This is a genomic window from Mesorhizobium sp. P2_A8 (assembly GCF_056404935.1).
In genome coordinates this window covers 1-56,185 of the sequence record NZ_JBFUDB010000001.1, presented here as the reverse complement: position 1 = coordinate 56,185, position 56,185 = coordinate 1, and the positions used below count along the sequence as shown (strand labels likewise).

Sequence of the window (56,185 nt, the reverse complement as noted above, 5' to 3'; positions counted from 1 at the left end):
AGGGCCGGCCGCAGCCGCTCCAAGAGTTGCGCGCCTTCTTCCGTCGGCGCGACGCTGCGGGTGCTGCGCGCCAGCAGCCGCACGCCGAGCCGCGCTTCCAGGCTGGAGACCGCATGGCTGACCGCCGATGGCGCGATGGCCAATTCCCTGGCCGCGCCGCGAAAGCTGCCGCATTGGGCAACGGTTGCCAGCACCGCCAGTTGGGAGAGATGCGCTCGGTTCATTGATCTATTTTTTGGAACAGCCCGTGCAAATGAGAGACGATTATCGAACAGAAAGCAAGGCGCTATCTCTGTCGCATCAGAACAAGGAGATGCCTGATGCGAACCCGCAAGCTAGGAACTGAATTGAACGTCTATCCCGTCGGCCTCGGCTGCATGGGCATGAGCTTCGTCTATGGCGGCCAGCCGGAGGCCGAGGCGATCGCCACGTTGCACCGCGCCGTCGACATCGGCGTCAATTTCTTCGATACGGCGGAAGTCTATGGCCCCTACGAGAACGAGATCCTGCTCGGCAAGGCGCTGAAGTCGGTTCGTGACAAGGTGACCATCGCCACCAAATTCGGCTTCAAGATCTTGGAGGAAGGCACCGGCATCGACCGGATGGCCGGCGTCGACAGCCGTCCCGAGCACGTCAAAGCCGTCGCCGAGGCCTCGCTGAAGCGGCTCGGCACCGATGTCATCGATCTCTACTACCAGCACCGCGTCGACCCCAACGTGCCGATCGAGGATACGGTCGGCGCCATGGCCGAACTGGTTCGCGAGGGCAAGGTGCGCGCGCTTGGCCTGTCGGAGGCGAGTGCCACTACCATACGCCGGGCGCATGCCGTGCATCCGATATCGGCTGTGCAGAGCGAATACTCGCTGTGGAGCCGCGATCCGGAAGACGAGGTGTTCGCCGTCTGCCGCGAACTCGGCATCGGCTTTGTCCCCTACAGCCCGCTCGGCCGTGGTCTTTTGACCGGCACCATCGCCAAACCCGAAGCTTTGAGCGACGGCGACTGGCGGCGTGGCCTGCCGCGCTTCCAGGCCGACGCCATGGCCGCTAATGCCGCTGTCATCGCCACGCTGGAGAAGACGGCGGCTGAAAAGGGCGTGACCTCGGCGCAGCTGGCGCTGGCCTGGGTGCTGCACCAGGGCGATTTCATCGTGCCGATCCCCGGCGCGCGAAAAATCCGCCATCTCGAGCAGAACACGGCGGCGGCCGCGATCGAGCTGAGCGCGGCTGAGGTGCAAGCCATCGGCGATGCGCTGTCGCCGGATAAGGTCACTGGCAAGCGCTACACCGAGGAGTTGTTGGCGCTGGTCAATGGGTGAACCTGCCTTCACCCTCCCTACAAGGGGAGGGTGAACATTCACCAAGGCAGAACCGTAATCTCCGGCCAGTTGGCCTTCGCGCGGGCACCCTTCGTCTGGTGCGTCTGCCGGTTGTCCATCGCCCGGTTCGGGTTGATGCGAAACGAGAAGATGTCGTCGAGGCCGAACGGCGCAACGAGGTCAAGCTGCCCTTCCACGTCGAAGCGGACGCCGACCGCGTGGGTTTTGGAGGCGAAGTGGCGGACCGAGTCGCTGGAACTCGTGTAGCGCGGGCACGGTTGTCCGAACTTCAGGGGATACCAGAGATGAACCCGCGCCTGATTGCGAATTTCGACCGGCAGCGGCAGCCCCGCAAAGACCGGAGCGGCAGCAGCAATCACGCCGTCCTCGGCCTCATATGACAGGTCGCTCTCATCGAAATAGAACAGGTCGACATCCTTGATGCCGTAACCCAATGGCTTACCCGTCAGATGGTTCCAGACGGCATTGTAGAGCGCGCCGGAAACCAGCAGCCAGTCGGGCAAGGCAAGACGACGCGCCCTACCCAGGGCGTCACTCAGCAACGCATCTCTCGACACGATGTCGAGAAACGCCGCACGTTTTGCTTCGAACGGCAGGCCGGAATAGCGCAAATGGTCCATCACCCTTTGGAGGGCGATTCGCCGCTTGCCCGCAATACCTCAAGTCCTGAGCACGCCACCCGTCTGCTTGCCGACATTCTCGACGATGCGCCTGGCCAGAGCCTCGAAATCCTCATCGGTCAGGGTCTTCTCGACCGGCTGGATCGACACCTCGATGGCGATCGACTTCTTGCCCTCGCCGAGCGATGCGCCTTCGAAGATATCGAAGACCGAAACGCCTGATATCAGCTTCTTGTCGGCGGCCAACGCAGCACGGATCAGCGTTCCGGCCTCGACCGTCCTGTCGACGACGAAGGCGAAATCGCGCTTCACCGCCTGGAAGGCGGAGAGTTCCAGCTTCGGCTTGGTTTTCGTTGGCTTGGCCTTCGGCTCCGGCACGGCATCGACGAACACTTCGAAGCCGCAGAGCGGTCCGGAGACATCGAGGCCCTCAAGCGTCTTCGGATGGAACTCGCCGAAGGTGCCGAGCACGGTTTTCGGGCCGAGCTTGATCGTGCCGGAGCGGCCGGGATGATACCAGGCCGGACCGCCGGCCTCGACCTGCAATCGGTCGACCGGCGCACCGCAGGCTTCGAGTGCGGCGATCGCATCGGCCTTGGCGTCGAACACGCCCACGGTGCCTGAATTGCCGGCCCAATTGCGGCCTGAGCCGTCGAGTTTGGCCGTCCCGCGCCGCACGCCGGCGGCCACGCGCCGCTGCTGGTCGGCGCCGTCGCCCTCATAGGTGCCCGACACTTCGAACAGGGCGACGTCGCCGATGCCCCTGTCGGCATTGCGCTGGGCAGCGGCGATCAATCCCGGCAGCAGCGACGGCCGCATGTCGGACATGTCGGCGGCGATCGGGTTGGCGAGCTTCAGCGCCGTCTGGCCGCCGCCGAACAGTTCGGCGTGCCTTGCCGGAATGAACGACCAGGTGACGGCCTCCATCATGCCACGCACGGCGAGCGCGCGCTTGGCGGTGCGGGTGCGGACCTGCAGCGTGGTGAGGATTTTTGCATTGACCGCGTCATGCGCACCGAGCGGCTGCGGCGCGATGTTGTCGACGCCGTGGATGCGCATCACCTCTTCGACCAGGTCGGCCTTGCCATCCACATCGGGACGCCAGGACGGAACCTTCACATCGATGACATCGCCCGAGCCCTGCGGCTCGAAGCCGAGGCGCGACAGGATGTCGAGGCTTTCCGCTTTGGGCACCTCGATGCCGGTCAGCCGCTTCACTTCCGAAAGCGGGAAGGAAACGATCTTCCCGATATGACCGGCATAGCCGGCCACCTCGATTTCCGTCGGCGTGCCGCCGCAGAAATCGAGCACCAGCCTGGTCGCCAGTTCAACGCCGGGCACCATGAATTCAGGATCGACGCCGCGCTCGAAGCGGTAGCGTGCGTCGGTGATGATGCCGAGGGTGCGGCCGGTGCGGGCGGTGGTGATCGGATCCCAAAGGGCCGATTCGATCAGCACGTCTGACGTGTTCTCGTCGCAGCCCGAATGCTCGCCGCCCATGATGCCGGCGATCGACTCGACGCCGTCCTCGTCAGCGATGACGCATATCTCCGGGGTCAGCGTGTATTCGCGGCCGTCGAGCGCCTGTACCTTTTCGCCATCGCGCGCACGCCGCACGGTCAGATTGCCGGCAACCTTCTTGGCGTCGAACACATGCAGCGGCCGGCCGCGGTCGAAGGTGACGTAGTTGGTGATGTCGACCAGCGCGCTGATCGGCCTCAACCCAATGGCGATCAGCCGCTGCTGCAGCCATTTCGGCGACGGGCCGTTCTTGACGCCACGCACCAGCCGCAACGCAAAGCCCGGGCAGAGTTCAGGCGCTTCGATCGTCACCTTGACCGGCGTCTCGCCAGTGCCGGGGATCGCTCCGATCGCAGCGCTCTTCAATGTACCAAGCCCGCTCGCCGCCAGATCCCTGGCGATACCGTAGACGCTGGTCGCATCCGGCCGGTTGGGCGTCAGGTTGATCTCGACGAGCGGATCGTCGAGATGCGCATAGCTGGCGAAGCTGGTGCCGACAGGCGCATCGGCCGGCAGATCGATGATGCCGTTGTGCTCGTCGGAAAGCTCCAGTTCGCGCTCGGAACACATCATGCCATGGCTTTCGACGCCTCTGATCTTGCCGACCGTCAGCGTCACGTCGATGCCGGGCACATAGGTGCCGGGCGCGGCAAAGGCGCCGATCAGGCCCGCGCGCGCGTTGGGTGCCCCGCACACCACTTGCACCGGCGCCTTGCCGTCGCCGGTGTCGACGGTAAGCACCCGCAGCCGGTCGGCATCAGGGTGCTGCACAGCGGTCAGCACCTTGGCGATGACGAACGGTTTCAAGCTCGACTTGTCGTCGACATGCTCGACTTCGAGGCCGATCGAGGTCAGCCGCTCGACGATCTCGTTGAGCGAGGCGTCGGTCTCGAGGTGATCCTTGAGCCAGGAGAGGGTGAATTTCATTGAACTGTTCCGTCTGGTCTTTTGACGCTTGTTTTCAGATGTCTAGGCAAGTCGTCGGACATGTGCACGAAGGGAAGCTGCTCGCTCACATAGGCATGCAGCGTCGGCCTGAAATCGGCCGGCATGTCCATGGCGCCGAGCATGAAATAGATGTCGTCCTCCAGCCGCTCGTCGACATAGGCGATGGGCGAGCCGCAGACGCCGCAGAACGAGCGCGTCACCGGCCCGTTCTCGTACATCTTCAGCGCCTTGCCGGTGAACGCGACCTGATCGACCAGGAAGCCGACAAAGGCCGACACCGGCGCGCCGCTCGCCCGCCGGCAATCGCCGCAATGGCAATAGCTGACGTGATGCGGTTCGGCCGAGGCCTCGAACCGCACGGCGCCGCAGCGACAGCCGCCGGCGTGGGGCGCTGTCATGCGCTCAGACCTCCGAACAGCGTCGGCATGTCGAGCGGCCTGAAACCGTAATGCGACAGCCAGCGGACGTCGGCATCAAAGAAGGCGCGCAGATCCGGCATGCCGTATTTCAGCATGGCGATGCGGTCGATGCCCATGCCCCAGGCAAAGCCCTGATATTCGTCGGGGTCGAGCCCGCCATGGCGCAGCACATTGGGATGCACCATGCCGCAGCCGAGGATCTCCATCCAGTCGGAGCCTTCGCCGAAGCGCACTTCGCCGGGTCTGGAGCGGTCGCACTGGATGTCGACCTCAAGGCTGGGTTCGGTGAACGGGAAGAAGGACGGCCGAAAGCGCATCTTGACCGAGGGCACTTCGAAGAAGGCCTTGCAGAATTCCTCAAGCACCCACTTCATGTTGGCGACATTGGCCGTCTTGTCGATCACCAGCCCCTCGACCTGATGGAACATCGGCGAATGGGTGGCATCCGAGTCCTGCCGGTAGGTTTTTCCAGGAATGACGATGCGGATTGGCGGCTTCTTCGTCTCCATGGTGCGGATCTGCACCGGCGACGTGTGGGTGCGCAAAAGCTTGCGCTCGCCCTTCTCGTCCGGCTGGAAGAAGAAGGTGTCGTGCATCTCGCGCGCCGGATGGCCTTCCGGGAAATTAAGCGCGGTGAAGTTGTAGTAATCGCTCTCGATATCCGGACCTTCGGCTATGGAGAAACCGAGGTCGCCGAAGATCGCCGCGATTTCGTCGATGACCTGGCTGATCGGATGGATGCGGCCGCGCTCGGCCGGCGACTGCCGCACCGGCAACGTCACGTCGACCTTTTCGGCGGCCAGGCGGGTGGTGATCGCCACGTCCTTCAGCTCGAGCTTGCGGGCCGTCAGCGCCTCGGTGACACGGTTCTTGAGGCCGTTGATAACAGGGCCCTTGAGCTGGCGCTCCTCGGCGGTCATGGCGCCAAGCGTCTTCAGCATCTCGGACACAGTGCCCTTCTTGCCGAAGGCAGCGATGCGCACGGCCTCGATGGCCGGTTCATCGGCGGCCGACGCGATGTCGGCAAGCAACGAGGCTTCCAGGGCTTCAAGATTTCCAGCAGTGGCGTTCACGGCGAAGCTCTCTCGATTTGGCGACCGACACCATTTGGGTTCGTCGTCACCATTTTGGTTACATCAGGCATAAGAAAACCCGCGCCAGCCGTGCCAGCGCGGGTTCCCCAAATCAGAATTTCGAATGCTTGGGAAGCGCTGGTCTTAGGCGACAGCGCTTTCAAAAGCATTCGGCGTGGTGTTCTTCAGATATTCGAGCGCGACCTTGGCCTTGGCCACCAGTGCGGCGAAAGCCTGCGGCTCATGGATGGCCATGTCCGACAGGATCTTGCGGTCGATCTCGATGCCCGACTTGTTGAGGCCGTCGATGAAGCGGCCATAGGTCAGGCCGTGCTCGTGCGTCGCGGCGTTGATGCGCTGGATCCACAGCGCACGGAACGAGCGCTTGCGGTTCTTGCGGTCGCGGTACGCGTACTGCATCGACTTTTCCACCGCCTGCTTGGCGATGCGGATGGTATTCTTGCGGCGGCCGTAGAAGCCTTTCGCGGCTTTCAGGACCTTCTTGTGCTTGGCGTGCGAGGTGACGCCTCTCTTTACGCGTGCCATGTCATGATCTCCTTAAAACGTGTCCGGACCGAATGCCTTAGAGGCCGTTCGGCAGAAAATTCTTGATGACCTTCTTGCCATCCGGTTCAGCCAGAACCATCGTGCCGCGGGCATTTCGAATGAACTTGTTGGAACGCTTGATCATGCCGTGACGCTTGCCGGCCGCAGCCGACAGGACTTTACCCGTACCTGTGATCTTGAACCGCTTTTTGGCGGCGGATTTGGTCTTCATCTTGGGCATTTTGCTACTCCGTATTGTTGGCGCACTATCGCGCTTCTTGTTCGCTTCGGGCCGACCAAAGCCCGAAAAGCAAATGAAACCGCCACGGCATGCCCTGCCGGGCGGTTTTCTTGAACGGCGGTCCTATACGTCAAAGCAGGCGGCTGTGCAACACCCACTGCGCCGCTCCACACTTCGTGGGGCGAGGAAACCTGGCACCCGCATTGGCTTTTCGGCCGATTTCGGGCAAACCTCGTCGCCTGTAATCGCTATGGAGAAGCCTGATGTTCCGATGGGGTGTGTTGTCGACGGCCAAGATCGGCCGCGAGCATTTGTTGCCGGCAATGGTCGAGGCGGAGAATGGCGTTCTGTCGGCGATCGCCAGCCGCGACCTATCGAAGGCCAAGGCACTGGCCGAACGCTTCGGCGCGCGCCACGCCTTCGGCTCCTATGAGGACCTGCTCGCCTCCAGCGAGGTCGACGGCGTCTACATCCCGCTGCCGACTTCCCAGCACGTAGAATGGACGGCCAAGGCCATCGAGGCCGGCAAGCATGTGCTGGTCGAAAAGCCGCTGGCGCTCGACGCCAAGGACATTCTCCCCTTGATCAAACTGCGCGATGCCAAGAAAGTGCTGGTCTGCGAGGCCTTCATGGTCATCTACCACCCGCAATGGATCAAGGTGCGCGACCTCATCGCCAGTGGCGCCATCGGTCGGCTGCGGCATGTGCAGGGCGCGTTCTCCTATTACAACGTCGACCCCAACAACATGCGCAACCAGCTCGATCTCGGCGGCGGCGCGCTGCCCGACATCGGCGTCTATCCGACAGTCTCGACGCGCTTTTCCACGGGCAAGGAGCCGCTGCGCGTGCAGGCGACGATCGAGCGCGACAAGAAATTCGGCACCGACATCTACTCCTCGATCCGTGCCGATTTCGGCGACTTCGAGCTGTCGTTCTACCTGTCGACGCAGATGGCGGCGCGCCAGGTGATGGTGTTCCATGGCGAGAAGGGATTCATCGAAGTGTTCTCGCCCTTCAACGCCGGCCTCTACGACCATCACCGCGTCGAATTGCACAACCAGAACCACACCGAAGCGCAAGTGTTCCGCTTCCCCGGCACGCAGCAATACCGCCTGGAGGTCGAGACCTTTGCGCGGGCAGCGCAGGGCGGCAAGGAACGCGTCTTCACGCTGGAGGAGTCCGTGCTCAACCAGAAGGTCATCGACGCCATCTTCCGCGCCGGCGGCAAGGACGGTTGGGAGGCCGTCTAGCCCTTTGTTTGACGCAATTCCGGACGGAAAGCCATTTCACACGTTTTCTGGAATTGATTCAGCCGGCTAATGGGGGAGAAAAGATGGCTGACGATGCGGATGTGATCATTGTCGGCGCCGGCATTGCCGGGCTGGTTGCCGCCGCCGAGCTAGCCGAGGCCGGCAACAAAATCATCATCGTCGACCAGGAGCCGGAACAGTCGCTCGGCGGCCAGGCGTTCTGGTCGTTCGGTGGCCTCTTCCTCGTCGATTCGCCCGAGCAGCGGCGCATGCGCATCCGCGATTCGCATGATCTGGCGCTCGAGGACTGGCTGGGCACAGCCGCTTTCGATCGCCCTGAGGATCTGTGGCCGCGTCGATGGGCCGAGGCCTATGTCGGCTTTGCCGCCGGCGAGAAACGCTCCTGGCTCATGCAGCGTGGCATAAAGTTCTTTCCCGTCGTCGGCTGGGCCGAGCGCGGCGGCGGCAATGCCGTCGGCCACGGCAATTCGGTGCCGCGCTTCCACATTACCTGGGGCACCGGGCCCGGCGTGCTTGAACCCTTCGTCCAGCGCGTCCGCGAAGCCGAGAAAAGCGGGCTGATCCGCTTCAAATTCCGATACCGCGTTAACGAATTGACCCGCACGGGTGCCACCGTCGACGGCGTGCGCGGCGACATCTTGCAGCCGAGCCCCGTTGAGCGCGGCCAAAAGAGCTCGCGCGACATATCAGGCGATTTCGAGCTCAAGGCGCAGGCGGTGATCGTCGCCTCCGGCGGCATCGGCGCCAACCATCAGCTTGTCCGGCAAAACTGGCCGCAGCGGCTGGGCGCGGCACCGAAGCGCATGATCACCGGCGTGCCTGACCATGTCGACGGCCGCATGCTGGCGATCACCGAAGCGGCTGGTGGCTCGATCATCAACCGCGATCGCATGTGGCACTATGTCGAGGGCATCAAGAACTGGGCGCCGATCTGGACCGACCATGCAATCCGCATCCTGCCTGGCCCGTCATCGCTGTGGCTCGATGCCAGGGGCAAGCGCCTGCCGGTGCCGCTCTATCCGGGCTTCGACACGCTGGGCACGCTCAGCCACATCATGAGTACCGGCTTCGACTATTCCTGGTTCATCCTGACCAAAAAGATCATCCAGAAGGAGTTCGCCCTGTCGGGTTCCGAGCAGAACCCCGACCTGACCGGCAAGAGCTGGCGCCAGGTGCTCGGCCGCGCCACATCGGGCATTCCGGCTCCGGTGAAGGCGTTCATGGAGAAGGGTGAGGATTTTGTCGTTGAGGCGGACCTGCCAACGCTGGTCGCCCGCATGAACGCGCTGGCCGGCGGCGAGTCGCTGCTCGAACTCGCAACGGTCGAGCGCGAGATCCGTGCCCGCGACCGGCAGCTCGACAATCCGTTCTCCAAGGACATGCAGATCACCGCTCTGCGCGGCGCCCGCGCCTATCTCGGCGACCGGCTGATCCGCACGGCAAAACCGCACAAGATGCTCGACCCGGCAAACGGCCCGCTGATTGCGGTGCGCCTCAACATCCTGACCCGCAAGACGCTGGGCGGCCTGCAGACCGATCTCGACAGCCGCGTGCTGGGCGCCGACGGCCAGCCGGTCGCGGGGCTCTTTGCCGTCGGCGAAGCCGCCGGATTCGGCGGCGGCGGCGTACATGGCTATGCCGCACTCGAAGGCACGTTCCTCGGCGGCTGCATCTTTTCCGGCCGCAGCGCCGGCCGGGCGGCGGCTGCCTCGGTGCAATAAGCTCGAACCGTCAGGCTATGTCAGAGCCAGATACCCTGCCCAAGGGCAGATACCGCCTCGACGATCCGCGTAAAGCTGGCGCGGGCGCGGCCGACCGTGTGCCGTGCTCTCAGATAGCCGTGCACCAGCCCAGCTTCCTCGAACCAATATGCCCGTCCGCCCGCGGCGATGACGCTGTCGCGATAGGCTTCGCCGTCGGACGACAGCGGGTCGCACTCGGCAGTGATCAGCACCGTCGGCGGCAGGTTGGAAAAGTCGCTGTCGGCAAGCGGGGCCAGCGTCACATCGCCACTGCGATCCTGACCGCCGGTGCGGATGTACTTGTAGAATTCGAGATCGCGCACGGTCAGCATCGGCGCCTCGGCATGCCTAACATAGGATCCCTTTGAGCGGTCGCCGCCGAGACCGGGATAGATCAGCATTTGGCCGATCGGCCTTTTCGCGCGATGGCGCGTCGCATGGCTGACGGCAGCGGCCAGATTGCCGCCGGCGCTGTCACCGCAGAGCACGATAGGGTGGGAGCGGGTGGTAGTGGCCCATTCGAAGGCGCTCATCACGTCGTCGAAAGCCGCCGGATGCAGGTGTTCCGGCGCCAGCCGGTAGTCGACCGAGATCACCTCAAAGCCGGTGCGGGCGCAGAGCTCGGCACAGACATCGTCATGGCTGTCCAGACCGCCGAGGATAAAGCCGCCACCATGGAAATAGAGCACCGTCGTCTCTGCCTGCGGCGCGGTTCGGTAGACGCGGATCGGGATGGCGTGCGTGGGCGTTGCAATGGCGGAGGTCTCGACCGCAACGCCGTCGGGATAGCCGGCGAAGAACTCGCGGCACATGCGGTCATAGATTTCGCGCTGCTGTGCGATCGTGTAGTCGATCGTATCGGGCGGATAATAGGAATTGGTCCGCTCGATGAACGCCCAGGTCTCGGCGTCGATGAGGGTTCTGTAGTCGGTCATGGGAGCCGGCCTGCCGCTACTTCCCCTTCCACATAGGCTCGCGCTTTTCGGCGAAAGCACGAAAACCCTCCATATTGTCCTCGGAGCCATAGAGGGCATCGACGGTCGGCAGCTGGCGGCGCGTGACCTTGTTCATCGCGTCCTGGAAGGTGAGCGCTTCGGCTACGCGCGCCGTCTCCTTGATGGCGGCAAACACCAGCGGCGGGCCGCCGGCGAGCAGCCGGGCGACCTCCCAGACGCGGTCCTCGAGCTGCTCCTTGGGCAGCACTTCGTTGACCAGGCCCCACCGATGCGCCTCGGCGACATCCATCCAGCGGCCGGTGAGCAAAAGGTCCATGGCGACATGGTAGGGGATGCGCTTCGGCAGCTTGATCGTCGCCGCATCGGCCAGGGTGCCGGCGCGGATTTCAGGCAGCGCGAAGGAAGAATGATCGGAGGCGTAGATAAGGTCGCAGGACAGCGCCAATTCGAAGCCGCCGCCGACCGCCATGCCGTTGACGCAGGCAATGACCGGCTTGTTGAGGTCGCGCAGTTCCTGCAGGCCGGCGAAGCCGCCTACACCATAGTCGCCGTCGACCGCATCGCCGCCGGCCGCGGCCTTGAGATCCCAGCCGGCGCAGAAGAACTTGTCGCCGGCGGTCTTGACGATGGCGACGCGCAACTCCGGATCGTCGCGGAACGCCTTGAAGGTTTCGCCCATCAGCCGCGAGGTCTTCAGGTCGATGGCGTTGGCCTTGGGCCGGTCGAGCGTGACCTCGAGGATGGTGCCCTCGCGGCGGGTCGAGATGACGTCAGACATTCTTCTTGTCTCCCAGCACCAGCAGCGCGTCGGCGATCCAGGCGCCCTTGCCTTCGGTGCAGACGATCAGCGGGTTGATGTCGAGTTCCTCGATCTCGCCGGCATTCGTCTGCACGAAGGCGGCAATGCCCGAGATTGCGTCGATGGCCGCGGCGACGTCGGCTTTCGGCCGGCCACGATAGCCTTCGAGCAGCGGGAACAGTTTGAGGCCGCGCAACGCGGCCTCGATGTCGTCGCGGGTTGCCGGCAGCATCAGCGTGACGCTGTCGCGCAGCAGCTCGACCAGCACGCCGCCGGTGCCCAGCGTCATCACCGCGCCGAACATCGGATCGCGGGTGAAGCCGACGATCAGTTCGGCGACACCATCGCGCACCATGCGCTCGACATAGAGGCCGGTGCCGAGCGGCAGCAGGTCATGCGCCGCCGTGCTGACGGATTCGGCATCCTTGAGGTTGAGCCGGACAGCACCAACCTCGGATTTATGGGTGACGCCCAACGCCTTCAGCGCCACCGGAAAGCCGAGCGCCATCGACGAGATCACCGCCTCGACCGCGTTGGCGGCGCGTTCGCCCTTGGGCACCGGCAGGCCGGCCTTGATCAGCCGCGATTTCGCCTCGGCCTCGTCAGGCGTTATGTGGTCACCGCCGGGCGCGCCGGAGGCGGACGTGTCGATCGGCTGCGCCTGCGGCTCGCGCCACGCCCAGCCGATGAAGGCAGCCGCCTGGGCGGCGTCCATCGCTTCGGAAATGCCGAACAACGGCACCATGCCACGCGCCATCAGCCCGGCAGTGTATTCCTCCGGCAGGTTTTCCGGCAGCGAGGACACGATCGCGCCCTGCGCCTTGTTGGTCTTCAGCGCCGATTCGAAGGCGCGCAGCGTCGCCCACCAGTCTGTGTCCGAGCAGCGGTCGGGGCGCGGGAAGTCGAGCACCAGCATGTTGAGGTCGAAGCTGCCCGACACCATGGCGGTGAAAGTGGCGGTCATCGCCGGCTCGTTGTTCCAGATGAAGGTGTGGTAGTCGAGCGGATTGGCCACCGCGACCAGCGGTCCGAGCGTCGATTTGACATGGGCGCGGTGCGTGCCGGTCAGTTCAGGGAAATTGACCCAGCGGCCTTCGGCACTGTCGGCCATGACAGATGCCTCGCCGCCCGAGCAGCTCATCGACGACAGACGATAGCCGGGCAGGGGTCCGGTGACGTGCAGCAGCTTCAGCGCCTCGATGAAAGCGGGGATCGAATCGACGCGGGCGATGCCCAGCCGCCTCAGGAAGGCGCCTGACGCCGCGTCCGAGCCGGCCAGCGAGGCGGTGTGCGAGACAGTCGCCTGTCGGGCCTGTTCCGAGCGGCCGACCTTCATGGCGATGATCGGCTTCTTCAGCTCGCGGGCTCGCGCCGCCAATCGCTCGAAGCCGGCTACCGAGTCAAAAGCCTCGATATGCAGGCCGAGCGACGTGACCCGCTCGTCCTCGATCAGGCCGAGCGCCATTTCGGACAGGCCGGTCTGCGCCTGGTTGCCGGCGGTCATCAGAAAGGCGATCGGCAGGCCGCGCTTCTGCATCGTCATGTTGATGGCGATGTTGGACGACTGTGTGATGATGGCGACGCCTTTGCCGCCCTCGGCCAGCCTGATGCCGCCATGCTGGTCCGGCCACAGGAGCGCGCCGTCGGCATAGTTGATCAGGCCATAGCAATTCGGCCCGATGATCGGCATCGAGCCGGCAGCAGCGACCAGTTCGCCCTGCAGCCGCTCGCCATCATCGTCATAGGCCTCGGTCTCGAGAAACCCGGCGGCAAAGCAGACGGCACCGCCGGCGCCACGCTCGGCCAGCGCCTTGATCACCTCGATGGTCAGGTGCCGATTGACCCCGACAAAGGTAGCGTCCGGGGCGCCGGGCAGATCGGCCACCGAACGATAGGCCTTGCGGCCGGCGACCTCGTCCTTGGTCGGGTGCACCGGCCAGATTTCGCCGGCAAAGCCCATCTTGATCGACTGAGCGACGACGGCCGCAGCCTGCGCGCCACCGAAGACGGCGATCGACTTCGGCCGCAGGAGACGTTCGAGTTTATGCATGTTCACTTTCTCGTTGGAGCATGATCTCAGGACAAACGAGATCGTTTGTCCGAGAAAACCGGATACCATCTTTCGGGATCATGCTCAGGCTCCAAACGGGCGCAGCAGCGCCCGCGAAATGATATGGCGCTGGATCTCGGACGTGCCTTCCCAGATGCGTTCGACGCGCGCGTCGCGCCAGATGCGCTCCAGCGGCAGGTCGTCCATCAGCCCCATGCCGCCATGGACCTGGATCGCTTCATCGGCGACGAAGGCAAGCATTTCGGTGGCCTTCAGCTTGGCCATGGCCATGTCCTGATCGGTGACGGTGCCCTGATCGTACTTCCAGCCGGCCTCGAACACCATCAGATCTGCGGCCTTCAGTTCGGTCGCCATGTCGGCGAGCTTGAACGACACGCCCTGGAACTTGCCGATCTGCTGGCCGAACTGCTGGCGCTGCGCGGCATATTCGACGGCATGGCCCAGCGCCCGCTCGGCGCGGCCGAGACAGGTGGCACCGACCTGCAGGCGCGTTGCACCGAGCCAGGAATTGGCGACGTCAAATCCCTTGTGAACCTCGCCAAGGACCTGGCTTGCAGGAAGCCGGCAATCGTCGAATTCGAGGATGGCGTTGGTGTAGCCGCGATGCGAGACGTTGCGATAGCCGTCGCGCACGGCAAAGCCCTTGGTCCCCTTGTCGACGAAGAAGGCGGTGATCTTCTTGCGCTTGCCACGCGGCGAATCCTCCTCGCCCGAGGCCATGAAGACGATGGCGAAGTCGGCGAGATCGGCATGGCTGATGAAATGCTTGGTGCCGTTCAGGACCCAGTCGCCGCCGTCCTGCACGGCGGTGGCCTTCATGCCGCGCAGGTCCGACCCGGCGCCCGGCTCGGTCATCGCCAGGCAGTCCCATTTCTCGCCACGGATGCAGGGGAACAGATACTTTTCGCGCTGCTCGGGCGTTCCGGCCAAAAGGATGTTGGAGGGCCGCGCTACGCAGGTCCAGTGCAGCGCATAGTTGGCGCGGCCGAGTTCCTTTTCGTAGAGCAGCCAGGTCACCGTATCCAAGCCCGCGCCGCCGACGTCTGCCGGCATATTGGCGGCGTATAGGCCGGCTTCGATCGCCTTGGCCTTGATCTCCTCGATCAGCTCGCGGCGCAGCACGCCGGTGCGTTCCACCTCGCGTTCATGCGGGTAAAGCTCGTTCTCGACGAAGGCACGCGTCGTCTCGACGATGAGCTTCTGTTCCTCCGACAGCCCGAAGTCCATGGAGTCAGCCTTTCTTCTTGCCGGGTTTCTTCTTCGGCTTTTCGGCTTTCTTCACCGGCTTGCCCGCCTTGGCCTTCTCGGCCGCCTTGGAGGCGGTCGGCTTCTTCGCCGCCAGCTTGGCCAGCTGCTTGGTATAGTCCTTGTGCAAGGCGCCGGCGCCCCAGCCCTTGCCTTTGTTCTGTTTCGACAGCGCGTCCATGATCGCGACCAGATTGTCGTCGCGGATCTTTTCCAGTTCGCGGATCGACAGGCCATGCGCCTGGTCGTCGGACTGCGCGGCGATCAGGTCGACCAGCTCGTCGTTGAACTCCGGCACATCCATCAGCTTGGTCCATGGCCACTTAAGGCACGGGCCGAACTGCGCCATGAAGTGGCGCATGCCCGCCTCGCCGCCGGCGACGCGATAGACCTGGAACATGCCCATCTGCGCCCAGCGCAGGCCGAAGCCGTAGCGCATGATGTCGTCGAGTTCCTCGACCGTGCAGATACCGTCCTTGATCAGCCACAGCGCCTCGCGCCATGCGGCTTCGAGGAGGCGGTCGCCGACGAAAGCCTCGATCTCCTTGCGGATGACGACAGGCTTCATGCCGATCGAGGCATAGATCTCCTTGGCGACTTCGATTGCCTCGGGAAAGGTCTGCTCGCCGCCGACGATCTCGACCAGCGGCAAGAGATAGACCGGGTTGAACGGATGGCCGACGACCAGCCGCTCCGGATGCTTCTTCATCGCCACCTGCATGTCGGTCGGCTTGATGCCGGAGGTCGACGAGCCGACAATGGCGTTGGCCGGCGCATGGGCGTCGATCTCGGCCAGCACGCGGTGCTTGAGGTCGAGCCGTTCCGGCACGCTTTCCTGGATGAAATCGGCATCGGCCACCGCCTCGGCGATGGTCTTGGCAAAGGTCAGCCTGCCCTCTTTCGGCAGACCGCCGGGCACCATCTGCTTGTAGGCGCGGCGCGCGCCCTTCATCACTTCGCTGACCTTGCGCGACGCCTCGGGATCGGGATCGAAGATCGACACGTCAATGCCGTTGAGCAGCAGCCGCGCCACCCAGCCGGCGCCGATGACACCGCCACCGATGGCGGCTGCCTTGTTGATAATGCTCATGCGGAAGCTCCGGTTCTTGTCGTGGCGGTTGTGGGATCGATGAGGGGCACGCGCTCGCCGGCGCGAATCACAGCAGGGTCGTAGGCCTTGCGGGCAAAGACTTCGAGCACGAAGGGCCGAAAGAATTCGATCGGCAGCGTGTCATAGTCGGGGTCGAAGCTCGACTGGTCCCAGCGTTCGCAGAACTGGTCGCAGTCGCCGAAATAGGCATGGCCGGCGAAGCGATCGCGGGCGTGGCGGTTGCCGCCGAGATGATGGGCATAATAGAGCCGCTGGAAGTCGCCGTGCTTCTCCACCACCCAGGTGCATTGCTCGCGCACGAAGGGCTTCAGGATTGAAGCGGCGTACTCATCGTGATTGTAGGGTGCGTAGATGTCGCCGATGTCGTGCAAAAGCGCGCAGGCGATCCAGTCGGTGTCCGCGCCATCGCGCCAGGCGCGCGTCGCCGCCTGCAGCGAATGGCCGAGCCGGGTGATCTTGTAGCCGGACAGCCCCTCATCGAGCTGGACCAGCGCGGCGAGCAGCCGCTCGCCGGTTCGGGCCGCGTAGTCGATTTCATGCGCGGTCAGGAACTCGTAGTCGTCCCGGTCGCCATCCTTCATCGCGGTGAATTTTACTGTTGCCATGCCGACCTCCCAGCACTTCGGTCTAAGCAGCGATGGGCGCCCGCTTGGTCAGGTTCAGCTTCTTGCGCACTTCCTCGGGTCCAAGGATCCTGGCGCCCAGATTGGTGACGATGCTGGCGGCACGCTCGACCAATTGCGCATTTGTCGCTAGCACGCCTTTGTCGAGCCACAGATTGTCTTCCAGCCCGACACGGACATTGCCGCCGGCCAGTACTGCGGCGGCGGCATAGGCCATCTGGTTGCGGCCGATAGCGAAGGCCGACCAGTTCCAGGTCGATGGCACATTGTTGACCATGGCCATGAAGGTGTTGAGGTCATCAGGCGCGCCCCACGGCACGCCCATGCAGAGCTGCACCAGGGCATCCGGGTTGAGTACCTTTTCCTCGACCAGCTGCTTGGCGAACCACAAATGGCCGGTGTCGAAGGCCTCGATCTCCGGCTTGACGCCGAGCGCCGTCATCATGCCGCCCATGGCGCGCAGCATGCCCGGCGTGTTGGTCATGACATAGTCGGCCTCGGCGAAATTCATGGTGCCGCAGTCGAGCGTGCAGATTTCCGGCAGGCACTGGCGCACATGTTCCATGCGGTTGGTGGCGCCGCCCATGTCGGTGCCTTTTTCATTCAGCGGCAACGGCGATTCCGGCGAGCCGAACACCATGTCGCCGCCCATGCCGGCGGTCAGGTTCAGGATGACGTCGACGTCTGCCGCGCGGATGCGCTCGGTCACTTCGCGGTAGAGATGTACGTCGCGCCTGGGCTTGCCGGTTTCGGGGTCACGGACATGGCAGTGGACGATCGCGGCACCCGCCTTGGCCGCGTCGATCGCCGAATCGGCGATCTGCTTGGGCGAGCGCGGCACATGCGGGCTGCGATCCTGCGAACCGCCGGACCCAGTCACGGCACAGGTAATGAAAACCTCACGGTTCATCGCAAGCGGCATCGAAATCCTCCCAATCAAGATTGCCACGCATGTCGCCCAAAAGTGGGAACCGGTTTGGGGACAACGACATGCACAAGAGCTGCCCCAACAATGCCTGACTTGTCGGAAACTGTTTTGCGTTTTACGAAGGGCATATGATCAAAAGCGAAAAACCATCGATCTTTCGCGCCGAGCGCTCGCCGCTCAAGGTGACGCTGCTGGTGTTTTCCGGATCGTCCATCATGTGTGTGGCGTCGGCCGTTGATCCCCTGCGCGCCGCCAACCGCATCTCCGGCGAGACCCTGTTCGATTTCAGGCTGGTCTCGGTGACCGGCGAGGCTCCAGTCACCACCTGCGGCCTGCCGGTGGCGGTCAGTGGCCGCTTCGACGCGGCTGAGCCAACCGACGTTCTTATCGTCGTCGCCGGCTTCGGCACCCAGAACTACGCGACATCGGCGCTGCTTTCAGGCTTGCGCCGGGCGGCACGGACGGCGCGCGCTTGCGGCGGCGTCGAGGCCGGCACCTGGCTGGTTGCGCGGGCCGGCCTGCTGGAAGGGCGCAGCGCCACCACCCATTGGGAAGACATGGAGGATTTTTCGTCGGCCTTCCCCGGCGTCGACGTCCGTCCGGACCGCTATGTCATCGACGGGCCGGTCTTCACTTCGGGCGGTGCCTCGCCGACCTTCGATCTGATGCTGCATCTCATTCGCACCCGCCTTGGCATGGCGGTCGCGCTCGATGTTGCCAGCGTCTTCATCTACGACCAGGCTCGTGCCGCCACCGACGCGCAGCCGCTGGTCTCGCTCGGCCGGCTCGACGGCTACGATCCGCGGCTGGCTCAAGCCATCCGATTGATGGAATCGCACGTCGACCAGCCGCTGACCATAGAAGCGGTGGCAAAACGCGCCGGCGTGACGGCGCGAACGCTGGAGAGCATTTTCCGCAAGTCGATCGGCGAGACGCCGGGTGCCTACTATCTCAGGCTGCGCCTCGGCGCTGCCCGCCGGCTGGTGGTCGATACGCGGGTGGCGATGGCCGATATTGCAGGGCGGACCGGATTTTCGTCCGCCGCGGCGTTTTCCAGAGCGTTTTCGAGAGCTTTTGGCGAGGCGCCAGTCAGAGTACGGCGCGGTTGGTGAGTATCCAGTCGGTCGCGGCGGCGAGGTCATCTACAACAGCCGTGGGCGCCGGATTGAAACGTGTTTCGTCGTTTGGGCGATACTTGCCTGTCCGCACAAGGAGCGCCGCACCAAGCCCGGCGCGCAGCGCGCCGGCGACATCGCTCTCGGCATCGTCGCCGACCATGACCGCATCGGCGGCCGAGCAGTTCATATTGGCAAGCGCCGAAAGAAAGAAGTCCGGCGACGGCTTGCCGAGCACGACAGGGCTTCGGCCACTGGCGAATTCGAGGGCGGCAACGAACGCGCCCGTGTCGAGGCTGAGCAGACCGTCTGCATCCTTGAAGGTGCGATTGGTTGCGAGCGCCACAAAATCGGCGCCGGCCACCAGTTCGCGGAACGCCCGGTTGAGCCTGGCGTGATCGAAGGCTTCGCCTGCATCTCCGACGATGACGGCCCGACCATTTGCGCCGTCGAGTCCGGAAAACTCAGGCTCTAGGTTGGGATGGACGAGCAGATGCGGTGTGAGGCCGTGCCTGCGCAGCCATTCGACGGCGGCACGCGCCGGCGTCAGTAATTCCGCTTCTCCAACCTCGACGCCGAGGGCCGTAAGTTGCGCGATGATTGCCTTGTGTGGTGAGCGAGTAGTGTTGCTGACAAAGCGGAGCGGCAAGCCCGCATTGCGCAGGCGATCGATTGCCGAGACAGCGCCCGCTATCGGGGTGTCGCCATTGTAGACGACACCCAAAAGGTCCAGAAGCACCGCGCGTACCATCGGTGAAGGATGACGAAACAGGCTTCGTTCGTCAAACCACAGGGACCTTCAAGCGACATCGCGGTTTTCGTGGACAATGCGCGAGCGCATGCTCTTGGCCAGCACCGTTTCAAGTCGCGCTGCAACCGCGCGATCCCATTCGTTTGTGCGCTGCGTGCCGTCTTTCGGATGCGGCATTGCCATCAGCCGGTCGATGATCGATCCGGCCTCGCCAGGTGAGAGCAGGGCGTCGATTTCACGTTCGTTTTGCATATCGGTTCGCCTCCTTCTTCCTCTCCGCCACGAGCCAGTCTTATACGAGATACGTGACGGCTGTTTGAAGGCAAGAGCGAGGTTATTGAGGGGCGGCAAAGGGCAAAACCGTGTCGTCGGAGCCGGCCTTGCGCAAAGCCGTTCCTGCGTCTGGCCAGGCCAGCTCGCAGCTTCTACAGCCGCTTCTCGAACAGCACGGTGGTGAAACCGCTGTCCCATTCGTCATCGGGGTAGCGAACCTTCTCGACATAGCCGACAGCTTTGTAGAGCGTCTGGCTGCGCAGGTTGAACGTGTCGGTTTCCAGACGCGCCTGCCCAAATCCGGCGGCACCGATGGCCTGTTCGGCATCGGAAAGCAGCTTGCGGCCGACGCCTTGACCCTGGCGCCACGCTATCACGTGTAGGGCTTCGATGAAGTCTGCGCGCCAATGGATCAGCCCGGCGACGTCGCCGTCGATCTCGGCAACGGCAAATTCCGGCCAGCTCTGGTCGACATAGCGACCGCCAGTATCCGATTCGACGTAGCGCTGCGCCGATTCGTCAGTGATGTGCGGCAGCCATGTGCCTTCGAACGTTTCTTACAGCACCCGCTTCAACGCCGGGATATCGCTTGCCTGCGCCCGACGCACGATGTTTCGATCCTCTGCCACTTTCCGTCTCCTGCCAGCCGCCGCGTGGCCTTTTCGGCGGCGCGGCACCTTGAAGTCGCCCAGGCCGACAAAGGACGTGCGATCTTGGCGGCCTGCGCGAAGTGGCTGACTAGCAGGAGGCTCTTGCCGCGGCTTTCAGCCAGAGATGGTGGATGTCGGTCCAGAGATCGGGTTTCACACGTACCGGTTGACGATGTTTTCCAGCAGTTCCTGGCGGCCCGACCTTGGCTGCGGCTCGATCTTCTTCTTGACCACGCGCTCGGCGATCTCTTCCAGCGTGCGCTTGCCGGCAAGCATCGCCTTGCCCTCAGCCGTGCTCCAGCCAGCATAGCGTTCGGCCAGTGGCGCCGACAGCGCCTTGTCCTCGACCATGCGGGCCGCGGCCTTCAGCCCGCGCGCACAGGAATCCATGCCGCCGATATGACCGATCAGCAGATCCTGCGGATCGAGCGACTGGCGGCGCAGCTTGGCGTCGAAATTGGTGCCGCCAGTCTTGAAGCCCCCGGCCTGCAGAACCTGATAATAAGCCAGCGCCATTTCCGGCACGTTGTTGGGGAACTGGTCGGTGTCCCAGCCCGACTGGTAGTCGTTGCGGTTCATGTCGATCGAGCCGAAAACGCCGAGCGCATTGGCCAGCGCCAGCTCGTGCTCGAAGGAATGGCCGGCCAGGATGGCGTGGCCCTGCTCGATGTTGAGCTTGACCTCCTTCTCCAGTCCGAAGCGCTTGAGGAAGCCGTAGACGGTGGCGACATCGTAGTCGTACTGGTGCTTTGTCGGCTCCTGCGGCTTCGGCTCGATCAGGATGGTGCCCTTGAAGCCTATCTTGTGCTTGTAGTCGACGACGAGGCTGAGGAACCGGCCTGCCTGTTCCTGTTCACGCCCAAGGTCGGTGTTGAGCAGCGTCTCATAACCCTCGCGCCCGCCCCACAGCACATAGTTCTCGCCCTTCAGCCGCTTGGTGACGTCGATGCAGCTTTTCACCGTCGCCGCCGCATAGGCAAAGACATCCGGATCGGGATTGGTGGCCGCCCCCGACATGAAGCGGCGATTGGAGAACAGGTTGGCCGTGCCCCACAACAGCTTGACCCCGGTCTGCTTCATCTTGGCGGCGAAATAGTCTGCGATCTCGTCGAGGCGTGCTGCACTTTCGGAAAAATCGTTGCCCTCCGGCCGCACGTCGGCGTCGTGGAAGCAGAAATAGGGCGCGCCGAGCAGCGAGAACATCTCGAAGGCGACATCGGCCTTCAGCTTTGCCAGCTCCATCGTGTCGATGCCGCCCGCCTTGGGGAACCACGGCCGGTCGAAGGTCTGGCCGCCGAAAGGATCGCCACCCGGCCAGGCGAAGGAATGCCAGTAGGCGACGGCAAAGCGCAGATGATCTTCCAGCCGCTTGCCAGCCACCACCTCATCGGGATCGTAGAACCGGTAGGCCAGCGGATTGGTCGAATCCGGCCCCTCGTATTTGATCTCTTTGATGTCGCCGAAAAAACCGCTGCTCATGATGTTGTCCTCTTTCGAATAGTTCGTCCTGATTACCTCAGGCGTAATTGGTTTCGTTCTTCCGCTGGCCGAAAAGGCTCATGTCAAAACCGTCAAATGAAGGAGACAGACCATGACCGACCTCAACACGATTGCCCAAAGCTACATCAGTGCCTGGAACGAAAGCGACGCGAACCGCCGGGCCGAATTGCTCGAGGCGACCTTCACAGAGGACGTCAGCTATCGCGATCCGCTGATGCAGGGCGACGGCCATGAAGGCGTCGCGGCTCTGATTGACGGCGTGCAGCAGCGTTTCGCCGGCTTCCGGTTCTCGCTGAAGGGCACGCCGGACGGTTTTGCCGACAAGATCCGCTTCTCGTGGAATCTCGGCCCGGAGGGCACTCCCTCCATCATCGAAGGCACCGACATCGGCGTCATCGAGAACGGCCGCCTGAAGAGCGTTACCGGCTTTCTCGACAAGGTGCCGGCACAATAACGCCGTCCTGAAGGGCCGCGACGAGGGTGGGAAACCGCTCACGCCGTGGCCCCTTTGATGGCCGGATACAGCGCCCGGTAGCGTTGATAGGCATCCGTATAGGCGCCGCCCAGGGCTGCGTCCGGTTCGATCGTCGCATCGGTTGCTGGTGCCGTGCAGATGCTGAGCGGATCCGCACCCGTCGCCGCGATCAGCCCAAGTCGCGCCGCGCCAAAGGCAGCGCCGAAATCGCCGTCGGCGGGAATGTCGACGGGCAGGCCAAGCGCGGTGGCGATCGCTTTCAGCCAGTAGCGCGAGCGCGAACCGCCGCCGATCGCCGTCACCCGCGTCAAGGTCGTGCCGGCGGTGGCCAAGGCTTCGAGGCTGTCACGGAAGGCAAAGGCGACGCCTTCGAGCACGGCCTGCGTCAGCACGGCGCGGCTCGATTCATGTGCCAAGCCTGCGAACGCGCCACGAATGGCGGAATCATTGTAAGGCGTGCGCTCGCCCGAGAGATAAGGCAGGAAGGACACACCGCTCGGGGCCTTCAGCGTATCGCCGAGTTCGGCGGTCAACTCACCGGCGCCTTTGCCCGTGATTTCCGCCAGCCAATTCAGCGAATCGGTCGCCGACAGGATGACGCCCATCTGATGCCAGGTGTTCGGGAGCGCGTGGCAGAAGGTGTGGACAGCGCTTGCCGGGTTGGGCAGGTAGGAAGCATTGGCGGCAAACAGCACGCCCGAGGTGCCGAGCGAGACGAAGGCGTGGCCCGCGCCCACCGTGCCCATGCCGCAGGCTGACGCGGCATTGTCGCCGGCGCCGCCAGCGATCGGGATGCCGGCCGGCATGCCCCATTTTGCGGCAAGTTCGGCGCGCAAGGCGCCAGCCTTCTCCGTGCCCTCGACCAACGACGGCATCTGCTTTTCATCGAGCGATGTCGCGGCGAGCAGGTCAGCGCTCCAGTGCCGCTTGCCGACATCGAGCCAGGAGGTGCCGGCCGAATCCGACATTTCCGAAATATGTTCGCCCGAAAGCCAGAGCCGCAGGAAATCCTTCGGCAGCAGCACTTTTGCGACTTTAGCGAAGACAGCGGGTTCGTTGTTCTTCACCCAGGCAAGCTTCGGCGCGGTGAAGCCGGGAAACACGATGTTGCCGGTCAGCCGGCGAAAGCGTGGGTCGGCGTCAAGTGCGGCCGCCTCGGCATGGCTGCGCGTGTCGTTCCACAGGATGCAGGGCCGCAGCACCTTGTCGGTGGAATCGAGCAGGGTCGCGCCATGCATCTGACCCGACAGGCCGATGCCCTTCACCGCGGCAAGCTGCCCTGGATGGGAAGCCTTCAGTTCCGCGATTGCTTCTTCGCAGGCACGTATCCAGTGAGACGGATCCTGTTCCGACCAGCCCGGATGCGGCCGCGATACGTCGAGCGATGCATGGCCGGAGCCGATGACGGTCTGGCCGGCATCGATCAGCAGCGCCTTGACGCCCGACGTGCCCAGATCGAGGCCGAGATACATGTTTTCCTCCCATGCCATTAATTTTTTCGGATCTCGAAAAAATCTGGCTTGGCCAGTTTTTAAGACAAGATCCGCTTCGGGTCAATTCTCTGACAAATCAGCGGTGCGTCGCGAAAGCAGCACTGACAGCGGACTGCCGGGGCGCGCCATCGAGCGTTCTGCCGTGAGCTCCCTGGCCAGCGCACGGTCACCGGCCCGCAGGGCGGCTTCGATCAGTGTCAGGTCGATGACGTCGCGCTGGGCATGGCTGCCGCCGAAACGGTGGGCGATCGCTCGGATCGGCCGGATCAGGCGAACAGTCTCGGCATAGTTCCCGGCGCCGAACGCCTTGATGGCGAGTGTCAGGGGATGCCCGACATCCCGGGTGAAAGCGGCGTTGTCGTCGCTGCCGCGCATGGCCTCGCGCTGTGCCTCTAGAAGGATTTGGGCAGGCGCTTCGAGCCCGGCGCCGACAAAGGCCATCATCGCGTGGGCATCGTTGAAGGCATAATTGCCTGCGCCGGCCTTGGGGGCCCAGTTGGCTGCAAGCTCTGCCCAGCGGTCGCCGGCATCGACGCCACCGAGATAGAGCCGCCATAGGATCGCCGAGGCATCGACCATGTTGAGCGCCAGTGCCGATCGCTCGCCATAGATCGGGCCGTCATAGAGTGACATGACCTCGTCGGCCTCGCCGAGGTCATAGTGGAACAGCGCCAGGTGCCACCAATTGTGCACCTTGAGGAAGCTCTCCTTCGTCCATGCTTCGGGATTGGCGCGCATCCAGGCAATGCCGTCGCTTTGCCGGCTTTGCATCTCCATGACATGGGCCACCGCATGCTGGGCCCAGCCGTCGCGCGGCTCCAGATCGACCGCGGCGCGGCCAAGCTTCTCGGCCCGTGCATAGTCACCCATCTCCTCCAACCCGAAGGCCTGCATGCCGAGGATGGCGTGGTAGCCCGGCATGCCGCTTTGCCAGGATGGCAGGGCGCCGGCGATACGGTCGCGCAGCATGCGGGCATTGCCTGTGAAGAAGTCGATCTGATGCCCAGTCTGCAGCGCCACCACGTCAAGCGGGAAGTCAATGGCGATATCCCTGAGAATGCCGCCGGCATCATGCCAGCGCCCGTTGGCGAGATGACCAAGGGCTGTGACATGCGCCTGCTCGCGCGTGGTCGCGGCAAGCGGCAGTGCCGCCTCATGGCAAGCCTTGGCTACGGCCGTCGCCTCTCGCTCGGTGGCGAGGCCGAAGAGATAGCCCTTGAAGACGTGCGCCATGACGAAGCCGGGATCTTCCGCGATAGCGCGGTCGACGGAGGCTACGGGATCGCCGATGAAGCACTGCAGTTCTCGCATAGCCTGGCTGTAGGGCGTGAACCCCGCCTCCGTTGCGCCCGACAGTGTCAGGCCGAATGCGTCCCTGATTGCCATGCAATGTCCTCTGGTCAATCCGCGATGGGCCCTCGATCCTTAGGCCCAGCGCGATCCTAAAGCATGGGCCACAGCACGCCAACCATGCATTGCGCTGATCTACCCCAGTGGGTTTTGCAGTTTATCAACCATGAGGTACAGATCAGCCTTTGTAAAATCGAACGAATTGTGGCTTCATTGCGGCGCGGGCGAGGGGCTTTAAGTCGCGATCTGAGAGGGGACGCGATGCGGCACTTAGAAATGAAGCTTCCAAACAGCCGTTTGGAAGACATGTGTGAAACAATTGCTTATCTGCGGCGAAGGCCGCGCCAGATACATCCATGGTTTATTAGCGTTCTTGCAACTACGGCGCTGGCGTTGCTGCCCAAATCCGCGGCCTTCGCCGCATGCGTGCTCGTTCCGTCTCCTGGAAACGACACCTTCACATGCGACAGCGGTGATTCAGGCGGCAGCCTCACCGACAATGGCGGCGACAACGCGCTGAATTTTCCCGCCGGCGGGACAGGGCAGATATCCGGCAATGTCACCTTTGGCGTCGGCACGGACCGCATCGACATGCAGTCCGGCACCATCACCGGCACTGTCGATCAGGGCGGCGGCACGGATTTCTTCACCATTGGCGCCGGCACTGTTGCCGGCAACGTCCAGCAGGGCGCCGGCATCGACGACTTCAATATGAGTGGCGGCCAGGTCGGTTCGCTCAACCAGGGCGACGGCCTAGACACCTTCACCATGACGGGTGGGCGCATCGTCGATTTCTTCGACGATGGCGACCGTGCTGTCATGACCGGCGGCCGCATCGGCCGCGTCAACATGAAACTCGACAAAAACTATTTCAACATGTCGGGCGGAACCATCGACCGCAACCTTGTCACCGGCTTCGACCAGGACACGATCATCCTGTCGGGCGGTATCATCGGCGGCAACATCAGCGTCAGCGGCGGCAATGACAGCGTCATGGTCACCGGCGGCACGGTCGGCGGCGATATCCTGATGAGCTTTGGCGCCGACAGTTTCGTCTGGAACGGCGGCGGCATCATCTACGGCGCCGTCGATCTCGGCGGCGACAACGACACCGCCAGGCTCAGCAACCTCACCAACGCCCATCTCGGCGCCACGGATGCAATAACCGGGGGCCTCGGCACCGACGCGCTGACCCTCGACAACGTCAAGCTCGACGGCATCAGCCGGCTGCAGAACTGGGAAAGCATCATCGCCACCAACGATACCGAGCTGACGCTGGACGGCAATCTGGTGCTTGGCGACAGTGGCACCGGCACCGGCGCACTCAGCGTCGACGCCTCGAGCACGCTGTTTGGCGGCGGCGGCTTCAACGCCTCGATCCAGGCCTTTACGGCAGGCCAGTTGGCGCAGGTCACCAATGCCGGGCGCATCGACCTGACCAACGGCGGCTCCGGCGCGACCGACCGTCTGACGATTTCCGGCAACTATACCGGCATCGGTGGCCTGCTGTTCATCCAGACCGAGCTTGGCGATGATTCCTCCGCATCGGACAGGCTGGTGCTGTCAGGCGGGACGGCGTCCGGCTCGACCGGCATCTCGGTGATCAATCTCGGCGGCGGCGGCGCCGAGACCACGCAGGATGGCATCATGGTCGTCCAGGCGGTCAACGGCGCCACGACAGGCGCCACCACCTTCGCCCTCGACACGCAGGTCGCGGCCGGTGCCTTCGAATATTATCTGTTCAAGGGCGGCGTCAGCGCCGGCAGCGAAGAGAACTGGTATCTGCGCTCGACAGTGACGACGCCGACCCCACCGGCACCGGCACCGCCGGCGGTCGAACCGCCACCGCCGCCGGAACCTGGCACGCCGCCGCCGGAACCTGAACCGCCTGCGGTCGAGCCACCGCCACCTCCGCCGTCCGCGCTGCCGCCGACGCCGCCGCCGACCGAGGGCGACATCAACACCCCGCCGGTCGACCCGACGCCGCCGGTGCAGGCCAGCGATCCGGAACCCGCGCCGCCGCCCCCGCCGCCAGCGGCGCCACCGGCAGATCCACCGCCGCCGCCACCGGTGGTGCCAACCCAAGCCCCTGCGCTTCCAGCGCCGACGCCGCCTCTTGGCCCGGCACCTGTACAGCCGGCGCCGCCGACGCCCGGAGCGACGGCCGTGCAAGCAGCCGCGATACCGCTCTATCGCATCGAGGTGCCGGTCTATTCGGCCCTGCCGCCGGTGGCCGAGCATCTGGCGATGGCAACGGTCGGCACCTTCCATGAACGGCGCGGCGAGCAAAGCCTGTTGTCGAACGCTGAACTGTCGCCGGTCTGGGGCCGCATTTTCGGCCAGGACACTGAGATGGGATGGTCGGGAACGGTGTCGCCGTCCTTCGACGGCACTCTGTTCGGCTTCCAAGGCGGGTTCGACCTGTTCGGCCGCGAGACTGCGTCAGGCGGGATCGATCGTGCCGGCCTGTTCGTCGCCTACGCCAGCATGAAGGGCGACGTGCGCGGCCAGGCGCTGGGATGGAACAATCTGTCCGTCGGCAGCATCGATCTCGACGGCAGCAGCGTCGGCGGCTACTGGACCCGTATTGGCCAGGGCGGCTGGTACTTGGACGGCGTCGTCATGGCGACCTTCTTCGGCGGCAACGCAACCTCTTCACGCGACGTCGGCATCGACGTCGACGGCACCGGTGTCACCGCTTCGCTGGAGGGCGGCTATCCCATTGCTCTGGCGCAAGGCTGGACGCTTGAACCGCAGGCGCAACTGGTCTGGCAGCATTTGTCGCTCGACGACACCACGGACCGTTTCTCGTCGGTTTCCTTCGATCCCGACGACAGCGTCGCCGGCCGGCTGGGCGTGCGGCTGCAGGGCGAGACTGTTATCAACGGCATGGCGCTGCAGCCTTACCTCAAAGCCAATATCTGGCATGATTTCGGCGGCACCAGCCACGTCAATTTCGACACCACCGACATCTCGACCGAGGGTAGATCGACCTCGTTCGAGGTCGGCGGCGGCCTTGTTGCCAAGGTGACGGACAAGGTCAGCATCTTCGCCACCGGCGACTACACCACCAATTTCGGTGGCGACCAGCGCCGCATTCTCGAGGGCAATCTCGGCGTCAGCGTCAAATGGTGATGCTGACAAAGGCCCCGAAACTGTCGTTCGGGACCTTGGTCAAAAAGAGAGAGTAATTCCGGACAACTTTTCCTGGAATTGCTTCTAATTGCCCGAACGCATCGCCACCGTGGCGATGCCGGCGCCGACCAGCAGCGTGCCACCGGTGCGGTTGAAGACGCGGATTGCCTTGGGATTGCGCACGACGTTGCGGGCGCGCGCGGCGATCAGCGCATAGCCGAAGGCATTGGCGAAGGCGAGCGCCAGGAAGGTCGTCTCGAAGATCAGCATCTGCGTCCAGAAATCGGCGTGCCGATCGAGGAACTGCGGCAGGAAGGCGACGAAGAAGGTGATGCTTTTCGGGTTGAGCGCGGTGACCAGCCAGGCATGCGCCATCATCTTTGCCGACGACACCGCGTCGGTGCGCGGTTCGGCTTTCAGCGCCCCACCTGCGCGAAACAGTTTCACGCCGAGGTAGATCAGATAGCCGGCGCCGATCAGCTTCAGGATGGTGAAGACGGTCGCCGAAGCGGCCAGCAGCGCACCGATGCCCAGCATCGACAATGTCATCGCGGTGAAGTCGCCCAGCGCCACGCCGACTGCCATCGGCAGAGCAGTGCGCCAACCCTGGCCCAGCGCGTAGGACACGACCAGAAGGATGGTCGGACCCGGAATGATGAGAAGGATCGTCGATGCGGCAGCGAAGGCGGCCCAGTTTTCGAAGGACATGCTCGTCTCCTTTGAGCGTAAGGAAGAGGATAAATCCTTGGCGCCGGGAGAATGTAAAGGGGCGATTTCCCTAATTTCGCCAACGGCAGATCGGTGTCAGTTCGCCCCGCTCGGCGTGCCCACGATATCGGCCAGGCCGACATTGGCACTGAGAACGATTTCCGCTGTGACAATGGCTGCGGCAAAAAAGCTTGATGTCGGTTTCTAAGGTCTTGCACATGGATCCTCCTCGGCAGCTGCCTGACAGGGGGTAGGAAACGCCGGCGCCTTGAATATGACCTGACGGAAGTCTTTCTGTGCAGCAGCCCTTTGGTCGACGGCCGGGCGGCAGGTCGAACGCCAGCAAAGCAACGGGCCAACGCAGGCAATACAAGGCCTTCACGCTTTATCAACCATGAATGATGAAAATGGGTTCTATCCGGCCGGACCGTGCTTCCCGCCGACAGCGTAGGGTTGGGTATATGCGTGAGTTGCCGCCAGGTCTGACGCCGTCGCGAAACGGCGACGCAATCGAAACCGATCATCAACTTTCCCGCCGCGCCATCCTGTCCGGGGCAGGGGCGCTGGCGCTGCTCAGCGCCGCCGGTTGTTCGACCTCGGGCGGCGGCCTGCCGGCGCTGGAACTCGACGACACGGTCACCAGTTCACTGCGGCCGATCCGGCCGAGCATCAGCGTCGACAAGCACATCACCAGCCCGGACCTTATGTATGCCTCGCTGACGGATGGCGGCTTCAACGTGCCGGAAGTGCCCTATCTCAAGGTCAAGCCGGAATTCCGCCGCCAGATCGTCGTCGACACGACGGGCGAGGCGCCCGGCACCATCGTCGTCCATCTGCAGGAGCGCATGCTCTATCTCGTCCAGCCGGGTGGTGATGCCATCCGCTACGGCGTCGGCATCGGCAAGGACGGTTTCCGCTGGTCCGGCCGCGCCAACATCCAGTACGGCAGGGAATGGCCGACCTGGACGCCGCCGCCCGAGATGATCGCCCGCAAGCCGGAACTCGTGAAATGGCAGGCCGGCCAGCCTGGCGGCCTCACCAACCCGCTTGGTGCCCGCGCGCTCTACATCTACCAGGACGGCAAGGACACCGGCTATCGCATCCACGGCTCGCCCGAATGGTGGAGCATCGGCCAGGCTATGTCGTCGGGCTGCGTGCGCCTGATCAACCAGGACATCATCGACCTCTACAGCCGCGTCTCCAGGAAGAACCCGGTCGTCGTCATGTGACCTGCCGGCCGCCTGCGCGGCTGCGTTTATCTTTTGCCTGGGCATGATCCCGAAAACCGGTTGCGGTTTTTCGCGATCACGCTCTGGTTTCTCCCGTTGCGCGATGCCGCAAGACAGGCGAATGTGCCTGCGAATTCATCGCTCGGGAGACGTCAGGAATGGCCGGAACTTTTGTTATCGCGCAGGGCGGCGGCCCAACCGCCGTCATCAACCAGACGGTGGTCGGGGCGACGCTGGAGATCCGCAAGCGGCATCCCGGCGCCAAGGTGCTGGGCTCTATCCACGGCGTGCGCGGCATCCGTGACGGCAATTATGTCGACCTCTCCGCCATTCCCGAAGACCGGCTGCGGCTGATTGCCGGCACGCCAAGTGCAGCCCTTGGCTCGACGCGCGACAAGCCGGATGCCGCCTATTGTGACGTGATCCTCAACGGCCTCAAGAAGGCCGGCGCCGATGCCTTCATTTATATCGGCGGCAACGACACGTCGGGCACGCAACAGATCCTGACCGACGCCGCCGGCGGCAAGATCGCCTTCGTCCATGCGCCGAAAACCATCGACAATGATCTTGAGGAAAACGACCACACGCCGGGCTTCATCTCGGCGGCCGAATTCGTCGCCGGCGCCTTCCTGTCCGTCGACCTCGATTTCCGCGCTCTGCCTGGCATCTATGTCGGCATCGTCATGGGCCGGCATGCCGGCTTCCTCACGGCTGCCGCCGCGGCCTGGCAACTCGACCCCGACAGCGGCCCGCACCTCGTCTATGTGCCGGAACGGCCGTTCTCGGCCGCCGGCTTCATCGACGACGTGCGCGCGACGCTCGATCGCCACAAGCGCTGCATCGTAGCGGTGTCGGAAGGTGTCAGCACCGCCGACGGCAAGGCGCTGGTCGAAAGCCTGGTGCCGCCGGAGAAGCTGGAGCGCGACGCGCATGGCAACGTCAAGCTGTCGGGCAGCGACCTGCCGGCAGCGCTCGAACGCGCGCTGGCCGAAGGCTTGCCCGGCAAGCGGGCCCGCGTCGATGCGCTCGGTTATATGCCGCGCGGCTATATCGGCGCCATCAGCGCGGTCGACGCGCAGGAGGCCTTCGATGCCGGCGCCTTCGCTGTCACCGTCGCCGAACAGGGCGGCGGCTCGGTGGCGCTGCAATATGACGGCACAAAGACGGTGTTGAAGAAGGTGCCGCTGAAGAACGTCGCCGGCAAGACCCGCCACATGCCCGACGATTTCATGAAGCCCGATGTCAATCAGCTGTCGGATGCCGGCATGGCCTACCTCAGGCGGCTGGTGCCGGAAAAGTACAAAGTCGGGAAGCCATTCGTCTGATGCAGGCATCACAGGTGATGCCCGGCTCACACGTGATGCCGGACTGGTTCAGCAAGAGCATCGTCGACGAAAAGACGACGATGCTGACCGAGCCGTTCGTGCATGGCTACGTCCGCGCCAACATGTGGCATCTGCGCGGCCGTGATGTCGACCTGCTGGTCGATACCGGCATGGGCATCTGTCCACTGGCGCCGCAGATCGAAACGCCGGCCGGCAAGCCGCTGCTGGTCGTCGCCACGCACATCCATCTCGACCATGTCGGCTCGCTGCACGAATTCCCGTTGCGGGCGGGGCCAAGGATGAGTGCAGCGCAGTTCGAGAGCATGGATGACGCCGCGACCTACGCCTACATGTTCCGCGATCTCGAAGGTGCCGTCTCCAAACTGCCTGCGCCGGACTGGAAGGCCGCCGACTATGCGATACCATCCGCGCCGCTGACACGGACGCTTGACGAGGGCGATGTGGTCGATCTCGGCGATCGTCAGTTTCGCGTGCTGCACCTGCCCGGTCATTCGCCGGATTCGATCGCGCTGTTCGACGAGGCCGATGGCCTGTTCTTCAGCGGCGACGCCATCTACGACGACACGCTGATCGACGACCTGCCGGATTCGGACCGAACAGCCTATCGCCGCACGATGAAGCGCCTGCTCGACCTGCCGGTCCGCATCGGCCATGGCGGTCATGGGACGAGCTTCGACGGCAAGCGCATGCGTGAGATTGCAACGGCCTATCTCGGGTGAACCGGCGCGGGCTGAAGCCCCGCGAGGCCGGGAAGGCCGCCTCGCCTGTCGCTTGACGACATTGTGACGGGCCGCCGTCCGGAAATTAAATCTTCGTAAGGTCGCCTGAAAACCCTAAATCGGGCCAATCCATACCCTAGATGCAGGGCTGTCGATCCGGTCGGTTGCCATGCCAGGCGAGACGGGCAATCGCGACCCTCGACACGCCGGATGGCCAGTTTCCAAGGGAGACGGCCACAGCGCTGGATCAACTCTCGCCCGGACAAACGACCATGTCAGATATCCTTCGCAGACATCGCGTCGCGGCCTTGCTGGGCGCTGCGCTGATCATATCCCCCTTTGTCGTGTCTTTCGCTCAAAGTGCGAGCAACGCCGTTCCGACAACCCAGACACCTGTCGCCGGCATCACGGCTCCCAACGGCTCGTTCGCCCCGATCGTGGCCGCCGACAAACCGGCGGTGGTGACGGTCACCACAGTCATGAAGGCACAGCCGGAAAGCACGGACGACGGCATGCCGCTCGAGAATTCGCCGTTCGACGAATATTTCCGCCAGTTCTTCGGCGACCAGGGCATGCCCTCGCCAAGGACACCGCCGCAGGAACAGGCGCGGCGCGCCGAGGCACTCGGCTCAGGCTTCATAGTCGCTGCCGATGGCACTATCGTCACCAACAACCACGTCATCGATGGCGCCTCTTCGATCAAGGTGACGCTCGACGACGGTACCGAGCTTCCCGCCAAGCTCGTCGGCCGCGATGCCAAGAACGATCTCGCCGTGCTCAAGATCAAAGCCGACAAGCCGTTGCCGACCGTCAAATGGGGTGACTCCGACAGGCTGATGACCGGCGACCAGGTGCTGGCGATCGGCAATCCGTTCGGCATCGGCACCACGGTCACCGCGGGCATTGTCTCAGCGCGCGGCCGTGATCTGCACAGCGGCCCGTTCGACGACTTCATCCAGATCGACGCGCCGATCAATCATGGCAATTCCGGCGGTCCGCTGGTCGATGTGAACGGCAATGTCGTCGGCATCAACGCGGCGATCTATTCGCCCAATGGCGGCAGCGTTGGCGTCGGCTTCGCCATTCCATCCGACCAGGCCCAGAAGGTGGTCGCCAAGCTGATGAAGGACGGTTCCATCCAATACGGCTATCTCGGCGTCGAGATCCAGCCGGTTACGCCGGATGTGGCGAGCGCCATCGGGCTCGATCATCCTGGCGGCGCGCTGGTTTCGCAGGTCAATGACGGCTCGCCGGCCGCCAGCGCCGGGGTCGAGACCGGCGATGTCATCACCAGCTTCGCCGGACAGGATGTGAAGGATCCCAAGGATCTGTCGCGGGCCGTCGCCGACGTGGCGCCCGGCGCCCGGGAATCGCTTGAGGTCTGGCGCAAGGGCAAGGCGGTGCAGATTTCCGTCGATGTCGGCCGCAACAGCGACGATGTGAAGACCGCGTCGGTGACCGACGGGTCCGGTGAGCCCAGCGCCGGGCAAGGCAATCGAGTCCCTGCGATGGGCCTTGGCCTGATGGACATCACGCCCGACATTCGCCAGCAGATGAACCTCGCCGACACTCAGCACGGCGCGGTGGTTGCCAGCGTCAACCCCGACAAGGCTGCCGCGGCTTCCGGAATCCAGGCCGGCGACATCATTATTGCCGTCAATCAGGTGCCGGTGAAGAGCGCCAGGCAGATCACCCAGGCGATTGCCCAGGCCGGCAAGTCCGGCAGGAAATCGGTGCTGTTGCTGTTGGAGCGCGACGGCGGCCAGATTTATGTCGCGGTGCCGTTTGCCAATGGCTGAGACTTAGCGCTCAATCGAGCGATCGGCGGGATCGGTGACGACGATCCCGTCGATCCGGTCCGTCAAGATTTCAGTTGCCCGCCACGGTATCTTCGAGAAAACTGCATGAGGGCTGACAGATGGCCTGATGCAGGGGGATTGCCGCAATGGTCACCCGAGGTTTCCTTTCAGGACGGCGCCCGCCGACCGACGGCGACGCGCGCATCCCTCCAGGGCAATATCTCGAGCAGGGATTTCCTGTCCTGTCAGCCGGCCCGACGCCGCGGGTGCGCACCGAGGACTGGTCATTCACGCTGAAGCACGGGCCGCGGCCGATCAAGAAATGGAACTGGGCCGAGTTCAACGCCCTGCCATTGACCAAGATGACACGCGACATCCATTGCGTGACCGCGTGGACCAAGTTCGACACGCCATGGCAAGGCGTGCTGATCGACGATATTCTCGCCGATGCCGGCATCGCGCCGCCGACCGCCTTCACGCTGGCGCATTCGTTCGACGGTTACACCACCAACGTACCGACCAAGGACCTCGAAGCCGGCAAGGCGATGGTCGCGCTGTTTTACGAAGGCAAGCCGATCACGTCGGACCATGGCGGCCCCGCTCGGTTGCTGGTGCCGCATCTCTATTTCTGGAAATCGGCCAAATGGCTGAACGGCCTTCAGTTCACCGAGCGCGATGAGCCGGGTTTCTGGGAATTGCGCGGCTATCACATCTATGGCGATCCATGGCGTGAGCAGCGCTACACGAACGATCCATGAGCGACGCACAAGCGCCGCAATCGCCATGGCAAACGGCCGGGATCGTCCGTATCGAAAGGCGCACGCCGCGCGTCACCAGCTTCTTTTTCCAGCCATCGCGGCCGTTCACCTACCGGGCCGGTCAGTATGTCGACGTCAGGCTGACAGCGCCGGACGGCTATCAAGCGCGCCGCTCCTATTCGATTGCCTCCGCGCCGGAGACGCACGGGGTGATCGAACTGGCGATCGAGAAGCTCGACGATGGCGAGGTCTCGCCATTCTTCCACGAGATCGCGGCAGTTGGCGACGAAATCGAACTGCGCGGACCGCTCGGCGGGCACTTCATCTGGCCCGATGACGATGGCGGGCCGCTCTTGCTGGTCGGCGGCGGCTCGGGCGTCGTGCCCTTGATGTCGATGGTTCGTCATCGCGTCGCGCGCAATTCGACGGTGCCCGTCGCCCTCGTCTTTTCAGCCCGGGTCTGGGACGAAGTGGTCTTTCGTGACGAGCTGATTGCCCTCGACGATCGCAAGGACGGCTTCGACCTCGTGCTGACGCTGACGCGCGAAGCCGCGCGCCGTCCAGCCGATTATTCGCGGCGGGTGGATGTCGCCATGGTGGTGCAATCCATGGCTCGGTTGCCCGGACCGCCTGATGTCGCCTTCGTCTGCGGCTCCAACGCCTTCGTTTCCGCCGCCGCCCAGGCGCTGATGGATGCCGGCGTTGCGGCGGAAATCATCCGAACCGAACGCTACGGAGTTTGAACGGACACGGTCCTTCCGAGAGGTTTCTCGTAGCCGCCGTTCCGAGGCTCGGCATTCCCCCGGCGGTCACGCCTCGATTTCGAGCGCCGAAAGCGGCTTTGAGCAACAGGCGAGGATGAAGCCGTCGTCGATCTCGTGGTCGAGGATGCCGCCATTGTGGCTCATCTCGACGGCGCCCGTGACCTTCTTCACCTTGCAGGTTCCGCACAGGCCGAACTCGCAGGCGGCGGGAATCCGCACGCCCGAAGCCCGCGCCGTCTGCAGCACGGTCTGGCCGGCGACGCATTCGGCGTCGACATCCGAAAGCGCGAAGCGGATCGGCGTCGCGGCTTCGACGATGACGGCGGCGCCGTCTTCCGCCGGCGACGTGAATGGTGCCGGGATCTCCTCCACGACAGGCGCCGCAAAGCTCTCCTGATGGTACTTCGTCATGTCGAAGCCGGCAGAGTCCAGCATGCCGCGCACGGCGCGCATGAAGGGATCGGGGCCGCAGCAGAAGATTTCGCGCTCGCGGAAATCGGGCGCCAGCAATGGCAGCCGGATCGCATCGATGCGGCCCATATGGCCGAACCAGCCCTCGCGGCTCGACCGCTCCTCGATCATGAAGCCGAGCGACAGGCCGGGCATGCGGCTGCCGAGCAGTTCGAGCTCCTTGCGAAAAATGATTTCCTCGGGGCGCCGCGCGCAATTGACGAAGCCGACATCGGTCCATGGCGCGCAGTCGTTCAGCCAGCGCAGCATCGACATCATCGGCGTCACGCCGGAGCCGGCCGAAATGAACAGATACTTGGCCGCCGGGTGGCTGTGCAGCGAAAAGTCGCCGGTCGGCCCATAGGCCTTCACATGCGAACCGGGCGTCAGATGGTCGAACATCCAGCGTGTACCGATGCTGCCCGCTTGCGCCTTGATCGTCACCGCGATCGAGAACGGCCGCGATGGCGAAGACGACAGCGTGTAGGTGCGCATCAGCGGCCCATCGGCGGTCGGCAGTTCCAGCGTCACGAACTGGCCCGGCTTGTAGCGGAACCAGGTCTGGTTATCGGAGCGGAAGGTGAAGGTCTTCACATCAGGTGCTTCGTCACTGACGCCGATCACTTCCAGCACCTGGAGCCTGTCGTTCCAGGGCGTCATCTGGTCGAGATGGCGATAGAGGCCAAGGTCCGTCATCGCATTCATCCTCTTGTCCCTTTTATTCCGTGCGTGTCGTGATCCCAAAACCGCTGCGCACTCTTGGGCGACATGCACCAAGGCGCGTCGCGTCGAAACGGGTTCATGCGACGCGCTTCAGGTCTTGTTTCCTTGCATGTCGTTGTCTCAAAACCGGGGGCCATTTTTGAGCGACATGCACTAGGCAACGCTGCGCAGCGCCGGCCGGCCGCCTTCGGCAAGCCGCGGACCGATGAACGACGCGTACCATTCGACGAACTGGATCACGCCGCCCTCATGCAGCTCCGAATAGGGGCCTGGCTCGTAGGCGGGCGATAGGATGCCGAAGGCGTTTTCCTCGACGATGTGGCGGTCCTGGTCGTTGGTCTCGGTCCAGACATGGGTGAGTTCGGCGAGATCGTAGTCGACGCCTTCGACCGCATCCTTGTGGACGAGCCATTTGGTCGTCACCGCCGTTTCCGTGGCGCTGATCGGCAGCACGCGAAACGTCACCGCGTGGTCGATGAGGATGTGGTTCCATGTCGTCGGATAGTGATAGTGCATCAAGGTGCCGATCCGGTCGGCGGAGACGGTGTCGGAGAGGTTCTTCTTCACCGCCCGCTTGCCGTTCATGGTGTAGCTGATGGCGTCGCGCAGCAGCGGCGCGCGGGTGGCGCGGTACTGTCCGGCCGCATCGATGCGGAATTTGCTCGGCAGGCCGGCCGCTTCGCATTTCGCCCAGTGCGCAAGCATTTCCGGGTCGCTGTCGGCCCCCTGCACGCCGGTCACCGTCGGTGCCTCCGGGAAAGTTTTGCAAAGCTCCGGGTGATTGCCGGCGCAATGGTAGCACTCGCGGTTGTTTTCCCAGACCAGCTTCCAGTTGCCCTTCTCGACAATGGTCGACTCGAACGCCACCTTGGCCTCGCGCAGCCGGTGCGGCAAAAGGTAGGGCTCGATCATAGCCCGCATCGGTGCGAAATCCGCCGGCTCCTTGCCCAGGCAGATGAAGATGTAGCCGCCGACACTTTCACAGGCGATGGGCTTCAGGCCGAACTGGCTCTTGTCGAACCCGTCCGCCATCTGTCGGGCAAACAACAGCCTTCCGTCCAGCTCATAGGTCCACTGGTGATAGGGGCAGACCAGCTTTGCCGCCGTGCCCTTGTCTGAATTGCAGACTCGGCTGCCGCGATGGCGGCAGGAATTGTGAAAGGCGTTGATATTGCCCTTCTGGTCGCGGACAAGGACGACCGGATAATCGCCGATCTGCGCGGTAATGTAGCTGCCCGGCTTGGGCAGCTCGCAATCATGGCCGATGAACAGCCAGTCGCGATACCAGATCAGCTCCATGTCGAGCTTGAAATAGTCCGGATCGGTGTAAAAGGGCTGCTCGAGCGAGAAGCCGTTCCTGCGGCTCTGCAGCAGCCTCAGCATATCGTTGCGCGCGTCCATGTCCTGTCCTCATAGCCAAGGACTGAACTGGTGGTGATGGAGGAAGGATCGGACGCAGACCGGCGAAGCGCCGGACATGCACTATCCACCTCTTGACCGCCCACCGCGATCAGTCGAGTTCAAATATCTCGGGCTGGTTTCCGGGCTCTGGAGTGTCCTTGCGGACGGTCGCGACACCTTCCCAGGCGTTTGCCCAGTGGTCTCCCGTTGCGACTTGAACTCCACCACCGTTGCGGGGGCAGCGCCGGATTCTGACCGGCTTCCCAATTCTCCGCTTCGTCGTCACGAAGCGGCACCTGAGATGACATGATCTAATCACGATCGCGGGCGCGCCATCGGCATGAAAACGACATCGTATCCATGCGGCGCGACACGCATGCGAAACGCTCCGGCCGGCTATTGCGGAGCCGAAACCCGATCTCCTAGGCAGCCATCGCCGGCTGCAATCTCCTCGAATCCGACCCCTTGCCGGGGCCTAAGAAAGGTTAACGGTTTCGAAAAGTGACTATTAGCAACTTCTAAAATCGAACCGAACGGTTCGTTTCTGTTGACGGTGCGTGCAGGACGGTGTGAACGCTGGGCCTCCGACACAGTTGGTGATCGGGGTGCCGATTTTACATAACTATTTGATATCACAAAGAAAAACAACTGGTGTGGATGCTCTTGGCACAATTTCAAGTGGCAGATTCTTGGTCCACGCGGAACAACTTCGTGATTGGAAATGGCTGGATGGCTTTCCCACATCGGGGCGGTCCGAACGACGCGATTTCATCCCAAGACACGCCGCTAGACGGACGGGAAAAATACTGGAGTACCTAAAATGAAAAAGATCATTCTCACTGCCGCCGCCGTTCTGGCCATTTCCGGCAGCGCCTTTGCTAACGGTAGCGACCACTATGGTTCGAACGCCCCGGTAGCCACTGCTGTCGACAGCTCGCAGACCGCTTCGATCAAGAAGCCGGAACCGGCTGCTCAGACGCCTGTCCAGGGTAGCGACCGCAATCTCTTCGGCCACTAACGCCGATTCCCAGAAGGCGGCGGGCTCGCCCGCCGCCCTGGCAAAATCCAGAAATTCAGGAGAGCTAAAATGAACAAGATCCTTATTGCTGCCGCCGCCGTTCTGGCCATTTCCGGCAGCGCTTTCGCCGGAAGCGACAACTTTGGCTCCAAGGGCGCCAATCAGCCTGCCGCCTCGGTCGACAGCTCGTACACGGCTTCAACCAAGAAGTCCGAGCCGGCTGCGCAGACGCCTGTCACCCATGGCAGCGATCGCAACCTGTTCGGCAACAACTGACATCCGAAACTAGCATCCGACGGCGAGGCGGCGGGTCAGCCTGCCGCCTCGAATTCGAAAATACCGGAGTATCAAAAATGAAAAAGATTGTTCTTACTGCCGCCGCTCTTCTGATTGCCGCTGGCAGCGCCTATGCCGGCAACGACAATGTTGGCGGCACCGACATCAACAAGCAGGCGACCGTCAACGTCGACGCCTCGCATACGGGCTCGATCCGCAACAGCGATTCGCCCGTTTACAAGTTGCTCAACTCGTCGGGCGACGTACAGAAGTCTGCCCCTCAGGGCAGCGACCGGAACCTCTTCGGCCGCTAACTAACAGCCGAAGCTGATCTGCAAACAAAGAGCGGCGGGCCTGTGCCCGCCGCTCTTCGTTTTTCATGTGGCCTCCGACGTCCTCCTGACCTCAGGCCGCCTTTGCTTCCGGCTGACGGAGCGAGAAGGAGTGCCCGTCCGCGTCGAAGATGTGAAGGTCGCTGGCGTCCGCGCTCAGCCGCAGCGTCGCCCCGCGCTTGACCTCGACATTGCCTGGCATCTTGGTCACCAGCGGCAGGTCGGCGCGGCCGATGTCGACATAGACAAGTTGGACCTCGCCGAGCTGCTCGACATAGTCCACCGTTCCCTCGAACAGATAGTCCGCGCCGCTGGCGATCATCAGGTCCTCTGGCCTGACGCCGAAGCTCACCGAGGCACCGTTTGCCGATGCCGGCGTGGCGATCGGTACGGTTGCCTTGCGGCCGCCGACATGGCTGACGACGGTCGGGTTTCCGGTCTTGTCGATGGTCGCCGGCAGGATGTTCATGGCCGGCGAGCCGATGAACTGGGCGACGAACAGATTGCCGGGCTTCTTGTAGAGGTCCATCGGGGTGCCGACCTGCTCGATATGGCCTTCCTTGAGCACCACGATGCGGTCGGCCAGCGTCATCGCCTCGACCTGGTCGTGGGTGACGTAGATCATGGTCGTGTTGGGCATCGATTCCTTGAGCTTGGCGATCTCGATGCGGGTGGCGACGCGCAACGCCGCGTCAAGGTTCGACAACGGCTCGTCGAACAGGAACACTTTCGGATTGCGCACGATGGCGCGGCCGATGGCGACGCGTTGGCGCTGGCCGCCCGACATCGCCTTGGGCAGGCGGTCGAGATATTTGGTCAGCTGTAGGATTTCGGCCGCCTGCTTCACGCGGCGGTCGATCTCGGCCTTGTTCTCTTTGCCGATCTTCATCGAGAACGCCATGTTGTCGTAGACGGTCATGTGCGGGTAGAGCGCGTAGGACTGGAACACCATGGCGATGCCGCGCTTCGATGGCGGCACGTCGTTCACGACCTCGCCGGCGATCTTGAGTTCGCCGGAGGTGATTTCCTCGAGCCCGGCGATCGACCTCAGCAAAGTCGACTTGCCGCAGCCCGACGGGCCGACAAAGACGATGAACTCGCCCGACTTTATGTCGAGGTCGATGCCGTGGAGAATGTTCAGATTGCCGTAGGACTTCTTCACTTGTCTTAGCGTGACATCGGCCATTGGTTTCCTCCCAGAAATTTGAAATTCAAGTGATTTGAAATTCAGTCGATGCGTCCGAACCAGGCGCCGTAGCCGCCAAGCTGTACGGAACCGGTGCTCGCCTGCCCCGAAAATCCGTGCCCGGGCAAAGGTTGCAGCGATCGGTTGCCTAGGTCAACCTTGGCTGGCTCAGCTCCCAGATTGAAGACGCAGACGATCTGTTCGTTGCCTGCGCGGCGTGTGAAGGCGACCGTGTCGCCCGCACTTTCGATGAATGTGATGTCGCCCTTGGCCAGCGCCGGATGTGCGCGGCGGAAGGTGAGAAAGCGCCGGTAGTGCTCGAGCAGCGAGGTCTCGTTGCCCTGCTGGACATTGACCGCTTGCGACAGATGCTTGGCCGGCACCGGCAGCCAGGGCTTTGCCGAGGAGAAGCCGCCATTCGTGGCGCTGCCGTCCCACACCATCGGCGTGCGGCAGCCGTCACGGCCCTTGAATTCCGGCCAGAAGCGGATGCCGTAGGGGTCCTGCAGATCCTCGAAGCGAAGGTCGGCTTCGCCGAGGCCAAGCTCCTCGCCCTGATAGATGCAGACAGAGCCGCGCAAGGACATCAGCAGCGCCGAGATGACCTTGAGATAGGCGGTCGGATCGGCTTCGCCAGCAGCCCAGCGCGAGGCCGGGCGCATCACGTCATGATTGGAAAAGGCCCAGCACGACCAGCCGTCGCTGGCGACCTTGCCGAAGGATTCCAGCACCGAGCGGACCTTGGCCGCGCTGATCTTTTCCGGTGCCAGGAAGTCGAACGAGTAGCACATGTGCACGCGCTTGCCGCCGGCCGTATAGGCCGCCACCACTTCCAGCCCGCGCTGCGAATCGCCGACTTCGCCGACCGCGGCGGTTGCCGGATATTCATCGAGCAAGGCGCGGAAGCGTTCGAGGAAGCCGAGGTTCTCGGGGCGGCTCTTGTCGTAGATATGGTCCTGATAGTTGTAGGGGTTGACCGCGGGTGCGGTCTGGTCGTTGCGCTGCTCCGGCGGCAGTGGCGGGTTGTTTTCCAAGCCCTGGCTGTGGAAGTAGAAATTGATGGTGTCGAGCCGGAAGCCGTCGACGCCGCGCTCCAGCCAGAAGCGGGTGACGTCGAGCAGCGCGTTCTGGACCTCGTGATTGTGGAAGTTGAGGTCGGGCTGTTCGGCCAGGAAGTTGTGCAGGTAATATTGCTGGCGGCTGGTGTCCCATTGCCACGCCGAGCCGCCGAAGATCGACAGCCAGTTGTTGGGCGGCGTGCCGTCCGGCCTGGCGTCCGCCCAGACATACCAGTCGGCTTTCGGATTGCCGCGGCTCGACCGGCTTTCCTTGAACCAGGGGTGGTTGTCGGCGGTGTGCGACAGCACCTCGTCGATCATCACCTTCAAGCCCAGCCTGTGTGCTTCTGCGGTCAGCGCATCGAAGTCGGCCAGCGTGCCGAACATCGGATCGACGTCGCAATAGTCGGTGACGTCGTAGCCGAAATCCTTCATCGGCGACTTGAAGAACGGCGAAATCCAGATGGCGTCCGCACCGAGTCCTGCAATGTAGGGGAGCCGGCCGATGATGCCCTTCAGGTCGCCGATGCCGTCGCCATTCGAGTCCTGGTAGCTGCGCGGATAGATCTGGTAGATCACCGCACCTCGCCACCAGTCACGATCGACGGCGAGGTCAGGCTTCGAACTGGCCTTCAAAGCGGATTGCATCGTCTCAGCCTCCTTTCACCGAGCCGGCAAGCAGCCCGCGGACAAAATAGCGCTGCAGCGAGAAGAACACGATCAGCGGCACGATGATGGTCACGAAAGCCGATGTCGTCAGGATCTCCCAGTCGCCGCCGCGGGAGCCCAGCAGCGCGTTGAGCTTGGCGGTCAGCACGATCTGGTCTGCCTCCGTACCCAGGAAAACCATCGCCACCAGCAGATCGTTCCATACCCACAGGAATTGGAAGATGGCAAACGAAGCCAGCACCGGGAACGACAGCGGCAGCACGATCTTGACGAAGATCTCGAAATCGCTGGCGCCGTCGATGCGTGCCGATTCCATAATTTCACGCGGCAGGCCGGCAATGTAGCTGCGCAGCAGGTAGATGGCGAAGGGCAGGCCGAAGCCGGTATGCGCCAGCCAGATGCCGAGATAGGTTTTCGACGGCATGCCGAAGAAAGCGCCGACGCCGTTGTAGAGCTTCAACAGCGGGATCAGCGACATCTGCAGCGGCACCACCAGCAGGCCGATGATGACTGCAATCAACAGCGCCCGGCCGGGAAAGCGCATCCAGGCCAGCGCATAGGCTGCAAAGGCGGCGATCAGGATCGGGATGACTGTCGCCGGGATGGTGACCGTCAGCGAATTCATGAACGATCGTCCGATGCCTTCCGAAAACAGCACGGTCTTGTAGTTGTCGGTGGTGAATTTGGGCGGTGCCGACGAGGCATAGTAGACGCGCTGGCCGCGATCGCCTTCGAAAGCCTTGGGCGACTGCATGACGAAACTGCCGTCGGCGTTGAGCTGCAGGGTCACGCCGTCGCCGAGATCGGCTGACGTGCCGGCGGGATATTGCGTCGGTGCCGCCGATTTGACGCCGAAGGCGCTGATGTTGCGGTGAGCATCGTCGCCGAAGATATTGCCTTGAAGGACGAACTTGCCGTCCTTTTCGACTTGCGTCGAGGCGGCCGGCAGCCGGCCGGCTTCCGTCTGGGTGGAACTGGAGAACGAATTCCACCAGCCCGAGGCGATGATCTGGTCCTTGTCGCGCAGCGACGACACCAGGATGCCGAGCGTCGGCATGGTCCAGATGGCGACGAAGATGAAGACGGCAATGTGGACACCAAAGCGGCTGGCGAAGGAATTTCCGGTCGCAACGGCCATCTCAATGTCCTCCCGTCTCTTTGTTCGCCTGGCGGATGTTCCAGACCATGATCGGAATGACCGCGATCATGATGATGATGGCGATGGTGGCGCCGCGGCCGAAATCGCCGCCGCCACGGAACATCCAGTCGAACATTAGATTGGCCAGCACCTGGCTGTTCCACTGGCCGTTGGTCATGGTCAGCACGATGTCGAACACCTTGAGCACCAGAATGGTGATCGTCGTCCAGACGACGGCGATGGTGCCCCAGATCTGCGGCACCATGATCTTCCAGAAGATCTGGAACGGATTGGCGCCGTCGATGACGGCGGCTTCCAGCGTCTCTTCCGGGATGCCGCGCAAGGCGGAAGACAGGATGACCATGGCAAAGCCGGTCTGGATCCAGATCAGGATCACCATCAGGAAGAAATTGTTCCAGAACGGCAGCGATATCCAGACCTGCGGCTGGCCGCCGAAATGCTGGATGATGGCGTTGAGGATGCCGATCTGGGTCTGGCCCTCGCCACGATACTCGTAGATGAATTTCCAGATCACGCTGGCGCCGACGAAGGAGATCGCCAACGGCAGGAAGATCAGGCTCTTGGCGATCGTGCCCCACCAGATCTTGTCGGTGAGCACGGCGATGATCAGCCCGAGGAAGGTGCAGGCGGCCGGCACCACCGCCAGCCAGACAATGTTGTTGAGGATCGAGTTGCGGAACTCGCGATCGCCGAACGCCCATTCGTAGTTGGCGAAGCCGACGAAGTTTGTGCCGCCGCGATCGAGGAACGACAGCCTCAGCGTCTCGACCACCGGATAGATCAGGTAGATGGTCAGGATGATCATTGCCGGACCGACGAACAGCCATGGCCGGACCAGACCTTGCCGGCGCAGATTGTCGATGGCCGCGGCGCCGGCGACGCCGCGCGACGGGAATATCAGGTCGACCAGCTTGTTGGCGCCCCAGAAATAGGCGACGCAACCGCCGACCCCGACGATGATGACGAATATGGCCGAGAAAATCTGAGCCGCCATGGGTCCCTCCCCCTGCGCATGATCCGCCAAGGAATGACCTTGGTGACGGGACCAGGCACCGATTCAGTTGTTTGGAGCGTCATCGGCGGCGGAAACCTGTTCACATGCCGATCGCGCTTCATGTCTATGCGCTCATGGACGAAAGGCTACGGCGCGGGCCGCCGTCGGATCCGGGCCGGCAGGGCCCAGATCCAGTGCGAGAATGAAGCGCTCGGCCGTTCAGTCGCCGAGCCGGCCGGCTGCCTACTTGATGGCGTCCCAGCTCTTCTGGATGTCGGTCGCGACATCCTGCGCGGACTTGCCGCCGACCAGGTCGATCATGCCGGTCCAGAAGGCGCCGGCGCCGATCTTGCCCGGCATCAGGTCGGAACCGTCGAAGCGGAAGGTCGATGCATTGGCGAGGATTTCGCCCTGTTTCCGCAGCGCGTCGCTGGCATAGGCAGCCTTGTTGACACCCTTGAACGGCGTCACGAAACCGCCCTCGGCCATCCAGATCTCGTGAGCGAGCGGCATCTTCAGGAATTCGATGAAGGCGCGCGCGGACTTTGAGTCCTTGGTGATCATCGCCAGCGTACCGGCGCCGAGCACGGGCGTGCCCAGTTCAGGCTTGGAGGCATAGGGCGGGAAGTAGAAGAAGTCCGCATCCTGGCCGACCTTGGTGCCTTCCGGGAAGAAGGTCGGGATGAACGACGCCTGATGGTGCAGGTAGCATTTCGGCGGCACCGCGAAGAGGCCCTTCGGGCTGTCGCGGAAATCGGTCGCCGCAACCGCCTTGGCGCCGCCATCGACCATCTTGTCGTCGGTCGCGATCTTGCCGAAGATGTCGATGGCGTTGACCACCGCCGGATCATTGAACGGGATCTCGTTCTTCACCCACTTGTCGTAGACTTCCGGAGGCTGGGTACGCAGCATCAGGTCTTCGACCCAGTCGGTCGCCGGCCAGCCGGTTGCGCCGCCGGAGCCGAGGCCGATGCACCACGGCTTGCCACCGTCAGCGATAATCTTCTTTTCGAGATCAGCGAGTTCTTCCTGCGTCTTCGGCACCTTGTAGCCGGCTTCCTCGAAATTATCCGGCGAGTACCAGACCAGCGACTTCACGTCGGCCTTGTAGGGGAAGGCGAAGAAGCCAGGCTTGCCGTCCTTGTCCTTGAAGGTGCCGAGATCGACCCATGACTGGCCGGCGCCGTAATTGTCCTTGACCCATTTGGCGGTGTCGTCGCCGAGCGGCGTCAGCAGGCCCTTCGATGCCAGGTCCTGGATGAGGCCCGGCTGCGGCAGCACGGCGATGTTGGGCGGGCTGCCAGCCTGCGTGTCGATGACGATCTGCTGCTCGTAGTTCTCCGAGGAGGAGTATTTGATCTCGACGCCGGTGGCTTCCGAGAAATAGTCGAGAACGCCGCGCACGAGGCCTTCGTCCTCACCGCGCCACGGACCGAAGATCGTCAGCGTCTCGCCCTTGAGGTCGACTTTCTTGAGCTCTTCGTAGTTCGCCCAGTTGAAGCGCGGGTCCTCGCCCGGCTTGAACTTCAGTTCGGCCTGCGCGGGCGCGTTCAGGGCGAGCGTGGCAAACGCAGCACCCAGCAAAAGCATTTTCTTCATCGGTATTCCTCCCAGTGGGGTCACAAACACCGGACGGAACCTCCATTCCGCCCGCCGACGCTGCAGGACTGTGACTCAGTCAGAAAGGAACCGCAACCTTTCGAAGAGTCTTCCAAAGCGCTTTGGCTTTTTTGATCTCGCCATTGAATCGCTCGGAAGTCAAGAGGGTGACTGGCTAATCGATTTAAGTTTGGGCTTGTGACGCGCAAAAAGTGCGCTGCAGCATGCATTTATGGCAGTGCAGCAGTAATTTTTGTTTCAAACTCGTTCAAAGCGCGCCTATGCTCATCTTCATGTCGCTGCGTCTCCCGTGACGCCCAGATCCACTCGAATTAAAAGCGCTTTGAGGCGTGGAGGCCTCCTGTGAACCTCAAGCAGCTCGCCCATATGCTGGCGCTTTCGCAAACCACGGTAAGCCGTGCGCTGAACGGCTATCCCGAGGTCAACGAGGAAACGCGTCGGCGGGTGGTGGACGCCGCCAAGCGTCACGGCTATCGGCCCAACCCGAGCGCGCGCCGGCTGGCGACCGGCAAGACCGGCATGATCGGCTATGTCCTGCCGACCGGTGCGTCCGTCGACATCGATCCGCATTTCGTCGAATTCCTGTCCGGGCTCGGCGACTATGCCCGCTCGCATGAACTCGACCTGGTGCTGTCGCCGGCCGACGCCGACGACCAGGAAACGACCTACCGGCGTATCGTCGCCAACCGCCAGGTCGACGCCGTCTACATCTCCTCGCCGAGGCCCGCCGACCGCCGCGTGGCACTGGTCAACGCGCTCGGCATTCCCTTCATCGTCCATGGCCGCAGCGAAGGCTTCGATTTCGACTATCCTTTCACCGATATCGACAATGAGGGCGCCTTTCACGAAGCGGCCAGGCTTTTGATCCAGCTCGGCCACCGGCGGCTGGCGCTGATCAACGGTGACGACCGCGAGACCTTTGCCATCCATCGCGAGCGCGGCGTGCGCCGGGCGCTGGCGGCAAGCGGGCTGGCACTGGGCGACCGCCATGTCTGCTCGGTGGTCATGACCGAGGAGAACGGCTATCGCGCCACCAGGCGTTTGCTGGAGGAGGGCGACCCGCCAACGGCGATCGCCTGCTCCAGCCTGATCATGGCGCTCGGCGTCGTGCGCGCGGTGCGCGACCTCGGCCTGACCATTCCAGGCGACGTGTCGCTGATCGCCCATGACGACGTCTTCCCCTGGCTGCGGCCGGAGAATTTTTCGGTGCCGCTGTCGACGACGCGCTCGTCGATCCGACTGGCCGGCGCGCGTGTCGCCGAGCGGCTGGCAGCACGAATTTCAGGGCTGGAGGAGGGCGCTCGTGGCGAGGTCTGGCCCGTCGACCTTGTGGTCAGGGGTTCGGTCGCCGGCGCGCCTGCCTAAGAGCAATTCGAGGAAAACTTTGAGACGGGTTCCGTCCGGAATTGCGTCAAAACAAAGAGATAGAGCGGTCGCGGTTTCGACCCAAATGCGAATGCAAACGTGCACAAATGCCATGTGCTCCGCGGGAACCGGGTCGAGACGCGGCAGTGCTCGTCTGGGCGGTTTAGAAGCTTCTCGACTGTGTCCAGCCCGTCACGAGCGCCCCACGATGTGTTCGACAAGGCGATGTGCCTCCTCGGCAATCGCCAATATTGTGCCTGATTTGCGCGTGGAGGCGAAATCCAACCCGGCGAAGTAGATGCCTGGCAGCGCGGCCACGCCATCCGCATGAATGGGCTGTCCCCCCGAGTCGAGCATGCCCGGGAGATTCACCCAGCTGAAATCGCCCCGGAAGCCAGTGCACCACACCAAGGTCGTGATGCCGGACTCGGCAACACCAAGAGAACGCACGGTCGGATTCGGCAGCTGTGCTGTGACAGTCTCCGCTGGATCGGGTTCCGAAACGGGGGCGTCGATTCCAGAGCGGCTGATATACTCGTCGATATAGCGTTTGACGTTGGCGGAGGCTTCATCCGCAAAACGAACATGTGCTTCGAGATCGTCGGCGAACAAGAGACGACCGCCTTCCTCGGCGCCTGTGAACCGGCCAAGCAGCACGATACCTCGGGCGCTGAGAGCTTGGAGGCTTAACGTGTATTCTGCCCCAAGCAGACCACGAGCTGGAATGCGTCCCGTAAGTCGAATGATTTCCTCTCGACGCACGTCGAGAAACCCGCTTTCGACGAGCCAGATCATGATGTCGCGACCTCGGTAGCGGCGTGAGAGCCGTCCGACCTGGCCGGTGGCAAGGAAGACTGTTCGGCCTGCTTCTACCAACTCGTCCGCGATCTGGGCACCCGACTGCCCGCTTCCGACCACCAGCACCCCTCCGGCCGGGAGATGGGCGGCGCTGCGGTAATCCGAAGCGTCGATCTGCCGGAGGCTCGGCGGCAACGCAGCGGCCCAAGGAGGGCGCACCGGACAGTTCATATTGCCGCTTGCGATCACCACATTCCGCGCCAAAAGTGTCCCGCGTGAGGTGGTTAGCCTATACTCGCCATTCTCTTGCCCGCCAGCGAGTTCGGTCACCGTAGTGTCCGGTTCGACCGGGAGCCCGTTCCGTTTGGTGAAATCCTCAAGGAGAGCGACGAACTGGTTGCGCGTCAGGGCACCGAACGGATCTGTCCCGTCATAGGAGTCGCCTGGCATGACGGTCTGGACGTTGGGGGTATTCATCCGGAAAGAATCCCACCGCTGTGTGCGCCAGGTCTCTCCAATGCGGCCTCTCTCCAGTATGCTATGGCGCAGGCCTCGCCGTGCCAGCGCATGGCTGACGCCCAGGCCGGCCCAGCCGGCCCCGACGACCACCGCATCAAGGACAATGGCGTTACTCGTCATGTGCCGCACGCCCTGATGCCAGGACTGTTGAAGCGCTTCGAGGCGGGCACGGTGCACGATGAACGTGACGCCTTCGCCAGCAGCCAACCTTCGAGACAGCGGTCAATGCTGCCTGAACCGATCACCGCGATCCGCATGGTCTCCCCCGGGGACGAGGGGCAAGATAACACCGCTGTCGGCTCACGCCACGATCAAAATCTCGTCCGACACCGGCAGTGGCGAAACCACTGCAAGGAAGAGCCGGGGTTCCGGCATCTCAGGCCGCGGATTTGAGGTGATCGATGAAGGCGCGCAGCTTAGGCAACACCTGGCGCTTGCCGGGATGATAGAGGAAGACGCCCGGCGTCGTGGCGGCGACGCCGTCCAGCACCGGCTCGAGTTTTCCTTCGGCGATCGGACCTTTGGCGACGGGTCGAGGCGTCTGCGCCAGCCCGACGCCCTGCATGGCAGCCCCGAGCAATGTCGGATAGTCGTGTGCGATCAGCGGACCCGAGACCATCGCCTCGATCGCGCCGTTGCCGTCGACGAAGGCCCAGGGCGCAATGGCACCGTTCGAACGGCGCAAGCGCAGGCAGGCATGGTTGCGCAAGTCGTCGACACGTTCGGGGCGGCCGTGGCGCTCGAGATAATCAGGGCTGCCGACGACCACGAACGAGAGCGGCGGAGTGAGCCGCACCGCGACCATGTCGGTCGCGATGAACTGGCCGAGGCGGATGCCGGCATCGAACCCGCCGGTCGCGAGATCGACCATCTCGTCGCTCGCGGCGATCTCCAGTTCGATCTCGGGATAGGCTCGGCAGAACGATGCGATCATCGGCTCCAGGATCAACGGCACGACGGCGCGCGGCACGGACAGGCGCAGCAGGCCGGCCGGCCGTTGGCCGACGTCACGTACGGCCTCGCCGGCCGCGACGAGCTCCTCGAAAGCAGGGCCGGCACGGTCGAGGAAGCGCTGGCCGGGCTCGGTCAGGCCGACGCTCCGCGTCGTGCGGACGAACAACGCCGTGCCCATGCGCGCTTCCAGCGCGCGCACCGCCTGGCTCACGGCGGATGGCGTCACGCCGAGGTCCGCGGCGGCACGGCGGAAGTTGCGATGTCTGGCGACAGCCAGGAACGCCTCGACGCCCTCCAGCGCACCGTGTCGGACTGTGTAGTTCTGCTTCATGGGTCGTTGTGATTACAGCGGATAGTCGAATTATGGAAGCGGGCTTAGGTATTCGAATGAAGCTCGCAGACACCTTGCAGTGATCGATGGAGTTGACGGTGTGCGCGGCCACCAATCGCGCGACCGGCCTGCCAGAGCGGCTGCCTGCGTCCCGAGCGCGGTGTTCGAGGCCGCGTGACCATCTGTCGAAAGGAGGCCAAATGTCCACGGAAATCCTGTTCGAAACCCACCTCGTTCTGGGCTATGTCGCGTGGCTGCTTTGCCTCAGTGCATACGGTCTGCCGTGGCTGAGCTCGATGGACCGGGTCGCGGCGCATCGCGCCATTGCCACGCTGCACAGCTTCCGCTTCTTCGGGCTCGTCTTCATCCTTCCGGGCGTCGTGAGCCCAGATCTGCCCGCCGGCTTCGCCGTATTCGCCGCCTTTGGCGACTTCGCAACAGGGGTGCTGGCCATGCTGGCGTTGCTCACGGTGAGGATACGCCAGCTCTTCTGGCCGTTCGTCGTCGCCTTCAACCTCGTCGGGACCGTCGACCTCATCCTCGACTATTACCACGCCATCCAGGTCGGCCTTCCCCAACGCGCTGGGGAACTGGGCGCTACCTACGCGATCCCGATCATCTACGTGCCGCTGCTGATGATCACGCACTTCGTCGCGTTCTATTTTCTGGTGCGTCCTCGGCAAACAGTGACGTGAGCTGTCGCGGACTACTCCTTCGCCGCCCCGGCCGCCTTTATGTCCAGCAGCCCAAAGCCGAAATCATTGTCGCGCCCCTTTGGGCCGAGATCTTTCGCCGTTGCCGCCAGCGCCTTCTCGATCTCGTCTGCCGTACGATCCGGTGCGGCATGGATGAGATTGGCGATGGCGCCGGTCACGATCGCCGCCGCGAACGAAGTGCCGGTGACCAGGTCCGAGCCGGCGCCGCTCGGTGCCACCATCTCGACGCCGGGCGCCGAGATGAAGACATAGGCGCCGCGATTGGCCTGCGGCATCAGCCCGTCCCTGGCATCGGTGGCGGTCACCGCGATGACGCCGTCGAAGGCGGCGGGGTAACCGTAGGGTGCCTTCGGCCCGTTGTTGCCGGCGGCCGCGACCAGCACGATGCCCAGCGCCCGTGCATTGCGGCAGGCGACGCCGAGCAGATCGTTCTTCGGCCCGACAAAGCTCATGTTGATGATGCGGACGTCCTGCTCCGCCGCCCAGTCAAGCGCCGACAGGATGACGTCCATCGTCGATTTGCCGCCCTCGAAGGCGCGGGCGTGGTAGATCCTGGCGCCCGGCGCCATGCCCTCCAGCGCACCGACGCCGGCGATCAGCCCGTCGACCGACGTCCCGTGATCGCGCTTTTCGATCGGCACGTCGGGCATGGCATCGAACTGCCCGGCAATGACGCCGGACAGCGCCGGATTGCTGTCATCGATGCCGGTATCGATCACCGCGATGCGGACGTTCTCGCCGCTGGCCTGTTTGGCGTCGAGGGCGATGCGGTCGAAGGCATAATTGACGATGCTGGCCGCCTGCTGAAGCGAATAGACATGGTTGGGCTCGCGCCGCTGGGTGCGGCCGTCAGCGGCCAATTGCGCCAGCACGACGCCGACGGGCCGGCCATCGGGAATGCCGAAGCGTACCAGCGTGGTACCGAGCAGTCGCGACTGCCGTTGCGAGCGCACCTCGAGGCCGAAGGACGCGGCGATCTGCTGCACGGCGCCGGCATCGCCATCGACGGTAACCAGCACCTCGTCGGGCACGAAATCGCCAACCACCGCGCGCGGTGGCTGAACGGCGATGAGATCGGTCGGCGATACGATCGGGCCACTTGGAGGGGGGCCGGCTTGATTGTTGGCAGGCGGCGTCGCCGGCTCCGGCAGTGGTGTTGGCATCGGTGCCGGGGGGGCGACCGGATTGGGGAACAGGTCGACGATCAGGGCCGGCAGGAAGACGGCGCCGGGTTGTGACGCGCCCGATCCGTTCTTTGCGGCGCTGCCGTCCTTGGCGCAGTCGGCTCCCGCCGCATTGCTCTCGTCGTTGCAGTCGATTTTCGTCTGGTCGGGATTGGCCGCGTTGGTCTGCGCCGACGCAGGCACGGCGGCGATTGTCATCGCCGCCGCCAGGATTGCCGCGAATCGAATGACCGCCTCAGCCGCCATCAACCGGTTTCCTTCCCTCGATCACAGTGTCGGTGAAAGGCTGGGCGGCAATAAGGCCAATCTGCTTGGTGTAGTCGGCTGCGTTGGCGGCGGGGATACCAAGCCGGAACACCCCGTCGGCGGTCGGTCCACCGATGATCTTCAGCCCGTTGCTGCCGAGAAAGCCGGAAACGTCCGACATCCTGGCATCCGGCTTGAACTTGACCAGGGCGAACGGCATTTTCGCCAGATCGTCTTCCGCACCCGCAATCTCGAAATCCCTGCCCTTGCCGCCCGGCTGAACGAACGACTGCACCACGATGAGCGCCAGCAGGACCGCGGCCGCCGCCCAGGCGACACCGACCGGCACCGCCATGAAGCGGCCCCAGGCCTGTGCCAGCCAGGAGCTTGCCGGCGCGCGGGCTGGCCCGGCTTCGGCGTCCAACGCCCTGGCGAAGCGGCTTAGCGCATCGGCCGGCGGCCGTATCGCTTCGTTGGCGGCTGTCGTGCCGGAGAACTCCGCTTCGGCTTCACCAAGGGCTGCCATCGCTGTGGGATCGCTGGCCAGCCATTCCTCAACGGCTTCCAGGTCCGAGCCTTCCAGCGAGCCATTCAGATAGAACGGCAGCAGCGTTTCCATTTCGTCGCGGCGCGACATCTTTTCAGCGGCACTCATGGCCACCCCCTGTCGTAACCGGCGGCCTTGAGGGCCTCGCCGAGTTTCTTGCGGGCGTAGAACATCCGGGTCTTGACGGTCGCGACCGGAATGCCGAGCACCTCGCCAATCTCGCCCACCGATTGCCCATGATAATAGGCAAGATCGATCACCGTGCGGTGCTCTTCTGGCAAGGCGTCGACGAAGCGCCGCAAGGCGGCAGCCTTGTCTTCCTTCATGGTGACGACTTCCGGCGTGTCGGCGCTGTCGGGCACCGCGGCGGCGGCCTCGTCGTCGATCCAGTCTTCCTTCTTCTTGCGCAACGAAGACAGCGCTTTGAACCGGGCGATACCGAGCAGCCATGTCGAGACTTCGGAGCGTCCCTCGAAGCCTGGCGCCTGCCGCCACAGTTCGAGGAACACTTCGTTGGCGATATCGTCAGCCATCATTTCCGATCCCGTCTGGCGCGCCACGAAGCGATAGACCCGCGCGTGGTGACGCATGAACAGGAGCCGCACGGCGGCACGGTCGCCCTTCGCGACCCGGTCGACAAGCGCGCGATCGGTCTCCGTCGCTGCCGTCATGGCCGGTCGAGCCGCCTGGCTCCTGTCTGCTCTGTCGCTGATAGGCCCAAGAAGGTTCATCCTCCGCCAAGGAATTTGGAGGCTAACCGAAGAGCGGGGCGGTTGCCAGCCTGGCGTAGGGCGAGCGATGCGGGTGCTTCGCGACAATCCATCTTCCCCTTAACGGGAAGGGAGTTCGCTCAGCTCAAGAACGGCTTCGCCTTCATCGTCGCCGGCACAGGCACGCCGAGGCGGCTCAGGATGGTCGGCGCCAGTTGCAATTGGTCGAGCAATGTGTCGGCCTGCGGTCCCTTGGCCGAACCGAAATAATACAGCGCGAAATCCTGCATCTCATCGTCCCGGCCACCATGGTGGCCACGATCGGTCTGGCCGTGGTCGGCGGTGACCATCACCTCGTAGCCGGCCTCGATCCAGCGCGGCAGGAAAGCAGCCAGCATGCCGTCCATCGCATACACGGCATGGTCCATCTCGTGGCAGTCATGGCCGAAGCGGTGGCCCATCGAGTCCAGCGTGCAGGTGTGCAGGATGCCGTAGTCGATGCCGTGGCGCCTGGTCAGCATGGTCAAAGTCGCGAACAGGTCGACGTCGCTCGGCGTCATCTGGTTGCGAAGATTGTAGCCGGTCATGGTGTGGAAACGGCCATGCGTGATCGGCCCGCCCGGCTCGTCGAATTCCATGTCCTCAACCATGTCGAACGGATAGCCGCGGAAGAATTCCGACCAGTAGGAATGGGTCACCGCGCCGGTTTTGCCGCCGGCCTTGCTGACTTCGGAGAAGATGTCGGGTTGTTCGACACGGAACCGGTTTTCGTTGGACAGGATGCCGTGCACCTGCGGCGAAACCCCGGTGTGGATCGAGGCGTAGCAGCAGGCCGAGGTCGACGGCAGCACGGAGCGCATCTTCCAGACGCTCGCCTCGCCCGATTGCACCCAGCCTTCGAGATTGCCCATCAGCCGGCGCCAGTTCCTGTAGGGCACTCCGTCAAGGATGATCAGCAAAAACTTGGTCTTGAGCGCCATGGGCGGCTCCTTGCAGTCTTGTCACAAGGGTAGGGATAAAGTCCGGGCCTGACCGCCAGGCTCGTCAGGCGTTAAGCCAGCACTCGCCTAGCGCATAACCGTTTCACACTCTTCCTGGAATTGCCCTAGTTCCCCGCGCTGGCCATGCGGCGTCCTTTGATCGCCTTTTCCAGCCAGCCGATCTCCATCTCGGGGACCGATGACAGGAGAAGGTCAGTATAGGCGTCGAAGGGCGGCGCCAGCACCTTGCTCTTCGGCCCATAGCGCACCACTTCGCCGCGATACATCACCGCGATCGAATCGGCGATCGACTTCACCGTGGCGAGGTCATGGGTGATGAACAGGTAGGCGACGCTCTCCTCCTTCTGCAGCTCAAGCAGCAGCTTCAGGATGCCATTGGCGACCAGCGGGTCGAGCGCCGAGGTCACCTCGTCGCAGATGATCAGCTTCGGCTTGGCGGCGAGCGAACGGGCGATGCAGACGCGCTGTTTCTGGCCGCCGGAAAGCTCGGCCGGGTAGCGGTCGGAAAAGCCCTTGCCCATCTCKATCTTGTCGAGCAGTTCGGCGACGCGYTTGTCGCGCTCGCGGCCGCGTATGCCGAAATAGAATTCGAGCGGCCGGCCGATGATGGTGCCGACGGTCTGGCGTGGGTTCATCGCCACGTCGGCCATCTGGTAGATCATCTGCAGCTGGCGCAGATCCTCCTTCGGCCGGTCGGCCAGCCGGTTTGCCAGCGGGCGYCCGTCGAAGGTGACKGTTCCCTCTTCGGGYGGCAAAAGCCCGGTKATGGCGCGCGCCAGCGTCGACTTGCCGGAGCCGGATTCGCCGACSACGGCCAGCGTCTGACCCGGATAGATGTCGACCGASACGTTCTTCAGCACCTTGATGTGGCTGCGGCCRTAGGCGGCGGTGACGTTCTTCACCGACAGGAACGGCATGGTGCCGGGATTCTGCTCGGCATGTTCGATCTCATGCACCGACACCAGCGCATTGGTGTATTCCTGGCGCGGTTCCTTGATGATCTGCCTTGTGCCGCCCCATTCGACCAGCCGGCCATGGCGCAGCACCATGATCTCGTCCGAGACCTGGGCGACGACGGCAAGGTCATGGGTGATGTAGAGCGCCGCCACATGGGTGTCGCGGATGGCATCCTTGATCGCCGCCAGCACGTCGATCTGCGTCGTCACGTCGAGCGCGGTGGTCGGCTCGTCGAAGACGATCAGATCCGGCTCGGAGCAAAGTGCCATCGCCGTCATCACGCGCTGCAACTGGCCGCCCGAGACCTGGTGCGGAAAGCGTTCGCCGATGGTTTCGGGGTTCGGCAGGCTGAGCTTCTTGAACAGCGCAACGGCGCGCTTCTCGGCCTCGGCACGCGTCGCCGTACCGTGCAGCAGCGTGGCTTCCACCACCTGGTCCATAAGCTTGTGCGCCCC

53 protein-coding genes and 1 riboswitch (1 of these 54 cut by a window edge) are annotated in these 56,185 nt (G+C 63.6%); of the genes, 18 read left to right on the top strand and 35 right to left on the bottom strand.

From position 1 onward, the window contains the following. A protein-coding gene (locus AC1D10_RS00265) for a LysR family transcriptional regulator (RefSeq protein ID WP_477268054.1) crosses the window boundary here: on the bottom strand, positions 1-224 show its 5' end (the start). 667 nt of this gene lie to the left of the window's left edge; only the first 224 of its 891 coding nucleotides appear in the window; it begins with the start codon at positions 222-224; its stop codon lies off the left edge, out of view. A gap of 96 nt (positions 225-320) precedes the next feature. Between AC1D10_RS00265 and AC1D10_RS00260 the strand changes: the two genes are divergently transcribed. Then, on the top strand, positions 321-1,316 hold the full coding sequence (locus tag AC1D10_RS00260) for an aldo/keto reductase (RefSeq protein ID WP_477268052.1): 996 nt from the start codon (positions 321-323) through the stop codon (positions 1,314-1,316). 38 nt (positions 1,317-1,354) lie between these two features. On the opposite strand, the gene AC1D10_RS00255 is transcribed toward AC1D10_RS00260, so the two are convergent. The 6 genes from AC1D10_RS00255 to rpmI all read right to left on the bottom strand — a co-directional run bounded on the left by AC1D10_RS00255 (position 1,355) and on the right by rpmI (position 6,705). Next, the gene (locus AC1D10_RS00255; protein ID WP_477268050.1) at positions 1,355-1,957 is read right to left on the bottom strand and encodes a nucleotidyltransferase family protein; all 603 of its coding nucleotides are present in this window, start codon (positions 1,955-1,957) and stop codon (positions 1,355-1,357) included. Positions 1,958-1,996: 39 nt separating this feature from the next. Next, complete coding sequence (gene pheT / locus AC1D10_RS00250) at positions 1,997-4,405, bottom strand: phenylalanine--tRNA ligase subunit beta (RefSeq protein WP_477268047.1); 2,409 nt, start codon at positions 4,403-4,405, stop codon at positions 1,997-1,999. Next, complete coding sequence (locus tag AC1D10_RS00245) at positions 4,402-4,824, bottom strand: GFA family protein (protein ID WP_379101142.1); 423 nt, start codon at positions 4,822-4,824, stop codon at positions 4,402-4,404. Before AC1D10_RS00245 ends, pheT begins: the two co-directional genes overlap by 4 nt. Then, entirely contained in the window at positions 4,821-5,918 is a 1,098-nt protein-coding gene (gene pheS / locus AC1D10_RS00240) for a phenylalanine--tRNA ligase subunit alpha (protein WP_477268045.1), read from the bottom strand. Before pheS ends, AC1D10_RS00245 begins: the two co-directional genes overlap by 4 nt. A gap of 144 nt (positions 5,919-6,062) precedes the next feature. Continuing rightward, a complete protein-coding gene (gene rplT / locus AC1D10_RS00235) occupies positions 6,063-6,464 on the bottom strand; it encodes a 50S ribosomal protein L20 (protein ID WP_023672281.1) in 402 nt (133 codons plus the stop codon). Between the two features lie 37 nt (positions 6,465-6,501). Then, complete coding sequence (gene rpmI / locus AC1D10_RS00230) at positions 6,502-6,705, bottom strand: 50S ribosomal protein L35 (protein WP_006201248.1); 204 nt, start codon at positions 6,703-6,705, stop codon at positions 6,502-6,504. 263 nt (positions 6,706-6,968) lie between these two features. On the opposite strand from rpmI, the gene AC1D10_RS00225 reads away from it, so the two are divergent. Both AC1D10_RS00225 and AC1D10_RS00220 read left to right on the top strand, forming a co-directional pair. Next, the gene (locus AC1D10_RS00225; RefSeq protein WP_477268043.1) at positions 6,969-7,955 is read left to right on the top strand and encodes a Gfo/Idh/MocA family protein; all 987 of its coding nucleotides are present in this window, start codon (positions 6,969-6,971) and stop codon (positions 7,953-7,955) included. A gap of 83 nt (positions 7,956-8,038) precedes the next feature. Beyond that, positions 8,039-9,697 (top strand): FAD-binding dehydrogenase, encoded by a 1,659-nt coding sequence (locus AC1D10_RS00220; protein WP_477268041.1) that lies wholly within the window; start codon positions 8,039-8,041, stop codon positions 9,695-9,697. 20 nt (positions 9,698-9,717) lie between these two features. Here AC1D10_RS00220 and AC1D10_RS00215 read toward each other — a convergent pair whose 3' ends face one another. The 7 genes from AC1D10_RS00215 to bcoG form a co-directional block, all read right to left on the bottom strand. Further along, the gene (locus AC1D10_RS00215; RefSeq protein ID WP_477268039.1) at positions 9,718-10,653 is read right to left on the bottom strand and encodes an alpha/beta hydrolase; all 936 of its coding nucleotides are present in this window, start codon (positions 10,651-10,653) and stop codon (positions 9,718-9,720) included. A gap of 16 nt (positions 10,654-10,669) precedes the next feature. Then, complete coding sequence (locus AC1D10_RS00210) at positions 10,670-11,452, bottom strand: carnitinyl-CoA dehydratase (RefSeq protein WP_477268037.1); 783 nt, start codon at positions 11,450-11,452, stop codon at positions 10,670-10,672. Continuing rightward, positions 11,445-13,523, bottom strand: coding sequence for an acetate--CoA ligase family protein (locus tag AC1D10_RS00205; RefSeq protein ID WP_477268035.1), 2,079 nt, complete (start codon positions 13,521-13,523; stop codon positions 11,445-11,447). The genes AC1D10_RS00210 and AC1D10_RS00205 overlap by 8 nt, the downstream gene beginning before the upstream one ends. 84 nt (positions 13,524-13,607) lie before the next feature. Further along, a complete protein-coding gene (locus tag AC1D10_RS00200) occupies positions 13,608-14,771 on the bottom strand; it encodes an acyl-CoA dehydrogenase family protein (protein WP_477268033.1) in 1,164 nt (387 codons plus the stop codon). Positions 14,772-14,775: 4 nt separating this feature from the next. Further along, entirely contained in the window at positions 14,776-15,879 is a 1,104-nt protein-coding gene (locus AC1D10_RS00195) for a carnitine 3-dehydrogenase (RefSeq protein ID WP_477268031.1), read from the bottom strand. Further along, the gene (locus tag AC1D10_RS00190) at positions 15,876-16,505 is read right to left on the bottom strand and encodes an HD domain-containing protein (protein ID WP_477268029.1); all 630 of its coding nucleotides are present in this window, start codon (positions 16,503-16,505) and stop codon (positions 15,876-15,878) included. Before AC1D10_RS00190 ends, AC1D10_RS00195 begins: the two co-directional genes overlap by 4 nt. A gap of 22 nt (positions 16,506-16,527) precedes the next feature. Then, positions 16,528-17,445: a 3-dehydrocarnitine:acetyl-CoA trimethylamine transferase BcoG gene (gene bcoG / locus AC1D10_RS00185; RefSeq protein WP_477268026.1), complete on the bottom strand. Its 918-nt coding sequence runs from the start codon at positions 17,443-17,445 to the stop codon at positions 16,528-16,530. 134 nt (positions 17,446-17,579) lie between these two features. Here bcoG and AC1D10_RS00180 point away from each other — a divergent pair, with 134 nt between their 5' ends. Continuing rightward, positions 17,580-18,563, top strand: a complete 984-nt coding sequence (locus AC1D10_RS00180) for a GlxA family transcriptional regulator (RefSeq protein ID WP_477268024.1) — start codon at positions 17,580-17,582, stop codon at positions 18,561-18,563. On the opposite strand, the gene AC1D10_RS00175 is transcribed toward AC1D10_RS00180, so the two are convergent. From AC1D10_RS00175 to xylA, 4 genes are all read right to left on the bottom strand, one after another. Then, positions 18,541-19,305 (bottom strand): TIGR01458 family HAD-type hydrolase, encoded by a 765-nt coding sequence (locus AC1D10_RS00175; protein ID WP_477268022.1) that lies wholly within the window; start codon positions 19,303-19,305, stop codon positions 18,541-18,543. The genes AC1D10_RS00180 and AC1D10_RS00175 overlap by 23 nt on opposite strands. 60 nt (positions 19,306-19,365) lie before the next feature. Further along, a complete protein-coding gene (locus tag AC1D10_RS00170) occupies positions 19,366-19,569 on the bottom strand; it encodes a hypothetical protein (RefSeq protein ID WP_457151085.1) in 204 nt (67 codons plus the stop codon). A 173-nt stretch (positions 19,570-19,742) separates the two neighbouring features. Then, the gene (locus AC1D10_RS00165; RefSeq protein ID WP_477269778.1) at positions 19,743-20,117 is read right to left on the bottom strand and encodes a GNAT family N-acetyltransferase; all 375 of its coding nucleotides are present in this window, start codon (positions 20,115-20,117) and stop codon (positions 19,743-19,745) included. 276 nt (positions 20,118-20,393) lie between these two features. Further along, positions 20,394-21,719 (bottom strand): xylose isomerase, encoded by a 1,326-nt coding sequence (xylA, locus tag AC1D10_RS00160; protein WP_477268020.1) that lies wholly within the window; start codon positions 21,717-21,719, stop codon positions 20,394-20,396. Positions 21,720-21,831: 112 nt separating this feature from the next. On the opposite strand from xylA, the gene AC1D10_RS00155 reads away from it, so the two are divergent. Next, entirely contained in the window at positions 21,832-22,194 is a 363-nt protein-coding gene (locus tag AC1D10_RS00155) for a nuclear transport factor 2 family protein (protein ID WP_477268017.1), read from the top strand. A gap of 38 nt (positions 22,195-22,232) precedes the next feature. Here AC1D10_RS00155 and xylB read toward each other — a convergent pair whose 3' ends face one another. Then, positions 22,233-23,687, bottom strand: coding sequence for a xylulokinase (gene xylB, locus AC1D10_RS00150; RefSeq protein WP_477269776.1), 1,455 nt, complete (start codon positions 23,685-23,687; stop codon positions 22,233-22,235). 81 nt (positions 23,688-23,768) lie between these two features. After that, positions 23,769-25,094, bottom strand: coding sequence for a tetratricopeptide repeat protein (locus AC1D10_RS00145; RefSeq protein WP_477268015.1), 1,326 nt, complete (start codon positions 25,092-25,094; stop codon positions 23,769-23,771). Between the two features lie 225 nt (positions 25,095-25,319). On the opposite strand from AC1D10_RS00145, the gene AC1D10_RS00140 reads away from it, so the two are divergent. Further along, positions 25,320-28,193 carry an autotransporter family protein gene (locus tag AC1D10_RS00140; protein ID WP_477268013.1) on the top strand — a complete coding sequence of 958 codons (2,874 nt, stop codon included), beginning with the start codon at positions 25,320-25,322 and terminating at the stop codon, positions 28,191-28,193. Positions 28,194-28,277: 84 nt separating this feature from the next. On the opposite strand, the gene AC1D10_RS00135 is transcribed toward AC1D10_RS00140, so the two are convergent. After that, on the bottom strand, positions 28,278-28,901 hold the full coding sequence (locus AC1D10_RS00135) for a LysE family translocator (protein WP_477268011.1): 624 nt from the start codon (positions 28,899-28,901) through the stop codon (positions 28,278-28,280). Between the two features lie 461 nt (positions 28,902-29,362). Here AC1D10_RS00135 and AC1D10_RS00130 point away from each other — a divergent pair, with 461 nt between their 5' ends. The 6 genes from AC1D10_RS00130 to AC1D10_RS00105 all read left to right on the top strand — a co-directional run bounded on the left by AC1D10_RS00130 (position 29,363) and on the right by AC1D10_RS00105 (position 35,495). Beyond that, positions 29,363-30,130 carry a L,D-transpeptidase gene (locus AC1D10_RS00130; protein WP_477268009.1) on the top strand — a complete coding sequence of 256 codons (768 nt, stop codon included), beginning with the start codon at positions 29,363-29,365 and terminating at the stop codon, positions 30,128-30,130. A gap of 158 nt (positions 30,131-30,288) precedes the next feature. Next, positions 30,289-31,455, top strand: coding sequence for a diphosphate--fructose-6-phosphate 1-phosphotransferase (locus AC1D10_RS00125; protein ID WP_379101181.1), 1,167 nt, complete (start codon positions 30,289-30,291; stop codon positions 31,453-31,455). A gap of 35 nt (positions 31,456-31,490) precedes the next feature. Beyond that, complete coding sequence (locus tag AC1D10_RS00120) at positions 31,491-32,195, top strand: MBL fold metallo-hydrolase (RefSeq protein WP_477269774.1); 705 nt, start codon at positions 31,491-31,493, stop codon at positions 32,193-32,195. A 272-nt stretch (positions 32,196-32,467) separates the two neighbouring features. Continuing rightward, positions 32,468-33,994: a DegQ family serine endoprotease gene (locus tag AC1D10_RS00115; RefSeq protein WP_477268006.1), complete on the top strand. Its 1,527-nt coding sequence runs from the start codon at positions 32,468-32,470 to the stop codon at positions 33,992-33,994. Positions 33,995-34,140: 146 nt separating this feature from the next. After that, positions 34,141-34,752, top strand: coding sequence for a molybdopterin-dependent oxidoreductase (locus tag AC1D10_RS00110; protein ID WP_477268004.1), 612 nt, complete (start codon positions 34,141-34,143; stop codon positions 34,750-34,752). Then, positions 34,749-35,495: an FAD-binding oxidoreductase gene (locus tag AC1D10_RS00105; RefSeq protein WP_477268002.1), complete on the top strand. Its 747-nt coding sequence runs from the start codon at positions 34,749-34,751 to the stop codon at positions 35,493-35,495. Before AC1D10_RS00110 ends, AC1D10_RS00105 begins: the two co-directional genes overlap by 4 nt. Positions 35,496-35,561: 66 nt before the next feature. Here the strand turns inward: AC1D10_RS00105 and AC1D10_RS00100 are convergent, their stop codons facing one another. Together AC1D10_RS00100 and AC1D10_RS00095 are read right to left on the bottom strand one after the other, a co-directional pair. Beyond that, on the bottom strand, positions 35,562-36,662 hold the full coding sequence (locus AC1D10_RS00100; RefSeq protein WP_477268000.1) for an FAD-binding oxidoreductase: 1,101 nt from the start codon (positions 36,660-36,662) through the stop codon (positions 35,562-35,564). A gap of 180 nt (positions 36,663-36,842) precedes the next feature. Then, positions 36,843-38,090 carry an aromatic ring-hydroxylating oxygenase subunit alpha gene (locus tag AC1D10_RS00095; RefSeq protein WP_477267998.1) on the bottom strand — a complete coding sequence of 416 codons (1,248 nt, stop codon included), beginning with the start codon at positions 38,088-38,090 and terminating at the stop codon, positions 36,843-36,845. A 114-nt stretch (positions 38,091-38,204) separates the two neighbouring features. Further along, a riboswitch (cobalamin riboswitch) is annotated at positions 38,205-38,405 on the bottom strand. Between the two features lie 505 nt (positions 38,406-38,910). Here AC1D10_RS00095 and AC1D10_RS00090 point away from each other — a divergent pair. The 3 genes from AC1D10_RS00090 (at position 38,911) to AC1D10_RS00080 (ending at position 39,698) form a co-directional block, all read left to right on the top strand. Then, a complete protein-coding gene (locus AC1D10_RS00090; RefSeq protein WP_477267996.1) occupies positions 38,911-39,108 on the top strand; it encodes a DUF680 domain-containing protein in 198 nt (65 codons plus the stop codon). Between the two features lie 69 nt (positions 39,109-39,177). Next, positions 39,178-39,384, top strand: coding sequence for a DUF680 domain-containing protein (locus AC1D10_RS00085; protein WP_477267993.1), 207 nt, complete (start codon positions 39,178-39,180; stop codon positions 39,382-39,384). 77 nt (positions 39,385-39,461) lie between these two features. Next, positions 39,462-39,698, top strand: coding sequence for a DUF680 domain-containing protein (locus tag AC1D10_RS00080; protein WP_477267991.1), 237 nt, complete (start codon positions 39,462-39,464; stop codon positions 39,696-39,698). A gap of 91 nt (positions 39,699-39,789) precedes the next feature. Here the strand turns inward: AC1D10_RS00080 and AC1D10_RS00075 are convergent, their stop codons facing one another. The 5 genes from AC1D10_RS00075 to AC1D10_RS00055 all read right to left on the bottom strand — a co-directional run bounded on the left by AC1D10_RS00075 (position 39,790) and on the right by AC1D10_RS00055 (position 46,381). Continuing rightward, positions 39,790-40,902, bottom strand: coding sequence for an ABC transporter ATP-binding protein (locus tag AC1D10_RS00075; RefSeq protein WP_477267989.1), 1,113 nt, complete (start codon positions 40,900-40,902; stop codon positions 39,790-39,792). Between the two features lie 41 nt (positions 40,903-40,943). After that, positions 40,944-42,608 carry a beta-galactosidase BglA gene (bglA, locus tag AC1D10_RS00070; protein WP_477267987.1) on the bottom strand — a complete coding sequence of 555 codons (1,665 nt, stop codon included), beginning with the start codon at positions 42,606-42,608 and terminating at the stop codon, positions 40,944-40,946. Positions 42,609-42,612: 4 nt separating this feature from the next. After that, entirely contained in the window at positions 42,613-43,767 is a 1,155-nt protein-coding gene (locus AC1D10_RS00065) for a carbohydrate ABC transporter permease (protein ID WP_477267986.1), read from the bottom strand. Between the two features lies 1 nt (position 43,768). Further along, a complete protein-coding gene (locus AC1D10_RS00060) occupies positions 43,769-44,782 on the bottom strand; it encodes a carbohydrate ABC transporter permease (protein WP_477267983.1) in 1,014 nt (337 codons plus the stop codon). Positions 44,783-45,025: 243 nt separating this feature from the next. After that, complete coding sequence (locus AC1D10_RS00055) at positions 45,026-46,381, bottom strand: ABC transporter substrate-binding protein (RefSeq protein ID WP_477267981.1); 1,356 nt, start codon at positions 46,379-46,381, stop codon at positions 45,026-45,028. A gap of 363 nt (positions 46,382-46,744) precedes the next feature. On the opposite strand from AC1D10_RS00055, the gene AC1D10_RS00050 reads away from it, so the two are divergent. Further along, on the top strand, positions 46,745-47,767 hold the full coding sequence (locus AC1D10_RS00050; protein ID WP_477267979.1) for a substrate-binding domain-containing protein: 1,023 nt from the start codon (positions 46,745-46,747) through the stop codon (positions 47,765-47,767). Between the two features lie 192 nt (positions 47,768-47,959). On the opposite strand, the gene AC1D10_RS00045 is transcribed toward AC1D10_RS00050, so the two are convergent. Further along, a complete protein-coding gene (locus AC1D10_RS00045) occupies positions 47,960-49,204 on the bottom strand; it encodes a flavin-containing monooxygenase (RefSeq protein WP_477269772.1) in 1,245 nt (414 codons plus the stop codon). Between AC1D10_RS00045 and AC1D10_RS00040 the strand changes: the two genes are divergently transcribed. Then, positions 49,133-49,477 (top strand): hypothetical protein, encoded by a 345-nt coding sequence (locus AC1D10_RS00040; RefSeq protein WP_477269878.1) that lies wholly within the window; start codon positions 49,133-49,135, stop codon positions 49,475-49,477. The genes AC1D10_RS00045 and AC1D10_RS00040 overlap by 72 nt on opposite strands. Here AC1D10_RS00040 and AC1D10_RS00035 read toward each other — a convergent pair. Next, on the bottom strand, positions 49,461-50,369 hold the full coding sequence (locus tag AC1D10_RS00035; RefSeq protein WP_477267977.1) for a LysR family transcriptional regulator: 909 nt from the start codon (positions 50,367-50,369) through the stop codon (positions 49,461-49,463). The two genes, AC1D10_RS00040 and AC1D10_RS00035, sit on opposite strands and share 17 nt — an antisense overlap. Positions 50,370-50,569: 200 nt before the next feature. Here AC1D10_RS00035 and AC1D10_RS00030 point away from each other — a divergent pair, with 200 nt between their 5' ends. Next, positions 50,570-51,064: a hypothetical protein gene (locus AC1D10_RS00030; protein ID WP_477267975.1), complete on the top strand. Its 495-nt coding sequence runs from the start codon at positions 50,570-50,572 to the stop codon at positions 51,062-51,064. Positions 51,065-51,075: 11 nt separating this feature from the next. On the opposite strand, the gene AC1D10_RS00025 is transcribed toward AC1D10_RS00030, so the two are convergent. The 5 genes from AC1D10_RS00025 to AC1D10_RS00005 all read right to left on the bottom strand — a co-directional run. Then, entirely contained in the window at positions 51,076-52,515 is a 1,440-nt protein-coding gene (locus tag AC1D10_RS00025; RefSeq protein ID WP_477267973.1) for a S8 family serine peptidase, read from the bottom strand. Continuing rightward, the gene (locus tag AC1D10_RS00020) at positions 52,505-53,170 is read right to left on the bottom strand and encodes an anti-sigma factor (RefSeq protein WP_477267971.1); all 666 of its coding nucleotides are present in this window, start codon (positions 53,168-53,170) and stop codon (positions 52,505-52,507) included. Before AC1D10_RS00020 ends, AC1D10_RS00025 begins: the two co-directional genes overlap by 11 nt. Further along, entirely contained in the window at positions 53,167-53,733 is a 567-nt protein-coding gene (locus tag AC1D10_RS00015) for a sigma-70 family RNA polymerase sigma factor (protein WP_095084313.1), read from the bottom strand. The genes AC1D10_RS00020 and AC1D10_RS00015 overlap by 4 nt, the downstream gene beginning before the upstream one ends. 179 nt (positions 53,734-53,912) lie before the next feature. Next, complete coding sequence (locus AC1D10_RS00010) at positions 53,913-54,752, bottom strand: alkaline phosphatase family protein (protein WP_477267969.1); 840 nt, start codon at positions 54,750-54,752, stop codon at positions 53,913-53,915. Between the two features lie 125 nt (positions 54,753-54,877). Next, the coding region (locus tag AC1D10_RS00005; protein WP_477267967.1) for an ABC transporter ATP-binding protein at positions 54,878-56,185 on the bottom strand (1,308 nt) is incomplete at its 5' end.

Excerpts from the sequence above, each read along its gene's own strand:
- AC1D10_RS00120 (WP_477269774.1), top strand. The coding sequence starts at position 31,491 with ATGCCGGACTGGTTCAGCAAGAGCATCGTCGACGAAAAGACGACGATG.
- AC1D10_RS00055 (WP_477267981.1), bottom strand. The coding sequence starts at position 46,381 with ATGAAGAAAATGCTTTTGCTGGGTGCTGCGTTTGCCACGCTCGCCCTG.
- xylB (WP_477269776.1), bottom strand. The coding sequence starts at position 23,687 with ATGTATCTCGGCCTCGATCTGGGCACGTCGGGCGTCAAGGCGCTGCTG.
- xylA (WP_477268020.1), bottom strand. The coding sequence starts at position 21,719 with ATGAGCAGCGGTTTTTTCGGCGACATCAAAGAGATCAAATACGAGGGG.
- AC1D10_RS00225 (WP_477268043.1), top strand. The coding sequence starts at position 6,969 with ATGTTCCGATGGGGTGTGTTGTCGACGGCCAAGATCGGCCGCGAGCAT.
- AC1D10_RS00020 (WP_477267971.1), bottom strand. The coding sequence starts at position 53,170 with ATGAGTGCCGCTGAAAAGATGTCGCGCCGCGACGAAATGGAAACGCTG.
- AC1D10_RS00190 (WP_477268029.1), bottom strand. The coding sequence starts at position 16,505 with ATGGCAACAGTAAAATTCACCGCGATGAAGGATGGCGACCGGGACGAC.
- AC1D10_RS00145 (WP_477268015.1), bottom strand. The coding sequence starts at position 25,094 with ATGGCAATCAGGGACGCATTCGGCCTGACACTGTCGGGCGCAACGGAG.
- AC1D10_RS00065 (WP_477267986.1), bottom strand. The coding sequence starts at position 43,767 with ATGGCCGTTGCGACCGGAAATTCCTTCGCCAGCCGCTTTGGTGTCCAC.
- bglA (WP_477267987.1), bottom strand. The coding sequence starts at position 42,608 with ATGCAATCCGCTTTGAAGGCCAGTTCGAAGCCTGACCTCGCCGTCGAT.
- AC1D10_RS00060 (WP_477267983.1), bottom strand. The coding sequence starts at position 44,782 with ATGGCGGCTCAGATTTTCTCGGCCATATTCGTCATCATCGTCGGGGTC.
- AC1D10_RS00110 (WP_477268004.1), top strand. The coding sequence starts at position 34,141 with ATGGTCACCCGAGGTTTCCTTTCAGGACGGCGCCCGCCGACCGACGGC.
- AC1D10_RS00135 (WP_477268011.1), bottom strand. The coding sequence starts at position 28,901 with ATGTCCTTCGAAAACTGGGCCGCCTTCGCTGCCGCATCGACGATCCTT.
- AC1D10_RS00105 (WP_477268002.1), top strand. The coding sequence starts at position 34,749 with ATGAGCGACGCACAAGCGCCGCAATCGCCATGGCAAACGGCCGGGATC.
- AC1D10_RS00215 (WP_477268039.1), bottom strand. The coding sequence starts at position 10,653 with ATGACCGACTACAGAACCCTCATCGACGCCGAGACCTGGGCGTTCATC.
- rpmI (WP_006201248.1), bottom strand. The coding sequence starts at position 6,705 with ATGCCCAAGATGAAGACCAAATCCGCCGCCAAAAAGCGGTTCAAGATC.
- AC1D10_RS00170 (WP_457151085.1), bottom strand. The coding sequence starts at position 19,569 with ATGCAAAACGAACGTGAAATCGACGCCCTGCTCTCACCTGGCGAGGCC.
- AC1D10_RS00205 (WP_477268035.1), bottom strand. The coding sequence starts at position 13,523 with ATGCATAAACTCGAACGTCTCCTGCGGCCGAAGTCGATCGCCGTCTTC.
- AC1D10_RS00035 (WP_477267977.1), bottom strand. The coding sequence starts at position 50,369 with ATGAAGCAGAACTACACAGTCCGACACGGTGCGCTGGAGGGCGTCGAG.
- AC1D10_RS00080 (WP_477267991.1), top strand. The coding sequence starts at position 39,462 with ATGAAAAAGATTGTTCTTACTGCCGCCGCTCTTCTGATTGCCGCTGGC.
- bcoG (WP_477268026.1), bottom strand. The coding sequence starts at position 17,445 with ATGCCGCTTGCGATGAACCGTGAGGTTTTCATTACCTGTGCCGTGACT.
- AC1D10_RS00015 (WP_095084313.1), bottom strand. The coding sequence starts at position 53,733 with ATGACGGCAGCGACGGAGACCGATCGCGCGCTTGTCGACCGGGTCGCG.
- AC1D10_RS00220 (WP_477268041.1), top strand. The coding sequence starts at position 8,039 with ATGGCTGACGATGCGGATGTGATCATTGTCGGCGCCGGCATTGCCGGG.
- rplT (WP_023672281.1), bottom strand. The coding sequence starts at position 6,464 with ATGGCACGCGTAAAGAGAGGCGTCACCTCGCACGCCAAGCACAAGAAG.
- AC1D10_RS00260 (WP_477268052.1), top strand. The coding sequence starts at position 321 with ATGCGAACCCGCAAGCTAGGAACTGAATTGAACGTCTATCCCGTCGGC.
- AC1D10_RS00075 (WP_477267989.1), bottom strand. The coding sequence starts at position 40,902 with ATGGCCGATGTCACGCTAAGACAAGTGAAGAAGTCCTACGGCAATCTG.
- AC1D10_RS00095 (WP_477267998.1), bottom strand. The coding sequence starts at position 38,090 with ATGGACGCGCGCAACGATATGCTGAGGCTGCTGCAGAGCCGCAGGAAC.
- AC1D10_RS00045 (WP_477269772.1), bottom strand. The coding sequence starts at position 49,204 with ATGACGAGTAACGCCATTGTCCTTGATGCGGTGGTCGTCGGGGCCGGC.
- AC1D10_RS00125 (WP_379101181.1), top strand. The coding sequence starts at position 30,289 with ATGGCCGGAACTTTTGTTATCGCGCAGGGCGGCGGCCCAACCGCCGTC.
- AC1D10_RS00130 (WP_477268009.1), top strand. The coding sequence starts at position 29,363 with ATGCGTGAGTTGCCGCCAGGTCTGACGCCGTCGCGAAACGGCGACGCA.
- pheT (WP_477268047.1), bottom strand. The coding sequence starts at position 4,405 with ATGAAATTCACCCTCTCCTGGCTCAAGGATCACCTCGAGACCGACGCC.
- AC1D10_RS00115 (WP_477268006.1), top strand. The coding sequence starts at position 32,468 with ATGTCAGATATCCTTCGCAGACATCGCGTCGCGGCCTTGCTGGGCGCT.
- AC1D10_RS00195 (WP_477268031.1), bottom strand. The coding sequence starts at position 15,879 with ATGAGCATTATCAACAAGGCAGCCGCCATCGGTGGCGGTGTCATCGGC.
- AC1D10_RS00140 (WP_477268013.1), top strand. The coding sequence starts at position 25,320 with ATGCGGCACTTAGAAATGAAGCTTCCAAACAGCCGTTTGGAAGACATG.
- AC1D10_RS00180 (WP_477268024.1), top strand. The coding sequence starts at position 17,580 with ATGATCAAAAGCGAAAAACCATCGATCTTTCGCGCCGAGCGCTCGCCG.
- AC1D10_RS00025 (WP_477267973.1), bottom strand. The coding sequence starts at position 52,515 with ATGGCGGCTGAGGCGGTCATTCGATTCGCGGCAATCCTGGCGGCGGCG.
- AC1D10_RS00090 (WP_477267996.1), top strand. The coding sequence starts at position 38,911 with ATGAAAAAGATCATTCTCACTGCCGCCGCCGTTCTGGCCATTTCCGGC.
- AC1D10_RS00040 (WP_477269878.1), top strand. The coding sequence starts at position 49,133 with ATGGCTGACGCCCAGGCCGGCCCAGCCGGCCCCGACGACCACCGCATC.
- AC1D10_RS00200 (WP_477268033.1), bottom strand. The coding sequence starts at position 14,771 with ATGGACTTCGGGCTGTCGGAGGAACAGAAGCTCATCGTCGAGACGACG.
- AC1D10_RS00255 (WP_477268050.1), bottom strand. The coding sequence starts at position 1,957 with ATGGACCATTTGCGCTATTCCGGCCTGCCGTTCGAAGCAAAACGTGCG.
- AC1D10_RS00085 (WP_477267993.1), top strand. The coding sequence starts at position 39,178 with ATGAACAAGATCCTTATTGCTGCCGCCGCCGTTCTGGCCATTTCCGGC.
- AC1D10_RS00100 (WP_477268000.1), bottom strand. The coding sequence starts at position 36,662 with ATGACGGACCTTGGCCTCTATCGCCATCTCGACCAGATGACGCCCTGG.
- AC1D10_RS00010 (WP_477267969.1), bottom strand. The coding sequence starts at position 54,752 with ATGGCGCTCAAGACCAAGTTTTTGCTGATCATCCTTGACGGAGTGCCC.
- AC1D10_RS00155 (WP_477268017.1), top strand. The coding sequence starts at position 21,832 with ATGACCGACCTCAACACGATTGCCCAAAGCTACATCAGTGCCTGGAAC.
- AC1D10_RS00245 (WP_379101142.1), bottom strand. The coding sequence starts at position 4,824 with ATGACAGCGCCCCACGCCGGCGGCTGTCGCTGCGGCGCCGTGCGGTTC.
- AC1D10_RS00030 (WP_477267975.1), top strand. The coding sequence starts at position 50,570 with ATGTCCACGGAAATCCTGTTCGAAACCCACCTCGTTCTGGGCTATGTC.
- AC1D10_RS00210 (WP_477268037.1), bottom strand. The coding sequence starts at position 11,452 with ATGTCTGACGTCATCTCGACCCGCCGCGAGGGCACCATCCTCGAGGTC.